The following is a 57285-nucleotide window of genomic DNA, read 5'->3' as shown; positions in this document are numbered from 1 at the left end:
GGAGAACAACCGCCAGCTCGAGCGCCACGACCTGAGCTCGCAACTGCTGACCTGGGACGCGCGCTGGAAGGGCGACGCGTGGACCTTCAGCGGCGTGGCCAACTACACCGAGGGCAAGACCGACGAGGACGAGCGCGCGGCGATCCTCGGCCGCAAGCCGACCGCGACGCTGTTCGACATGTCCAACCCCGGCGCGATCTCGCTGACCACGGACGCCGACGCCACCGACGCCAGCGCCTGGAACAAGGCCAACCTGGTGCGCGACGAATACCCCAACGGCGCGATCAACGCGCTGCGCAACAAGGAATGGTCGCTGCAGTTCGATGCGGAGCGTTACGTCGGCAACGGTTTCCTCGATGCGGTCAAGGTCGGCACCAAGTTCCGCCGCGAGACTTTCGACCGCAACGTCTGGCGCCGCGACTTCCTGTACCTGATCAACTCCGGCGCGGTGTCCGGCTACGACATGTTCCCGGAGCTGTCGGCGGCCAGTTCCAACGTCAGCAACTTCCTCGACGGCAACCTGGCCTCGCAGAGCGACTGGGTGGCGCCGGACGTGTACGCCTACGCCCGGGCCCTGGCCGCCTCCGGCATCACCGTGCCGGTGCTGTTCGCGCCGCAGGCCAGCTACCACATCCGCAACGACATCTTCTCCGCTTACGCGTTGGCGAAGATCGACACCGACCTCGGCAGCATGCGCCTGCGCGGCAACGTCGGCGTGCGCTACGAGAACACCAAGCGCACCACCGACACCTACCTGACCACCGCCTCGCAGTACAGCGAGGACGCCAACGAGGTGGTCGGCACCGAGCGCGCCCCGTACGACTACCACAACTGGCTGCCCAGCCTGAACCTGGTGCTGGACATGCGCGAGGACCTGCTGCTGCGCTTTGCCGCCGGCAAGGTGCTGGTGCGGCCGATCCTGGACAGCAACACCGCCATCGCCACCACCATCTCCTCCGGCAGCAACACCGGCGGCACCACCACCTACGACGTGGCGCTGGGCCAGACCGATCTGAAGGCGCTGACCGCCGACCAGGCCGACCTCAGCCTGGAGTGGTACTACGGGCAGGGCGGCGGGCTGACCCTGGCCGGCTTCTGGAAGAACGTCAAGAACGGCACCTTCAACAGCATCGTCTGCCCGGCCACGTTCAACGGCACGGCGCTGTCCACCAATGGCGCCGGCGACTGCGTGGACGGTGGCGGCAACATCTACGAGATCACCGCCACCCGCAACGATCCCAGCAAGGTCAAGATCAAGGGCTACGAACTGGGCTGGACGCAATCCTTCGATGCATGGCTGCCGATCCAGGGCTTCGGCCTGACCGCCAACTTCACCCGGGTGATCCCGCAGCGCGACACCGACTTCAAGATCCGCAACCTGTCGGAGAAGACCTGGAACGCCACCGGCTACTGGGAGAACGCGATGTTCTCCGCGCGCGTGTCGCTGAACCACCGCAGCGAGTACGAGCAGGACAGCAGCGACAGCTTCTTCGCCCGCGAAGGTCACACGATGAAGGCGCGCACCCAGGTCGACGCGGTGCTCGGCTACCAGGCCACCGACACGCTCAGCTTCCAGCTCGGCGCGCTCAACCTGACCAACAAGAAGGAAGAGGCGTACAAGGACATCAGCAGCCGTTGGCAGATGACCGGGGTCACCGGCCGCAGCTTCTACGTGTCGATGCAGTGGGACATCCTGTGAGGGCGGCGCACGCGCCTGCGGGCTAGCGCGACCCTGGCCCGGCGCCGCGGTGGCGCCGGGCGGTCGTTCCGATGAGGACAAGCGCATGCAACGAAGAACCTTCCTGGCCGGCAGCGCCGGCGCCGGCCTGCTGCTGGCGCTGCCACGCGGCAGCCGCGCCGGCCCGGCGGCATCCACCGGCCCCGCCGGCGCCGGTACCGCCGCGCTGGCGGCCGTGCCGGGGGTGACCCTGGCGGCCGATCCCGGCCTGTTCTGCCTGGACGAGGGCTGGCGTTTCCACGAGGGCGACATCCCGTTTCCGCCGATCATCGGGCAGGACGCGAGCTACGACAACGCCAAGGCCGGCAAGGCCTGGGGTGCGGCCGCCGGCGATTTCGACGACAGCCAATGGCGGCAACTGCGGCTGCCGCACGATTTCGCGATCGAGCAGCCGATCGAGGCCAGTGCCAACGTGGCGCAGGGCTATCGCCGCCGCGGCATCGCCTGGTACCGGCGCAGCCTGCGGCTGGACGAGGCGCAGCGCGGCAAGGCGCTGGAACTGCGCCTGGACGGCATCGCCAGCCGCGCCACGGTGTGGGTCAACGGCCTGCTGATGGCGCGCAGCTGGAGCGGCTACGACGGCATCGCCATCGACATGACCGCGATCGCGCGCTACGGCCAGGATCTGAACACGATCGCGGTGCGCGTGGACGCCGAGGCGATGGACGGCTGGTGGTACGAAGGTGCCGGGCTCTACCGGCATACCTGGCTGGCGGTGCGCGATGCGCTGCATATCGTCGGCGACGGCGTGCATGCGGTGCCACGTGCCGGGGCCGACGATCGCTGGACGCTGCCGGTGACGGTCACCGTCGCCAACGTCGGTGAGCACGCCGATGCGGCACTGCTGGAGGCGACCCTGTACGACGCCCGAGGCACGGTGGTGGCGCAAGGCAGCAGCGCGCTGCAGGCCGGCGCGCTGGCGCAAGTGGAGGCCCAGGTCGTGTTGCAGGTCCGTCAGCCGCAGCGCTGGGACGTGGCCGCGCCACACCTGTACCGGCTCGCGACGGTGCTGCGCAGCGCAGGCCGCGAGCGCGACCGCCGCGAGTGCGCGATCGGCTTTCGCACGCTGCGCTTCGATGCGCAGCAGGGCTTCTTCCTCAACGAGCGGCCGCTCAAGATCAAGGGCGCCTGCCTGCACCAGGACCATGCCGGGGTCGGTGTGGCGGTGCCGGACAGCCTGCTGGACTTCCGCATCCGCCGGCTCAAGGCGCTGGGCTGCAACGCGATCCGCCTGCACCACGCGGTGGCCGCCGAACTGCTCGACGTGTGCGATCGCCTGGGCATGCTGGTGATGGCCGAGAACCGCGTGTTCAATCCAGCACCCGACTACGCCGCGCAACTGCGCTGGCTGGTGCGCCGCGACCGCAACCGCGCCTGCGTGTTCCTGTGGTCGGTGTTCAACGAGGAGCCGATGCAGGGCACCGTCGCCGGTTACGAAATGGTGCGTCGCGCGGTGGCGCTGGTGCGTGAACTCGACGACAGCCGCCCGGTGACCGCGGCGATGAACGACGGCATGCTGACCCAGCGCAACGCGTCCCATGCGGTGGACGTGGTCGGCTTCAACTACCGCCAGTTCAACTACGACCGGGTGCATGCGGCGATGCCGCACACGCCGCTGCTGTCCAGCGAGGACACCAGCGCGTTCCAGACCCGCGGCGCCTGGTTCACCGACATGGAGGCGCACGTCATCGCCGAGGACGATTCGGTCGCTGCGCCCTGGGGCAACACGCATCGCACGTCCTGGAAATTGATCGACGAGCGGCCCTACCTGGCCGGCGGCTTCGTCTGGACCGGCTTCGACTATCGCGGCGAGCCGACGCCGTTCGAATGGCCATCGGTGTCCTCGTTCTTCGGCATCATGGACCTGTGCGGCTTCCCCAAGGGCGCCTACTGGCTGCGCCAGGCGCAGTGGATCGACGAGGCGCCGGTGCTGCAGCTGCTGCCGCACTGGAACTGGCCGGGCCGCGAGGGCACGCCGATCAAGGTGATGGCGTTCTGCAACGCGCAGCAGGTGGAGCTGTGGCTCAACGGCCGCTCGCAGGGGCGGCAGGCGGTGGACCGGATCGCGATGAACACCTGGCAGGTCGTGTACGCGCCCGGCGTGCTGGAAGCGGTGGCGTATCGCGACGGGCGCGAAGTCGCGCGGCAGCGGGTGCAGACGGTCGGCGCGCCGGTCGCGCTGCGGCTGACCCCGGACCGCCCGCGCATGCGCGGCGATGGCCGCGACGCGCAACCGATCACCCTGGAGGCGGTGGATGCGCAGGGCCGCCATGTGCCGTTCGCCGATGCGCAGATCGCGCTGCAGGTCGAAGGCGGGCGCCTGCTCGGCGTCGGCAATGGCGACCCGAACCGGCATGCGCCCGACAACGTGCCGCAGGTGCAGCTGTTCAACGGCCTGGCGCAGGCCATTGTCGAGGCCGGCAGCGATCGCCGCCGGCTGCGCATCGTGGCACGCGCGCCTGGCCTGCGTGCGGCGCAGGCAAATATCACGCTGGACGCGGCGGCGCCGCCGTTGTCGTTGCCGCCGGCTGCCGCGGCGATGGTGGTGGGCGGCTGGCGGCACACGCTGCCGTTCGCCACCCCGCCCGACCCGGCGCTGCCGCGCGCGCCCAACGACAACAACAGTTGGAGCTTCTGCCAGCCGGGCAACCTGGAGACGCGCGCCGAGCGCGACGGCTATGTGCTGTACCGGGCCGCGTTCACGCCCTGGGCCGGGATCCAGCAGCGTGGTGGCCGGCTGCGGCTCGGCCGCGCGACCGGCGCGGTGCAGGTATATCTGGACCGGCAGCGGGTGGCCGACGTAGCGGCGGGGCAGTCGCTGTCCCTGCGGCTGCCGCCGGCGGCCGGCGAACGGGTGCTGGCCGTGGTGATGCAGGTGACGGCCGGAACGCCTTTCGGCTTCGACGATGTCGCGACAGTGGAGTATTGAGCCAATGAAGCATGCTTTCCGCCAGATCTTCCCGCATGGCCATGCCGGGCTGCGCCGCCTCCGGGCGGCGTCAGGACGCGCGCATGTGGTGCTGTTGCTGCTGGCCTGTGCGCTGCTGGCACCGGTCGCTGTCGCCGCGCCCGCGCAGGACACGCAGGGCGGCACCGCACGCGAGGTGCTGCTGCGCACGCTCGGCCCGCGCGCGGCCGAGCTGCAGCTGCAACGGCAACCGCGCGGCCGCGGCAACGACTGGTACCAGGTGACCGCCGAGGCCGGCACGCTGCGCGTGTCCGGGTCCTCCGAGGTGGCGCTGGCGCACGGTGCGTACAGCTATCTGCAGTCGATCGGCGCGGCGTCGGTAAGCTGGGAAGGCAGCCGCGTGGCACTGCCGGCGGCGTATGCCGACGTCCACGGCCCACGGATGGCCACGCCGTTCGCGCACCGCGCCTATCTCAACGTCTGCACCTACGGCTACACCACGCCGTGGTGGGACTGGGCGCGCTGGGAGCGCGAGATCGACTGGATGGCGCTGCACGGTATCGACATGCCGCTGGCGATGGAAGGCCAGGAGTACGTGTGGCAGGCGCTGTGGCGCGAGTTCGGCGTCGCCGATGCCGACCTGGCGCAGTACTTCTCCGGCCCGGCGTTCGCGCCATGGCAGCGCATGGGCAACATCGAAGGCTACGACGCGCCGCTGCCGCAGCAGTGGATCGAGGACAAGCACGCGCTGCAGCTGCGCATCCTGCAGCGCATGCGCGCACTCGGCATGAAGCCGGTGCTGCCGGCCTTCGCCGGCTATGTGCCGAAGGCGTTCGCGCAGGCGCATCCGCAGGCGCGCATCTACCGCATGCGCGCCTGGGAGGGCTTCCACGAGACCTACTGGCTGGATCCGGCCGATCCGCTGTTCGCGCAGATCGCGCAGCGCTTCATCCAGCTCTACGACCGCACCTATGGCAAGGGCACCTACTACCTGGCCGATGCGTTCAACGAGATGCTGCCGCCGATCGCCGCCGACGGCAGCGATGCGCGCCTGGCCAGCTACGGCGACAGCACCGCCAACACCGCCAAGACCAAGCCGCCCGAGGTGCCGCCGGCGCAGCGCGACAAGCGCCTGGCCGAGTACGGCCGCGCGCTGTACGCCTCGATCCACCGCGCCAACCCGGATGCGGTGTGGGTGATGCAGGGCTGGCTGTTCGGTGCCGACCGCCACTTCTGGACGCCGCAGGCGATCGCTGCATTCCTGCGCGAGGTGCCCAACGACAAATTGCTGGTGCTGGATATCGGCAACGACCGCTACCCCGGCACCTGGAAGCTGTCCGACGCGTTCGACGGCAAGCAGTGGATCTACGGCTACGTGCACAACTACGGCGGCAGCAATCCGGTGTACGGCGACCTGGCGTTCTACCGTGAGGACCTGCGCACGCTGCTCGCCGACAAGGACAAGCAGCAACTGGTCGGCTTCGGCGCCTTCCCGGAGGGGCTACACACCACCTCGGTGGTCTACGAGTACATGTACGCACTGGCCTGGGGCGCACAGCAGCGCCCGCTGCAGGACTGGCTCGACGACTACACCCGCGCCCGCTACGGGCACACCTCGCCGGCCTTGCGCGCGGCCTGGGACGACCTGCAGGCCTCGGTGCTGTCGACCCGCTACTGGACGCCGCGCTGGTGGCGCAGCCGCGCCGGCGCCTACCTGTTGTTCAAGCGGCCGACGCTGGACATCGGCGAGTTCGAGGGCGCGCCCGGCGATCCGCCGCGGCTGCGCCGCGCCCTGCAGCAGTTGCTGGCGCTGGCGCCGGAGTACGCCGACGCGCCGTTGTACCGCTACGACCTGGTCGACTTCGCCCGCCACTACGCCACCGGTCGCGTGGACGTGCAGTTGCAGCAGGCCGTGGCCGCGTACCGGCGTGGCGACGTTGCGGCCGGCGATGCGGCGGTCGCGCGCGTGCGAGACGCGGTGATGCAACTCGACCGTCTGGTCGGCGGCCAGCAGGACACCTTGTCGAGCTGGCTCGACGCGGCGGCCGGTTACGCCAAGACCCCGCAGGACGCGGCCTACTACCGGCGCGACGCCAAGGCGCAGGTCAGCGTGTGGGGCGGCGAGGGCAATCTCGGCGATTACGCCTCCAAGGCCTGGCAGGGCATGTACGCCGACTACTACTTGCCGCGCTGGACCTTGGCGCTGCAGATGCTGCGCGAGGCAGCGGTCGCTGGCGGCAACGTGGACGAGGCGCAACTGCAGCAACGGCTGCGCGCCTGGGAGCGGGACTGGGTGGCGCGCGACACGGCCTACGTGCGGCAGGCGCCGGCCGATCCGGTCGCGGCGGTGCGCACGCTGCTGCACCAGGTGGATGCGCCATGAGCGCCGCGTCCGTCCGCCTTCCCGCCGCGGCGCCGTCGCGCGAACGCTTCCTGTCGCTGGACGTGTTCCGCGGCCTGACCATCTTCCTGATGATCCTGGTCAACACGCCGGGCGCCGGGGCCGATGCGTTCGCGCAGCTGCGGCACACGCCGTGGTTCGGCTTCACCGCCGCCGACCTGGTGTTCCCGTCGTTCCTGTTCGCGGTCGGCAATGCGATGAGCTTCGCGCTGGACCGTGGCCAGCCGCTCGGCGCCTTCCTGCGCCGGGTCGGCAAGCGCAGCGCGCTGATCTTCCTGCTCGGCTTCCTGATGTACTGGTTTCCGTTCGTGCACCAGGGCGCCGACGGCCACTGGAGCGTCACCGCGATCGACCAGACCCGGGTGCCGGGCGTGCTGCAGCGCATCGCGCTGTGCTACGCGTTGGCCGCGCTGCTGTGCCGCTGGCTGTCGCCGCGCGGCCTGCTGGGCATGTGCGTGGCGCTGCTGCTCGGGTACTGGGGCGCGTTGTACCTGTGGGGCCAGCCGGGCGCGGAGCTGAGCAAGCTCGGCAATGCCGGCACGCGCCTGGACCTGTGGCTGCTGGACCCGGCGCAGCTGTACCGCAAGGACGGCGGGTTCGATCCGGAAGGTCTGCTCGGCACGCTGCCGGCCACGGTCAATGTCATTGCCGGCTACCTGACCGGGCTGTACGTGCGCCACGCCGGCAAGCAGGCGCGCACGGTGCGCTGGCTGCTGCTGGCCGGTGTGGCGATGGTCCTGCTGGCGCTGGCCTGGCAGCCGTGGTTCCCGCTGGCCAAGAAGCTGTGGACCGGCTCGTTCGTGCTGCTGACCGTGGGCCTGGACCTGCTGTTGCTGGGCGCGTTGCTGTGGGCGATCGAGGTACGCGGCTGGCAGGCCGGCAGCGGCTTCTTCACCGTGCTCGGGCGCAATCCGCTGGCGATCTACCTGTTCTCCGAACTGTTCGTGGTCTGCCTGCGGCTGGTCCCGGCCGGCGCCAGCGGCATGGACCTGTATCAGTGGCTGGGCGTGGAGGTGTTCCAGCAGCTGCTGCCCGGCCCCTGGGGCAGCCTGGCCTGTGCGCTGGCCTACACCCTGCTGTGCTGGGCGGTGGGCTGGTGGATGGATCGGCGGAGGCTGTACCTGCGGCTGTGACCCGGCGTGCACGGACCGCGAATTGGTACTATATTGGACATAACGAATTCATGCGGACTGGAGAGCGCGCCATGACCAAGCCCAAGCCGCAGGCCGATCCGCGTCTGCATGCGCTGGCCGTGGACCCGGACGCGCCGACGCCGCTGTACCTGCAACTGGCCAGCAAGCTGGTGGAGGCGATCAAGGGCGGGCAGTGGAAGCCGGGCGAGGCGCTGCCGGCCGAACGGCAACTGTGCGAATACCTGCAGGTGTCGCGGGTGACCCTGCGCCAGGCCGTGGATGCGCTGGTCGAGCAGGGCCTGGTGTCGCGCCGGCAGGGTGCCGGCACCTTCGTCACTTCGCACATCCAGCACCAGCTCAGCGGACTGGCCAGCTTCAGCGAGACCCTGCGCATGAAGGGGCTGGAGCCGGGCACGCGCTGGCTGGAGCGGCGCACGCGCCCGGCGCACGGCGAGGAGATCCTGCGCCTGGGCCTGTCGCCGGATACCGTGGTCGCGGCGCTGACCCGCCTGCGCAGCGCCGACGGCCGGGTGATGGCCTACGAGAAGGCGGTGCTGCCGCAGCACGTGGTGCCCGATCCGCACGCCATCGCCGATTCGCTCTACACCTACCTGGACGAGCGCGGCACCCCGGTGGTTCGGGCGTTGCAGTACTTCCGCGCCATCAACCTGCCGGCGCGGCTGGCCGGTCACCTGGGCATGAAGGAAGGCGAGGCGATCCTGCACGTGGTGCGGGTCGGCTACACCCGCGACGGCAGCGCGATCGAGCTGACCGACACCTATTGCCACAACGACTACTACGACTTCGTCGCCGAACTGCGACGCTGATCGCCGACCCCTGCGCCCACCCGGAGCACGCCCGCCCATGACCACCGCACGGCCCGCCAGTCCCTACGCCTCCATCGCCATCGTCGGCCTGTTGTTCTTCATCATGGGCTTCTTTACCTGGATCAACGGGCCGTTGATCCTGTTCGCCAAGGTCGCCTTCAACGTCAGCGACACGTTCGCGTTCCTCATCCCGAGCGCGTTCTACATTTCCTACTTCTGCCTGGCATTGCCTTCTTCGTTCATCCTGAAGCTGACCGGCATGAAAAAGGGCCTGGCGCTGAGTCTGCTGATCATGGCGATCGGCGCCGCCATCTTCGGCCAGTTCACCAATGCCCGGTCGTATGTGGGGGCGGTGAGCGGCATCTTCATCATCGGCGGCGGCCTGGCCTTGCTGCAGACTGCGGTCAATCCGTACATCAGCATCCTTGGGCCGATCGATGGCGCCGCGCGCCGTATCGCGCTCATGGGCATCTGCAACAAGGTGGCCGGAGCGCTGGCCACGTATGGATTGGCGAAGGTGGTCCTGCACGGGATGGAGGATTTTTCGACCCGGATCGAACAGGTGCCGCCGGCGCAGAAGGAGCTGCTGTTGCAGGAGTTCGCCGGTCGCATCCACGGCCCCTACATGGCGATCGCCGGCGTGCTTGCCGTGCTTTCCGTCGCCATCCTGTTTTCGCCCTTGCCCGAGATCAGCGCCGAGAAGGCGAACGCGTCGGCCTCCGACGAGCGCAGCCGCGACAGCATCTTCGCGTTTCCGCACGTGTGGCTGGGCGCGTTGTGCATCTTCGTGTACGTCGGCGCCGAGGTGATGGCGGGCGATGCAATCGGCATCTACGGCAACAGCCTCGGCCTCTCGCTCGACTACGCGAAGTATTTCACCATCGGCACGCTGGCCTGCATGCTGGCAGGCTACCTGGTCGGCCTGGTGCTGATCCCGAAGTACATCTCCCAGGAAAAGTACCTGTCCATTTCGGCCGGCCTTGGCATCGTGTTCTCGCTGTGCGCGATGTTGACCGGCGGCTATGTCTCGGTGGCGTTCGTCGCCGCGCTCGGATTCGCCAACGCCATCATGTGGCCGGCCATTTTCCCGCTGGCCATCAAGGGGCTGGGAAAGTTCACGGAGAAGGGCGCGGCGTTGTTGATCATGGGCATCGTGGGCGGCGCAGCGGTTCCGCAGCTGTTCGCCCATCTGAAGGAGTTCTTCGATTTCCAGGTGGTCTTCGCCGGCTTGATGATCGCGTGCTACCTGTACATCTTGTTCTTCGCGCTGCGCGGTCACCGCGTGGGCCAGGGCGCGCGGTGAACTGACGCGCTTTTCTCCAACTCGGCAAACTCATTCCAATGCGCAGACCCACCATCAAAGACGTCGCCGAACGGGCGCGGGTGTCGCTGAAGACCGTCTCGCGGGTCATCAACAACGAACCCTCGGTGATGCAGGCCACGCGCTCGCGCGTGCTGCACGCCATCGCCGAACTCGACTACGAGCCGGATCCGTCGGCGCGCAACCTGCGCAGCGGCACGCCGTTCGTGATCGGGCTGGTGTACGACAACCCCAATCCGTACCACATCATCGGCGTGCAGAACGGCGTACTCGCTGCCTGCCGCGAGACCGGCTTCGGCCTGCAGATCCATCCCTGCGATTCCACCGCGCCGATGCTCGCCGAGGAACTGGCCGAATGGACCCAGCGCTCGCGCCTGGCCGGGCTGGTGCTGACCGCGCCGATGTCCGAGCGCGCCGACCTAGTCGCGGCGCTGGCCGCGCGCGGCATCAAGACCGTGCGCATCATCGCCGCCACCGAGGATCCGCAGGACGGCCCGTGCGTGTACGTCGACGACCGCGATGCCGCCTACGAGATCACCGAGCACCTGATCCAGCTCGGCCACCAGCGCATCGGCTTCCTGTGGGGCGGCACCTCGCACCGGTCCAGTGGCGAGCGCTATGCCGGCTACGAGGCGGCGCTGAAGGACTACGGCATCACCCTGGACAAGCACCTGGTGATCCCCGGCGACTACACCTTCGACGATGGCTTCCGCGGCGCGCGGCGGCTGCTGGCGCTGCGCGAACCGCCGACGGCGATCTTCGGCTCCAACGACGAGATCGCCGCCGGCGTGCTGGCCGCGGCCAAGTCGGCGGGCATGAACGTGCCCTACGACCTGTCCATCGCCGGCTTCGAGGACAGCCCGTTCTCGCGCCAGTCGTGGCCGCCGCTGACCACCGCCAAGCAGGCCACCGAAGACATCGCCCGCCACGCCGCGCGGCTGCTGATCAGCCAGCTGCGCAGCGATGCCTACGAAGACCATCCGGCGCCGGTGCACAACCAGGGCTTCGTGCCGCAACTGGTGGTGCGCGGCTCGACCGCCCCCATGCAGCCGCATTCCCGCCGCTCCTCCTCCCCCGACCCCACATGACCCTGCCCATGGCGCTGCCCTCCGAAACCGACACCCTGATGTTCCGCGAAGCCGCGGAAGCCGCCGCGGTCATCGCCGCGCAGTTCGAACGCAACCACGCCACGGTGAGCGCGCTCGCCGCGTCGCTGCGCGCCGCGCCGCCGCCGTTCGTGGTGACCTGCGCGCGCGGCAGTTCCGACCACGCCGCCACCTACGCCAAGTACCTGTTCGAGACCCAGCTCGGCGTGGTCACCGCCTCGGCCTCGCCGTCGGTGGGCTCGGTGTACGAGGCGCCGCTGCAACTGCGCGGGGCGCTGTACCTGGTGATCTCGCAATCGGGCAAGAGCCCGGACCTGCTGCGCAACGCGCAGGCCGCCAAGGACGCCGGCGCGCGCGTGGTGGCGCTGGTCAACGTCGAAGACTCGCCGCTGGCGCAACTGGCCGACACGGTGATCCCGCTCGGCGCCGGCCCGGAGAAGAGCGTGGCCGCGACCAAGAGCTACCTGGCGTCGCTGGCGGCGATCCTGCAGCTCGGCGCGCACTGGAAGAACGCCCCGGCGCTGCTGGGCGCGCTGCAGGAACTGCCGCAGGCCCTGCGCGCGGCCTGGCAGGCCGATTGGCGCTCGCTCACCGACGGCCTGGTCGAGGCGCACAACCTGTTCGTGCTCGACCGCGGCCTGGGCCTGGCGGCGGCGCAGGAAGCGGCACTGAAGTTCAAGGAAACCTGCGGCCTGCACGCCGAGGCCTACAGCTCGGCGGAAGTGAAGCATGGGCCGATGGCGCTGGTCGGCCCGGGCTTCCCGGTGCTGGCGTTCGACCAGCCGGACGAAGCGGGCGAGGGTACCCGGCGCCTGGCCGAGGAATTCCGCGGCCGCGGCGCGCAGGTGTGGCTGGCCAGCGCGGGCGGCGACCTGCCGCTGGTCGCCGCGCCGCACCCGGCCTGCGCGCCGCTGCTGGCGATCCAGAGCTTCTACCGCGCGATCAACGCCCTGGCGCTGCGCCGCGGCTACAACCCGGACCTGCCGCCCCACCTGAACAAAGTGACGGAGACCGTCTGATGACCACGGTGGCGCTGCGCAATGCCCGCGTGCTCGGCGAGGACGGTTTCCTCGATGGCGTCAGCGTGCTGTTGGAGGGCGAGCGCATCCTCGCCCTGCTCGACGACGCCGACCCGCGCGTGGCGGCAGCGCCGGTGCAGCACGACCTGGGCGGCGGCAGCCTGCTGCCGGGCTTCATCGACCTGCAGGTCAACGGCGGCGGCGGCGTGCTGTTCAACAACCGCACCGACGTCGAGGCGCTGCGCCGCATCGGCCAGGGCCATCGCCGCTACGGCACCACCGGCTACCTGCCGACGCTGATCAGCGACGACGTGGAGGTGATGCGTGCGGCGATCGCCGCGACCCGCCAGGCCATCGCCGAGGGCGTGCCGGGCGTGCTCGGCATCCACCTGGAAGGCCCGTACCTGGCGCCGGCGCGCAAGGGGACCCACAACGCCGACAAGTTCCGCGTGCCCGACGCCGAGGAACTGGCGCTGGCGACCTCGCTGGACAACGGCGTCACCCTGATCACCCTGGCGCCGGAACGCGTGCCGGCGGCCAGCATCCGCGCCCTGGCCGCGGCCGGCGCGCGCGTGTTCGCCGGCCACACCGCTGCCAGCTACGAGGAGACCCGCGCCGGGCTGGACGCCGGCATCTGCGGCTTCACCCATTTGTACAACGCCATGACCCCGTTGCAGGGACGCGATCCCGGCGTGGTCGGCGCCGCGCTGGAAGACCGCAACGCCTGGTGCGGGGTGATCGTCGACGGCGTGCACGTGCATCCGGCCAGCCTGCGCGTGGCGCTGGCGGCCAAGCCGCGCGGCACCGTATTCCTGGTGACCGACGCGATGCCGATGGTCGGCGCCGACAGCCCCGCGTTCGATCTGTACGGCGAAACCATCACCGCCATCGACGGCGTGGTGCGCAACGCCGCCGGCGCCCTGGCCGGCTCGGCGCTGGACATGGCCAGCGCGGTGCGCAACAGCGTGCAGTGGCTGGGCGTACCGCTGGAGGAGGCCGCACGCATGGCCTCGCTGTACCCGGCGCAGTGCGTGGGCCTGGACCACCGCTACGGCCACATCGCACCCGGTTACCAGGCCGACCTGGTGCTGCTGGACGATGCGTTGCAGGTCCGGCATACCTGGATCGCCGGCGCGATGGAGTAAGCGGCTGCCGGCACCGCCTGTCGATGCGCGTAGGGAAACATCGTGCCGCCGGCCGTGGATAGTTGCGGTAGCCTGGCGCCGGAGCATCGGCGATGCCGCGCCCTCGCCGCGCGGGCGCAGGCAGGCGCCAGCTCCGCTCCACCTCACAAGGAACGTTCGGTGATCTACGCGATTCAATCCTATGCCGCCGTGGGCGGATTCCGTTTCGGCTGCAGCCAGGCCCAGATCGCCAAGGCGCACGGTGCGCCGTTCACCACGGTGATCGACAACATCCAGAAGATCGTGACCGAGACACGCGAAGGCTGCGAACTGGTCTACGAACGCAAGGCGCTGTGCTACGTGACGCTCAACCGGCACGTGATCCCAATGGTCGAGGGATCGCCATCTATGCCCCGGGCGCACTGTCGCAGTTGATGGCGCACGATCCCGATCATGCGATCGGGCCGCGCTACGCGCTGTTTCGCCGCCTCGGCATCTGCGTCGGCGGCCTCGGCGTCAAGCGCATTCCCGAAGGCAAGCTGGTCAGTGCCTTCGCCGAGGACAAGCGCGACTTCTTCGAATTCTTCGTCGCCGAGGACTGAGGCGCGCGCCCGCGCGGCGGACGCACGGTGCGCGGGGTGCAGGCGCAACCATGCGAATCGTTCGGAAGCGCGGTTCGCTTGATCGGCGATGTCGGCAGCGCCGCGGCGCCAATCTCCGCTGGGCATGCCTGTTGAGCAAAAGATTAAAAGTCTTCTGGCTCCCGGCACGCGGTGTTGTCACCCGCATGCATTAGGATCGCGAGTGATCGCCACAGGGGGAGATCGGCATGCGCATCGTACGGACGGTGCCGCGTTCTTGCGGCAGCGGTGAAGGGTGGTTCGACGGAATGTCGCGCGTCGTCGTGGCTTGGCGCAAGCAATGGCATGGCGGCGGCAATGCGCCGCGTCGCGCGGCCGAGCGGCCGCAAGTGCAGATGTCGAAGCGGCTCGGCGCGGGCAGCATGCGCGCCGGGGCCGTCCTGCTGTTATGGGCCACGGCCTGGCCGACCTGGGCCGCGACGCCACCGGCGGCGTGCCGGCGGCCGGCGTTGCCGGTGGACTGCGCCGGCCCGACCGCGGTCGGGCGCTTCATCGCCCGCAACGGCGGGCCCTGGCAGTCCTACGGGTTCGCCACGCCGCTCGATGTACCCGCGGGGCAAACCCTGGCCATCGCGATCTGCGGACAGGCCAACCAGGCCGTGCAGGATGCGCAGTGGCATGCGCAGCCGTCGTTGTTGCCGACGCTGGTGCACAGTGTCGGTGCGGACGCCACGCTGGCGATCCTGGTGCAGGACAGCGCCAACGTGGCGCTGGCCGGGCGATTGATCCTGGGCGAGGACACGCTTGCGGCCGATGGCAGCTTGCATGCGCCGGCGGGGCCGGTGCAGGCCGCGCTGATCGGCACGTTGGTCGACGGCCCCATCGCGCACGGTGCGCGTCTCGATGTGCGCCTGCGCGACTCGGCCAACGTCAGCCTGCAGACCGCGCAGAGCCACCTGCACCTGGGCGGCGGCAGCCTCAGCGAACGGCTCATCGCGCCACGCGATGCAGCGGTCGCGGCGGCCGACGGCGCCTGTCTCGCGGTCGCCGTGGAGCGCAGCGACCGGGTGCGCGGTGATCGTGGCCTGCTGACGATCGGCGGCGGCCGCCTGCAAGGCGCGCTGATCGCCCATCCGTTGCGCGGCAGCCACGTCGCCGTGCAGGCGGACGACGTGGCCACTGTGGCGGCGGACGCGGTCCGCCTGTTCGCCGGCCAGTTGCTGGATGAGGTGGTGCACGCCGGGCCGTGGCTGGGTGGCCAGATCGCGATCGGACTCGCCAACGTGGCCAATGTCGATGCGCGCGCACTGGACATCCAGGATGCGGTGCTGGTCGACGAACTGGTCGACGCCGGGCACGTGCAGGACGCGGCGATCGACCTGCGCCTGACCGATACCGGCAACGCCAGCGTCGAGGGCGCACTGCGTATCGGCGATGGCGGGCTGATCGACGAGCCGCTGGACGCTGCCGACCTGCTCGCGTCCGATGTCGCGGTGACGCTGCTGCGCAGCGGCAATGCGGTCGCTGCCGATGCGCGGATCGTGGACGGCGAACTGATCGACGAAGCGATCGATGTGGGGGCGATACAGGATGCGGTGTTGGCGGTGCGCTTCGAGGATGCCGGCAACCTGCACGCCTTGGCCGCGCGGATCGAGGAGGGCGAGCTGATCGACGAGGCGATCGATGCCGGGTCCATCGACGGCGGCACGCTCGACGTCGCGTTCGCGGACAGCGGCAACGTCACCGGAGACGCCCTGGCCGTCGTCCATGGCGAACTGATCGACGAGGCGGTCGACCTGCAGGGCGCGCTCGCCCGCGCGCAGCTGCGCCTGGACATGGCCGATGCCGGCAACGCCCGGGTCCAGGCACTGGACATCGTCGAGGGCGAACTCGTCGACGAATTGCTGGACCTGATCGATGCGCGCGACGCCAGCGCGGAACTGCGCGTGCGGCGCAGCGGCAATGCCGGAGGCGCGCTATCGGCGTCGGCCCAGCGCGTGTCGATCGCCTATGGCGAGTTGGTGGATGAGGTGATCGACGCGGCAGGCACGCTGGACGGATTCGCCGGCGTGGTCGATCTCGGCGATGTCGCCAACGCGCGCGCCGCCCGCATCGCGCTGCAGGGCGCGCAGATGCTCGACGGCGTGGTGGACGCGGCGGCGCTGCGCGTCAGCGAACTCGGCCTGCAACTGACCGATGTGGCCAACGCGCGCTATCGGGACGCCTTGGACATGCAGGACAACAGCACGCTGCTGGGGGCGATCGCCGACGTGGACAGCCGCGATGCCGTATCGCAGATCGCCACGGTGGTCGTGGCCAGCGGGGAGGCGATCCAGGTGCCGTAGCGCGCGCCTGGCGAGCAGTGCGGCGGTCACCGCCGCCGCGCCGTTCGTCCAGGTGCGTCGTGACGGAGGATGCCTACCCTTGCCATGATCAAGCGGGCACGTCATGGCCCCGTAGGAGCGGCTTCAGCCGCGACAGGCCTTCCCGATCACGCCGGTCGCGGCTGAAGCCGCTCCTACACGTGGGCCTGGATGTTCGCATCAGTCGCGATCGCGATTTCCAGGAAACCTGTCGTTGCCGATTCCAGGACTGGAATCAGAACTGCTCCTGCGGCGTGGATTGCAAGCACGGCGTCGCCGCGATCAGGGCGTGTCGGCCTGCAGCTCCCGCCGCGCCGCGGCGATCGCCGCGATCCGCGCCTTGGCCAGCGCCTCGCCGATCTGCGGGCCGCTCAGCCCCTGTGCGGCCAGATCGCGCGCGTTCACCGCCAGCGCGGCCGCATGCAGGCGCTGCAGGTCACGGCCCTGCGGATAATCGGCGTCCTCGCTGCCGAGGCGGCCGCGCTTGTCGGCCTCGCACACCGTCGCCAGCTGCGCGATGCGCTCGGGCTTGCGGAAACCGTCGCAGCGTTGCAGCAGTTCGTGCACGGTGCGGTCGCGCAACTCGGCCAGGCGATGCACGTTCAGATGCTCGCGGCAGGCGATCTCGGCCAGTTGCCGGTGCTCCTGCGGCAGCTTCAGGCGTTCGCACAGCGCGCGCAGCGGTGCCAGGCCGCGTTGTTCGTGCATCAGGTGACGCGGCCATTCCTCCGGCGGCGTGAGCGCCTTGCCCAGGTCGTGGGTCAGCGCGGCGAAGCCGATCAACGCGTCGCCCGGCGCCAGCCGCGCGGCCATGTCGCTGACCAGTTCCTGGTGGCGGCCGGTGTCGATTTCCGGGTGGTACTCGGCGCGCTGCGGCACGCCGTACAGGGCATCCAGTTCGGGCAGGACCCAGCGCAGCGCCTCGGCCTCGCGCAGCGTGCGCAGGAACGCCGATGGCTGCGCGGACGCCAGGCTGCGGCGCAGCTCCTGCCACACGCGCTCGGGCACCAGCGTCTCCAGTTCGCCGCCGGCGGCCATCGTGCGCATCAGCGCCATGGTCTCGTCGGCGACGCGGAACCCCAGCGGCGCCAGCCGCGCCATGAACCGTGCCGCGCGCAGCACGCGCAGCGGATCCTCGGCGAAGGCCGGGCCGACATGGCGCAGCACCCGCTGTTCGAGATCGCGCACGCCGCCATAGGGATCGACCAGGCGCCCGTCGGCCTCGTCGCGGGCGATCGCGTTGATGGTGAAGTCGCGCCGCTGCAGGTCCTCTTCCAGCGTCACCGACGGATCGGCCTGCACCACGAAGCCGTGATAGCCGCGCCCGGCCTTGCGCTCGGTGCGCGCCAAGGCGTATTCCTCGCCGCTGCGCGGATGCAGGAACACCGGGAAATCGCGACCGACCTGCTTGTAGCCCAGGTCCAGCATCTGCTGCGGCGTGGCGCCCACCACCACCCAGTCACGGTCGCCCGGCGGCTGCCCGAGCAGGGCATCGCGGACGGCGCCGCCGACGAGGTAGGTGTTCATGGGCTGGGATTCGGGAGTGGGGATTCGGGATTCGCAAAGGCGGGGTTGTCGGAACGAAATACCGCCCCTGCCTATGTTGATGCTACCTGCATGTGGGCGCGCTGCGCTGTTGCCAATCCCGAATCCCTAATCCCGACTCCCGGCCTCACACACAAACTTCTTCCGCGGCGCGTCCAGCTTGCCGAGCATGCGTTCGGTGACCGGCAGGGCGTCGCCGTTGAGGCGCCAATCGTAGATCACGCTGAAGGCGAGGATGCGCGCCACGTACTCGCGGGTCTCCTTGTAGCTGACCGTCTCGATCCAGAAGTCGGGGTCGTGGCCCGGGCGCTGGGTCTGCCAGCGCGAGGCCGGGCCGGGGCCGGCGTTGTAGGCGGCGATGGTCAGATAGGGCAGGCCGTAGGTGTTGAGCAACTGGCGCAGGTAGGCGGTGCCGATGGCGATGTTGGTGTCCGGGTCGTACAGGCTCGCTGCGCCGCCGTAGCCGGCCAGGCCGAGGGTGCGGGCGACGCTGGCACCGGTGGCCGGCACCACCTGCATCAGGCCCATCGCATTGGCCGGCGAGCGCGCATTGGGATTGAACACGCTCTCGGCGCGGATCTCGGCGGCCACCCAGGCCGGGTCGATCGCGTTCCTGCCGGCTTCGCGGCGGATGGTCTCGGCGTGGTGCAGCGGGAAGCGCAGCGTATACAGGCGCTGCTCTTCCGGGCGCTTGCCCAGCCCGAACACCGCGCGGTCGAACCAGCCGTTGGCGCTGGCCACTTCCACCGCCAGGCGTCGCTGGGTGTCGTCGAAGCGGCTCAGCGCATCGTTCCACTCGGCCACTGCCCAGCCGGCGCGGTCGATCTTGAACAGCTCCAGCGCGCGGATCAGCGCCGGGTCGCGCGCCACCGCCGCCTGCGCCTGCGCGCTGTCGTTCGGTTCCCACGGGCACAGCGCATACGGCTGCTTGAGCCGGTCGGCGGCCAGGAAGCCGTGGAAGGTGGCGGAGCTGGCCGCCGCGCGATACAGGCGCTGCGCCTCGCTCGGATTGCCGGTCTTCTCCGCCAGGCGCGCTTCGAAGTACTGCCAGCGCGAATCGTTGCGCTGCGCCGGCGGCATCTTGCGGATCGCGGCCAGCGCCGCCGGCCAGTCGCCGCGCGCCATCGCCTCGCGCGCGCGCCACTCGTGCAGGCGTTCGTCGTAGGCGGACTCGGGCACGGCATTGAGCCGGCGCGCCGAATCGGGGCCGTACGAGGCCACCGTCCACAGCGCGATCTGGTACAGCACCGCGCCGCGCTGCGCCTCGCTGAACTGCAGCGCCTGGGCGAACTGCGGCAGTTGCCGCTCGGCGGCATCCGGGTCGGCCTTGGCCAGCTTTTCCAGCCCGTCCACCGCCACCTTGCGGCTGCGCTCGGTCCTGGGCCAGCTCAGTGCACGCAGATGCACCGCGTCCAGGAACGCGGCGTAGTCGTTGGCCAGCGCCAGGTCGGCGGCGGGCAGGCCGCGCGCGGCGGCGCGCATCACCGCCGGCTGCTGTGCGTCGGCGGCCGCTTCCACGCGCGCCCAGCGCAGCGCATCGGTCATGCCGCCGCGCGCCTGCAGCACCGCGAACACCGGATCGCAGGCGTCGGGCAGCGACTTGCCGGCGTTGCGCCACAGCGCCTGCGCCTCGTCCACCCACTGCGCATCGGCGCGGCCGGTGGCCTGGCGCGCATTGAGCTGGGCGCAGCGCAGGCCGAGGTTCTCGGTGGGTTTCCAGTTCGCCAGCAGCGCCGGCCAGTCCTCGCGCCGCGCCAGCGCCGGCAGCCACAGCGCGCGGAAGCTCTCGGCCACCGGCTGCCCGGCGTAGCGCTTGAGGAAGTCCTGCGCCTGCGCATCGGACACCTTGTCGATGCTGCGGCGCAGGTTGGCGTACTCCAGCCAGCCGTACAGCGGATGCTGCCTGAAGGCAGCGGCGCGGACCGGATCGAACCGGCCCTGCTCGGCATCGTCGATCGCCGAGCGGATCGCCGGGCGTTGCGCATCCAGGGACTGGGCGAGGGCGGAAACGGGGCCGCACAACGCGGCGGCGAACAGCAGGAGAGACGTGCGCAGGATCATGCGCGGGACTATACCGAAGGCCGATGAATCGCCGTGCCACGGGCGATGGTGGGCGCTGTCGTTGCGTCCGCTTTCGCGGCTGCGACGCTGCTGTGTCGCGCCGTCCCGGCGCGCCGGCGATTGCGCTGGATGCCGCGATGCCAACGTGCTGACGGACGCAGCGACGTCGTGTCAGTGCAATGCCCTGCAGCGGTTGCAGCTTGGCACCGCTCGCCGGGCCGGTATCCGGTGCCTGCAGGGGCGGGTGAGAGAGTGGGCGAGCCTCTTGTCGCATATCGCCGCGGGCGCTTCGCTTCCGTACCCTCACCCCAACCCCTCTCCCGGGGGGAGAGGGGCTCGGCTTCTCCCTTTTCCCATCGGGACCATGGCCCCCTTTTCGGGGGAAGGTGCCCCGCAGGGGCGGATGAGGGTGCGGGCGAAGCCCCTTATCGTCCGATCGTCGCGGGCGCTTCGCACGCCGGACCCTCACCCCAACCCCGTTACCGATGGGAGAGGGGCGTTGGCATTGCATCGCTGTTGGAGGACGTCTCTCGAGCCTGTGTCTACCAGATCGACCAGTCGCATCGATCGCCCACGCTTTGCCTGCCGGGCGCTTGCAGCCCGTTTACGATTTGTTTACAACGAATTCCACGCCGTCGCGGTGCAGGGGGTCGCAGCGGCCGACCCACATCCTTTCTGGAGAGAGAGACGGATGAACTTCCTGCACCGCCATCCTTTGGTCTTCGCGGTATCCCTGGCCCTGCTCGGTGGCGTCCCCGCCATCGCCGGCGCCCAGCAACAGAGCACCCCGGCCGCCCCCGGCGGCGCCACCACCCTGGACAGCGTGCAGGTCACCGGCACCCGCATCCGCCGCGCCGAAGTGGAGGGCCAGGTGCCGGTGCAGACCTTGACCCGCGCCGACATCGAACGCACCGGCCTGACCTCCATCGGCGATGTGCTGCAGGAGCTCACCGCCTCCGGCTCGGCCTTGAACGCCAAGTTCAACTCCTCCGGCAATTTCGGTTTTCCGCCGGACGGCAGCGGTGTCGGCGCCGGCTCGGCGCAGGTCGATCTGCGCCATCTGGGCGCCAAGCGCGTGCTGGTGCTGGTCGACGGCATGCGCTGGGTCAATGAATCCTCCGCCTCGGGCGTGGGCGCGGCCACCGACCTCAATACCATCCCGCTGGCCATCGTCGAACGCGTCGAGGTGCTGGAAGACGGCGCTTCCTCGCTGTACGGCTCGGACGCCATCGCCGGCGTGGTCAACATCATCACCCGGCGCAGTTTCGACGGCGGCCAGGTCACGCTGAACTACGGCGAGTACGACAAGGGCGACGGCGCCAGCAAGGGCGTGGACCTGGCCTGGGGCCACAGCACCGAGCGCACCAGCCTGTTCCTCGGTGCCAGCTACACCAAGCAGGATCCGATCTACGCGCGCGACCGTACGCAGTCGCTGTATCCGATTCCCGGCACCGGCCTGACCTTCGGTAGCTCGGCCACGCCGGATGGGCGCTTCATCTTCGTCGACCCCAACACCGGCGCCGAGCAGAACCTGACCCCCAACAGCGGCGTGGGCACGCCACGCTACGACGGCGCCGGCGGCTGTACCCGCAGCGACGACTACCACTGCTTCACCACCGCCGACCGCTACAACTTCGCCGCCTCCAACCTGCTGCTGACGCCGTCCGAGCGCAAGGGGGTGTTCGGCCAGTTCCGCTTCTTCTTCAACGACGACGTGCAGTGGTACCTGAAACTGCTCGGCAACCGCCGCGAATCGACCAACCAGGCCGCGCCCGAGCCGATCTTCCTCGGCCCCGACGCCGGCACCGGCAATCCGCTGGCCGACAACATCGTCATTTCCGCGGCCAACCCGTACAACCCGTTCGGCTTCGCGCTGGATTCGGGCAGCAACCTGATCATGATCGGGCGCCGCCCGGTGGAAGGCGGCGCGCGCGTGTTCGAGCAGCGCGTGGACACCCAGTACGTCGGCACCGGCTTCATCGGCAGCTTCGAGGGTGCCGACCGCACCTGGTTCTGGGACGTCAACGGCGCCTACAGCAAGAACAAGGCCGAGCAGACCAACTACGGCAGCTACAACATCTACAACATCAACCTGGCGCTCGGCGATCCGGCGGCGTGCGCGGCGGTGGCCGGCTGCGTGCCGCTGAACATCTTCGGCGGCGCCGGCAGCATCACCCCGGACATGCTGCGCTGGATCCAGCCGGTGGTGCACGACCGCAGCCAGAACGAACTGACCCAGTTCACCGCCAACCTCAGCAGCGACCTGTTCCGGCTGCCGGCCGGCGCGGTGTCCTTCGCCACCGGCGTGGAGTACCGCAAGTACGAGGGCTTCTACCGCCCCGATCCGCTGACCGTCATCGGCCACTACAACGGCGTGCCATCGCTGCCGACGCAGGGCAGCTACGACGTCAAGGAGGCCTACCTCGAACTGAGCGTGCCGATCTTCGCCGACTCGCCGCTGGGCGACAAACTGGACCTGAGCCTGGCCGGGCGCTATTCCGACTACTCCACCTTCGGCGGCAAGTTCACCCCGAAGTACGGCCTGCGCTGGCAGGTGGCGCCGGACTTCGTGCTGCGTGCCAGCTATGCCGAAGGCTTCCGCGCGCCCAGCATCGGCGAACTGTATGGCTCGGCCGCGCGCGCCGACCTGACCCTGTCCGACCCGTGCTCGATCGGCCTGGGCGGCACCGCGCCGCGCGGCAGCGCCAGCAACTGCGCCGCGCTCGGCGTGCCGACCGGCTACCAGCAGGCCAACTCGCAGATCTCGGTGACCACCGGCGGCAACCGCGCGCTGGAGCCGGAAAAGGCGCGCAGCTTCAGCGCCGGCTTCGTCTGGAGCCCGTGGTTCGCCAGCAACGTGCCGTGGTCGGACCGCTTCGACGTGGAGGTGACCTTCTACCGCCACGACATCGATGGCGCGATCCAGGCGATCAACGCGCAGACCCAGCTCGATCTGTGCGTGGACACGCTGTCGCCGACGTACTGCGACGGCATCACCCGCGCGTCCACCGGCGGCATCAACGGCTTCAACAACCGGCTCACCAACCTCGGCTCGATCAAGACCGACGGATGGGACGTGGACCTGTTCTGGACCACGCCGGAGACCGCCGCGGGCCGCCTGAAGGTCGGCTGGCAGAACACCTTCGTCACCCGCTATGTCGCCACCGGCGCGGCCGGCCAGGTGCAGCCGCAGCGCCCGGGCGTGGAAGTGGTGGACAGCTCGATTCCCGAGTGGACCAGCAATCTGAGCCTGGACTGGTCGCTTGGCCGCTGGAATGCGTCGTGGACGCTGCGGCACATCTCCGAGCTGACCGAACAGTGCGGCGATGCGGTCGCGTTCCCGGTGTGCAGCGACCCGGTCGCCGGCACCAACACGCTGGATGCGATCACCTACCACGACCTGCAGGTGGGCTACCGCTTCGACTGGCTCAAGGGCCTGACCCTCAGCGGCGGCGTCAACAACGTCTTCGACAAGGACCCGCCGATCTGCCTGTCGTGCTCGCTCAACGGCTACGACGCCTCCACCTACGGCATCCCGGGCGGACGTTACCTGTACGTGCGTGCGGATCTGAAGTTCTAGTCGCGGCCTGCGCGATGGCACCTGGCGGGAGCGCGCGTGCTCTCGCAGGGTGTTGCCGATGTGATGGGACGAGAGTTCCCGCGGCTAAAGCCGCGCCTACGTGGTGCAAGAACTGACCGGGCTGCCTCAGCGCAACAAGTGCTGCGGCACCTCGATCTCGGTCGCCACGGCGAGGTGGTCGGAGAACGCGGCGGGCACCGCACGCTGCGCGTTGCAGCGCAGGCCGTCGCTGACCAGGATGTGGTCGATGGCGCGCTGCGGGCGCCAGCTGGGGAAGGTCGGAACCACGCAGCCCGGCGGTTGCAGCCGGGTGCGCTGGTAGAGGAACTGCATTTCCGGGCGGTCGGCGACGCAGTTGAAGTCGCCCATCAGCACCACGTTGGGGTGATCGGACAGCAGCTCGGCGATGAAGGCCAGTTGCGCTGCGCGCGAGTTGGCGCCCAGCGACAGGTGCGCCACCGCCACCGCCAGGCCTTCGGCGCCGTTGCCGAACTTGGCCAGCAGCACGCCACGCCCGCCGAGCCGGCCGGGCAGGGCATGGTCCTGCACTTCCACCGGCTCCAGCCGGCTGAGCAGGCCGTTGGCGCTGGAGGCCACCCCGCCCACGCGGCGGTTCGGCTGGTGGCTCCAGTAGTTGAAGCCGGCGCGCTCGGCCAGGTAGTGGGTCTGGTTGGTGAAGCCCGAGCGCAGGCTGCCGGGGTCGGCCTCCTGCAGGCCGACGATGTCGTGGTCGCTGGCCAGCTGCGCGATCGCGTCCAGGCTGCTGCGCTTGCGCCCGGCCGGCAGCGCATGCGACCAGCTGCGGGTCACGTAGTCGCTGTAGCGGCGCGTGCTGGAACCGGCCTGGATGTTGGCGGTCAGCACGCGCAGGGTGCGGGTGGCGGGAGCGGTCACGGCGGGGCGGGCCGGGGCGGACGGCTTACTTGGCCATCGCCGCGCGTTCGCGCGCGATCAGGTGATCGGCGATGCGCAGCATGTCGTCGTAGCTCTTGCCCTTGACCAGGTACTTGCCGTTGATGATCAGCGACGGCGTGCCGCTGATGCCGCTGCGGGTGGCGAACTGCTTGGCGCGGTTGGTCTTGGTGGCCACCGCGAAGCTGCCCATGGTGTCGGCGAACTGCTTCGGGTCCACGCCGTACTTGGCATAGAAGTTGGCGATGTCCTGCACCGAGTCGCGGCCGCGCTCGCCCTTCAGGGTCTGGTCGACGTGGATGGCCTTGTACAGCGCATCGTGGGTCTTCTCCTGCACGCCCAGTGCCTCGGCGGCGTAGAACGCGCGGGCGTAGTCGTCCCAGGTGCCGCCGAACATCGCCGGCACATAGACGAAGCGCACGTCGGAGGGCAGGCCGGCCTTCCACGGGCCGATCAGCGGCTGGAAGCGCGCGCAGGCCGGGCAGACGTAGCCGAAGATCTCGGCCACCTCGATCTTGCCGTTGGTCGGCTGGAACGGCTGGCCGCCCGCGATGTCGACGTAGTCGGTGCCGGCGACCGGCTCCGGGCCGTTCGGGGTCTTGGCGGCGACCGGCTTGGCCGCGGCGGCGCTGTCGCCTTCGGCGGCGGCGGGCTGCGCGGCGGCATCGGCGGTGGTGGCCGCGGGCGCGGCCGGGGTCTCGGCGGGCGCGGCGGCGGCATCGCTGCCGGCGGCAGGTGCGGCCGGGGCCGCCGTGGTGCCGGAGGCGGGGGCGACGGTGTCGGCAGTGCCGTCCTGGGCCTTGCATGCCACCAGGATCGGCAGCAGGGCCATCAGGGTCAGGGCGAAGCGGGTCTTCATCGGCGACATCTCCAGCAGGATGGGGGAAAAACGCCGGACGCGCCGCAAGCGCGGTCCGGCCACCCCGTCATGATGCCATGGCGCGGATGAAGCGCCGTGCGCCGATTACTTGCCTGCGCGCTCGCGGGCGATCAGCGCGTCGGCGATGCGCAGCATGTCCTCGAAGTTCTTGCCCTTGACCAGGTACTTGCCGTTGACGATCAGCGCCGGGGTGCCGGCGATGTCGGCGCGCACGGCGAAATCGCGCGCGGCCTTCACCTGCGCGGCGACCTGCGGACTCTGGTAGGCGGCGATGAAGGCCTGCGGCTTGATCCCGAAGCCGGCGTAGAACGTGGCCAGTTCCTCCGGCGCGACGTTCTGCACCGGCACGCTGCGCTTGTCGTGGATGGCCTCGAACATGGCGCGGTGGCTACGGCTTTGCACGCCCAACTGCTGCGCGGCATAGAAGGCGGCGGCGAAGTTGTCCCAGTAGCCGCCGAACGCCGCCGGCACCAGGGTCAGGCGCACGTCCTTGGCCTGCTTGCCGGCCCATTCCTCCAGCAGCGGCTCGAAGTGCGCGCAGTGCGGGCAGGTGTAGCCGAACACTTCCACCACCTCGATCTTGCCGGCCAGCGGCGCGAACGGCTTGGGATCGGCGATCAGCGTGTAGTCCTCGCCTTCCACCGCGGTGGCGGACTTGGGTTGCGCGCAGGCGCTCAACGGCAGCAGGGCGAGCAGGCACAACAGCAGGCGGGGCAGACGGTTCATGCGATCTCCAATGGCAAAAACGAACGCCGGTCGTCGGGACCGGCGCGAAGGGGAAACGGGCCGGCGCCGCCGCGGCGGCGCACGGTCAGGATTGTTGCGCGGGGGCCGGCTGCGGTGGCGTTGTCGCCGCCGGCGTCACCTGCGCGGCGGCCGCGTCGTCGGCGCGGTCGTGCAGGCCCTGCAGGTAGCTGCCCAGCGCCTTGATCTCCTGGTCGGTCAGCGGCTTGGCCACCTGCGCCATGATCTTGAACATCGTCGGGTCGCGCTCCTGGGTGGTGCCGGCCTGGTATTCCTGCAGGCGCCGCGCCACGTAGTCGGCGTGCTGGCCGCCCAGGTGCGGATAGGCGGGGCCGGGGTTGCCGGCGCCGGCCGGGCCGTGGCAGGCCATGCACGCGGGGATGCCGCGGCTCGCATCGCCGCCGCGATACAGCTGCTGGCCGACCTCGTAGAACTTCATGCCCGCATACGGCCCGTCGGCGATCACCGCGTCGTCGGCGATGCCGGCACCGGCCTTCTGCGTGGCGAAGTAGGCGCCGATGTCGCGCATGTCCTGCGCGCTCAACGGCTGCACGAACGGCACCATCGCCGCGACCGCGCCGCTGGTGCGTTCGCCGTGCGCGATCAGCGCCATCTGCCGCGCGCTGTAGCGCTCCATCTGGCCGGCGATGCGCGGATACATGGCGATGGCGGGATTGCCGTCCGGGCCATGACAGGCGGCGCAGGCGGCGGCCTTGGCCTGGCCGGCCTTGGGATCGCCCCAGGCGGCCTTGCCGACGTCGCCCTCCAGCGGTGTGGTGCGCACCGGAGCGTTGTCGGGAATGGGAACCACCGAGGTCTGCGCGAACGCGACCGCGGCGGCGACGGAAACCGCTAGACCGGCAAAGGCAAGAACGCGAGCGTGGCGCATTGCTGAAGCTCCGTATGACCCGACCCCGCGGCTGCCGGGCCGGCGACCGCACTCGCGCGATTATCGGCATGCCGCGGCCTGGCGGTCAACGAAGCCCGCCCGGGGCCGCGGACGTGCGATCCTAGGCGGATGTCGCTGATCCTCGAACGTGCCCACTATCTGCTTTCCGCCCACAACGCCCGCCAGTTGCCGGACGACGGCGGCTGGGAAGTGGCATTCGCCGGCCGCTCCAACGCGGGCAAGTCCAGCGCGCTGAACGCGCTGACCCGGCAGAACGCCCTGGCCCGCGTCTCCAAGACGCCGGGCCGCACCCAGCAACTGGTGTTCTTCGAGGTCCAGCCGGAACGCTGCCTGGTGGACCTGCCCGGCTACGGCTACGCCAAGGTGCCGCTGGAACTGCAGGCGCACTGGCAGAAGTTCATCGACACGTACTTCCGTACCCGCGAGGCGCTGCGCGGGTTGGTGGTGGTGATGGACATCCGCCATCCGCTCAAGGACTACGACCGGCAGATGCTCGGCTACGCGGTGCAGCGCGGCCTGCCGGCGCATGCGTTGCTGACCAAGGCCGACAAGCTCGGCCGCGGCCAGCAGGCACAGGCGCTGCAGCAGGTGCGCAAGGAACTGTCCAGCGCGTTCGGCGACACGGTCAGCGTCCAGGCCTTCTCCGGCGAAACCCGCCAAGGCGTGGACGAAGCGCGCGGCATCGTCGGCCGCTGGCTGGGGTTGGAGACGGAGCCACCCGCCGCGTAGTCAGTGCGGTGGCGCTGGGCGCAGCCTCGCGCGCCCGAACTCCGCGAGACGCTTCGCGCCGGACCCTCACCCCAACCCCTCTCCCGCGGGGAGAGGGGCTAATAGCTGTTCCTTCTCCCTCGGGACCATGGCCCGCTTTTTGGGGGAGGTGGCCCAAAGGGCCGGATGAGGGTACGGGCAAAGCCTAGTGCACCTAAACCGCGAGACGCTTTCGCGCCGGACCCTCACCCCAACCCCTCTCCCGAGGGGAGAGGGGCTAGCCGCTGTTCCTTCTCCCCTCGGGACCATGGCCCCCTTTTGGGGGAAGGTGGCCCGGAGGGCCGGATGAGGGTACGGGCGAAGCCTAGTGCACCTAGACCGCGAGACGCTTTCGCGCCGGACCCTCACCCCAACCCCTCTCCCGGGGGGAGAGGGGCTAGCCGCTGTTCCTTCTCCCCTCGGGAGAAGGTAGCCCGAAGGGCCGGATGAGGGTACGGGCCAATCAACGCGCGGCCGGCAACGGCGAGAACTCGGTCGGCACCCAGGCGAACGCCTCGCCCTCGCGGCGGACGTGACCCAGCCCCGGGAACGGCAGGTGCGCGCCGGCCACCCACCAGCCGTGGTCCGCCGCCTGCGCCAGCATGCGCTTGCGCGCGGCGATCGCCGCGTCGCGGTTGCTGTCGGCCTCGTACGAGGCTTGCGGCTGCGCGAACTGCACCGCGTGGTAGTGCACCAGGTCGCCCCACACCAGCAGCTGTTGCCCGGCGCCGCCCTCGAAGCGGTACGACACGTGCCCGGGCGTGTGCCCGTGGGTGTCCAGCGCGACCGCGCCGCCGGGTAGCGCATCGCCGGGACGGAAGCGGCGCAGCCGCTGCGTGGCCTGGTACGGCGCCACCGCCGCGCGCGCCAGTGGGAAGGCGAAGCGCAGCATCTGCGGCGCGCCGGCCTCGCTGGCCGGGTCCAGCCAGTACGCGGCGTCGGCGGCGCTCAGCCACACCGTCGCCTTGGGGTAGGCGGGCTGGCCTTGTGCCTCCAGCAGGCCGCACAGGTGATCGGGATGGGCGTGGGTGAGCAGCACGTCGTCGACCTGCTCGGGCGCATAGCCGGCCGCGCGCAGGTTGGCCAGCACCTGGCCGAGCCCGGGGCCGAAGCAGGTGGCGGTGCCGGTGTCGACCAGGGTCAGGTGCGTGCCGTCCTGGATCAGGTAGGCATTGACCGCGGTCTGCAGGCCCTTGTCGTTCTCCGGCACGTAGCGGTGGTCGAGCAGGCGCGCGATCGCCGCCGGCGGAATGTTCGCCAATTGCGCGCGCGGCAGCGCGACGGTGCCGTCGAACAGGGCGGTGACGCGCAAGCGGCCGATCGCCTGGCGATAGACGCCGGGTACCTGCGTCGCGGTAGCGTCCGCCGCGGCGGCACGGGCGGGAGATGGCAGCGTCAGCGCCGTGCTGGCGGTCAGGGCCAGCGCGCACAGCGCACGCAAGGGAAACACGGACATGGGGACTTCCTGGCAGAGCGGCAGGCACCGCGGTACCGGCATGCTGCGCCTGCGTCGCTGCGCGATTCGCTCATTCCGCTGCGCGCGGCGCTCAAGCCGTCGCCGCTCAATTGCCGATGCTGGCCGGATCCAGGCCGTAGCGTTGCTGGAAGCGTTGGCTGAAGCTGCGTACCGAGCGGTAGCCGGCGTGCGCGGCGACCGTCTTCAGCGGCCAGCGCGTGGTGTACAGCAGCTGCATCGCATGCGCCAGGCGCGCATCGGCGAGCAGTTCGCGCAACGAGGTGCGTTCGCCGGCCAGGTGCCGGCGCAGGGTCGCGCCGCTGAGGCCCAGGCTGTCCTCGATGTCGCGCGAACGCCAGGCGCGTTGCGGCTGTGCGGCGATCAGGTCGCGCACCTGCGCGGCCACGCTCGGCGCCGGCGGCAGCAGCAGGCCGCCATGGCCACGCCGGCAGAGCGCCACCACCAGCGTCGCCAGTGCCAGCCGCGCCTCGGTGTAATGGCCGTCCTGCAGCGCCTGCCGCCATTGCAGCAGGGTGCTGCCGAACGCCTCGGCGCGCAGGCGTGCCAGTTCCGCGCCGGCAGCGGGCAGCGGCTCGTTCCACAGCATGCGTGCGGCGCTCAGCGCCTCCTCGCACAGCGGTACCAGCACGCTCAGGTACAGGCCGCTGTGCGGATCCGGGATGTTGACCACATCGATGCGGCAGCGCCGCGTCACCAGGAACAGGTCGCCCGGCACGAACTCCAGGGTCTGCGTGGCGGTGCGCACCTGCTTGCGGCCCTGCAGCAGGATCGCCAGGTGCGGCTGCGGAATCTCCACCGAACGCGCCCCGTGTTCGCGGCGCGCGGTGATGCAGGCGTAGCCGTCGGCCTGCGAGCAATCGGCCAGGCTGGCCAGGCGCGCCAGCAGCAAGGCGTCGGGGGAAGTCGTGTCGGCCATGGCCGTCATGCTAGCGCAGCGCGGCGCGCGCGCTCAGAGCAAAGCGCCGGGCCGCTGTGTCGCAGCCGGCAGGACCACCATGACCACCACGGCTGCGCCGGTGCCGGCCTCGCAAACTGCCGGTCTCGGCGCGCCACAGGCCGTTTCCCCGCGGGTTGGCCGGCCGCGCCGCGGACAGGCGAGGCATAGCGCCTCAACGTGCATCACCCACTGTAGCCAGCGGCGATCGAAAGAACCCGAGCGCCCACACCAAGCCGGATGAGACTTCAGAGGGGCTGACAAAACGGCGCGAGCAGTCGCCAGGCGGGCGCGGACGGGCACAGGACTGCGATGTACAGCGCCACATGCGGATTTCGAGCGCTGCACGCGCCGGCCTGGCAGCTGCGCGGTCGTTTTGTTGGCCACTCTTACCTGGGAGGTTGCATGAGCTCGATGGTGATCCCGTCGGGTCCGCTGACGTAGGCAACGACGGTTCCCGCGCGTGGCCCGGCCTCGATCGGCCGCGGAGACCCTTTCAAGTGCCATCCCTGCGCCTGGATCCTGGCGACCGCCATGTCGATCTCCGGCACGGTGACGGCAAGATGGGCCGCGCCTATCGCGCCAGCGCTTGCGGGTGTCTTGCCCAACGTGCGGGCCGTCGAGTATTCCAGCAGTTCGATGGGAAAGCCGGCAGGCGATACCACCAGCGCCATGCGGCAACGCGGATCGTCGACGCCCGTCACCTCGCGCAGGAAATCGCCGCCCATTTCGCCTGTGCGGACAAGTTCGAAGCCCATGGCCGCAGTCCAGAACGCGATCGCCTCATCCAGCGATGAAACGGAAAATCCCATGTGGTCGACGACGAAGGTGCCAGTGTTGATTTCCAGTCCTCCAGGTCAGATTCCGTTTTGAGCGATGGGCGCGCATTTGCCTTGCATTACGGGGAAACGCGTATCGGCCATGCCGGTGATGTTACCCAGTACGGTGCGCGTCCGCTCAGACGTGCACGCCGAAGACATGGCCGATCGCGCCGCTGGCGAGCATCGCCGCCGCGCCCCAGAACACCACGCGCGCCGCGCCGCGCAGGCCCGAGGCGCCACCGGCGCGGGCGGCCAGCGCGCCGGTCAGCGACAGGCCGAGCAAGGTCGCCGCGCCGGTCACCCACAGTTGCCGGCCGTCAGGGGCCAGCCACGCGGCCACGATCGGCAGCGCCGCGCCGCTGCAGAACGCGGCTGCCGAGGCGGCTGCCGCCTGCAGCGGGCGCGCGCGCAGGCTCTCGGTGATGCCGAGTTCGTCGCGCGCGTGTGCGCCCAGGGCATCGTGCACGGTCAACTGCTCGGCGACCTGGCGGGCCAGGCCGGGATCGAGTCCGCGCTGGCGATAGATCGCGGTGAGTTCGTCCAGCTCGCTCTGCGGATCCTCGTGCAGTTCGCGCCGCTCCAGCGCCAGGTCGGCGCGCTCGGTGTCGGCCTGCGATTGCACCGATACGTATTCGCCGGCGGCCATCGACATCGCACCGGCGACCAGGCCGGCGATGCCGCTGGTCAGCACCGTGGCCGCCGACGCACCGCTGCTGGCGACGCCGACCACCAGGCCGGCCACGGACAGGATGCCGTCGTTGGCACCGAGCACGGCCGCGCGCAGCCAGCCGGCGCGGTCGGTGCGATGGCGTTCGGTGTGGGTCGGGCGCATGCGTTGCCTGCTGCGGGCGGTGAGAGAGTCCGCAGCCTACCGAAGCCGACGCCACGAGCGCTTGCTGCGTCTCACTCTCGACGCCGCCAGCTGCCGCGGTCGTGGAATGCTGCAGTGCCGCCGGTAGCGATATGGGCCTCACCCCCGGCGCGTTATAGTGCGGGGCCTTGCGGTGCTGGCGGCCGGCCCCCACATCGCTTCACCCGTTGCGCGAGTCCTGCCCTTGTCGAGCCCCAGCCACGTTGCCGAGACGCCGATCACCGACCGCGCCGAACTGGTCCAGGTGCTCGCCTCCGGAGAAAAACCCGAAGCGCAGTGGCGCATCGGCACCGAGCACGAGAAGTTCGGCTTCCGGCTCGACGACCTGCGGCCGCCGACCTTCGACGGCGAGCGCGGCATCGAGGCCTTGCTGCTCGGCCTGACCCGTTTCGGCTGGGAGCCGGTGCGCGAAGCCGGGCACACCATCGCCCTGCTGCGCGATGGCGCCTCGGTGACGCTGGAGCCGGCCGGCCAGCTGGAACTGTCCGGCGCGCCGCTGCCGACCATCCACGACACCTGCGTGGAAGTGGGCAGCCACCTCAACGAGGTCAAGCAGGTCGCCGACGAACTGGGCCTGGGCTTTCTCGGCATGGGCTTCCAGCCGAAATGGCGCCGCGACGAGATGCCGTGGATGCCCAAGGGCCGCTACAAGATCATGCAGGCGTACATGCCCAAGGTCGGCGCGCTCGGCCTGGACATGATGACCCGCACCTGCACGGTGCAGGTCAATCTGGACTACGCCAGCGAAGCGGACATGATCAGGAAGTTCCGCGTGTCGCTGGCGCTGCAGCCGATCGCCACCGCGCTGTTCGCCGATTCGCCGTTCGCCGAGGGCAAGCCCAACGGCTACCTCAGCTACCGCTCGCACATCTGGACCGACACCGACGCCGACCGCACCGGCATGCTCGATTTCGTGTTCGAGGACGGCTTCGGCTACGAGCGCTACGTCGACTACCTGCTCGACGTGCCGATGTACTTCTCCTACCGTAACGGCACCTACGTGGACGCCAGCGGGCAGAGCTTCCGCGACTTCCTGCAGGGCAAGCTGCCGGCCTTGCCGGGTGCGTTGCCGACCCTTCGCGACTGGTCCGACCACATGACCACCGCGTTCCCGGAAGTGCGCTTGAAGAAGTACCTGGAAATGCGCGGCGCCGACGCTGGCCCGTGGGGACGGCTGTGTGCGCTGTCGGCGTTCTGGGTGGGCCTGCTGTACGACGATGCCGCACTGGATGCGGCCTGGGACCTGGTCAAGGATTTCAGCCTGGTCGAACGCCACGCGTTGCGCGACGGCGTGCCGAAGCTGGCGCTGAAGCTGCCGTTCCGCAACGGCACCGTGCAGGACCTGGCCGCCGAAGCGGTGAAGATCGCCCTGAGCGGCCTGCGCCGCCGCGCGCGGTTGAACCGCGACGGCCAGGACGAGTCGCGTTTCCTGGAACCGCTCGTGGAGATCCTGCACGCCGGCGAGACCGCGGCCGAGCGCAAGCTGGCGCTGTACCACGGCGCGTGGCAAGGCGACATCGACCACGTGTTCCGCGAATTCGCGTACTGAGCGTCCTGAGCGTCGCGCCGCACGCCGGTACGCCAGCACGACGATGGCCGCGAACGAGGGCATGGCGGGCCTGTTCCAGGACGAGCCGCCCACATGGGGCGGCCGTGGCGATCCGTATCTCTGGGAGGAAATGGCGTCGACCCTGGCCGGCGTGCCGCTGCCGGCAACGTCGGCACAGTGCGAGGCGCTGCTCGCCGACACCTTCGCGCGCCTGGTCGGCACGGCGCTGGACGACGCCTCTGTCGAGTCGGTCTTCGTGCCGCGCCTCAGCCACGGCGGCATGTCCTCGGGGTACGTCAGCCTGGTGTTCTGGCGGGCGACCGTCATGCCGCTGTTGCGGGCGCGCCATGCGGCGGCCCTGGCGCAGCGACGTTAGGCGATGTTGGCGCCGTCATGACGGCGCCGGTGAGCGTCTTTTGGCCTGTCGGGTGTCCTGCTTGCGCGCGACCGTAGCAGCGGCGGCGACCGCCGCCTGCGCATGGCAACGCCGCTAGAGAATTCGGCGACCGACGGGTCCATGTATTTCGTCGGAATTCGGCAATCGGATGTGGCTGCAGGTGATTGGCGCGGTGAGCGGCCAGGCGTCACTATTGTCGACTCGGCTTCAGGGGCATGTATGCACCAAGCACCACCGCGGTCCAGCTTTGTCACCATCCTGGCCTGGATCTTCATCGCACTCTCCGGTTTCGGGACGGTGGTCGGCGTCATGCAGGTTTTCGTTCTGTTCGCCGTGTTCGATCACGTGCAGTTCGCCGATCTGATAAGGAGGCTTCCGCCAGGGATGCCGCCCACGACGGCCTTCATTTTTTCCAACTTCCGGTGGTTGTTTCTTGGAACTGTGCTGTTTTCGGTGTGGACCCTGGCGAGTTCGATCGGGCTTCTGCGGCGGCTGAACTGGGCGCGGTGGTGCTTCATCGGTGCCATGGTGCTGGTGATCGCATGGAATCTGGGCGGCGCAGTCGTGCAGGTGCAGATGATCGGGTTCATGCAGAAACAGCTCGCGGTTGCGCAGATGCACGGCGCGCCGGATATGCAGGCGATGATGTGGGCGATGGCGGCGATCGGCGTGGTCTTTGCTGCGGTCTTCGTCGCCCTGCATGGCTGGATCATCGCGCGCTTGCTCTCACGACCTGTCGCTGCCGAGTTTCGGCGTTCATTGCCGACGGTGGGCGGCAGCGGCGCGCCAGCGAGGCGTTGATCTGCAGTTTCGTGCTTTGCAGTAAACGGTGCTTCAGGCAGGGGAAGGGGGACTCCGTGGTGCGCGGTCGCCAGCGGCCTGCTGCCTGTGCGTGCACGTGGTGCGGCGCGCGCGCGGGCTGCGCCAGTGGCGGCGCGTGGCGGTCGTTCTGGCCGGCGTCGTGGCGATGCTGCTGCGATGGAGCGGCTGCCTGGTTTTGGCGATTGCGTGGCTCTTCATGCGGTGCTAACACTGCCAGCCTCGGCGCATGCGCGCCGGGGCCGCGGTCCGCGGCGTCACGGACCAGCATCACCAGGGGACACCGATGACCGATCCATACAATTCCTCGCCGCCGCGCGCGGTGGCGGCTTCGCCGCTCACCGATGCGATGGTGACCACCGCGCTGGAGCTTCCCGGTTACCGCATCGTGCGCAACCTGGGCATCGTGCGCGGCATCACCGTGCGCTCTCGCTCCATCGTCGGCAATTTCCTGGGTGGGCTGCAGACCATCTTCGGCGGCAATATCACCATCTACACCCAACTGTGCGAGCAGGCGCGCCTGGAGACCTACCGGGACATGCTGCAGCACGCGCGGCAGATGGGCGGCAACGCCATCGTCGCGGTGCGCTACGACGCCACCGAGCTGATGGCCGGGCTGACCGAGGTGCTGTGTTATGGCACGGCGGTGGTCGTCGAGCCGAATAGGTAGGCGAAATTCTGCCTGTCGGGCGCCAGCGCACTGCTGATCAAACTTGGCTAGCACCGCTTGGTGCGTCAACGCGCATGCGGCCTGTGCCATCAGGCCGTATGCGCGTCCGGGGTAGTGAGCGAACTGCGCGGTGGCATCCGCCGATTCGGCGTCGTCGCAACCAGAAGCAGAAACCCTGCCAGGACCGCGACGAAGGCGAACACGCTGCCTTCCGGACCCACCGCGCCCCCTGTGATCCAGTGTGCGTCGCCCGGAGTGAAGGTGAGAACATGCCCATCGACGTAGTAGCCGCTGCCGGACGCGCCAAAAATCGGGGCGCTCGCCCAGTTCCACCCCGTGTGATATCCAACCGACCACCAGAACGAGCCGGTGCGATACACCGCATAGGCCAGTAACACGCCCTGACAGAGAAGGCGGGTGAGCCATATTCCGGTTGCGCCAGGGTTGTCCAAATGCAGTGCGGCGAACATCAGGCCGGACGCGATGAGCGCTCCGCGCCAGCCAGCGAGGCGTTCGGCCACGACGAGGACTGCGACCCGCACCAGCAACTCTTCTCCAAGCGCTGCAAGCCCTTCGAAGGCGAGCCAGCCGCTTGCATTGCGCACGGCACCTGTGAAGGGCTGGGGTGACACCGACACACTGGCGTTTCCGGTGGCGATGATCGCCAGAATTGCGCCGCTCATGACCGCCATGCCGATCGCCAGTCCCGATACGGCCATTTTCAGCATATGCGGGCCGAGTAGCGGAAATCCTCTGAACTTTCGGTTGAGCGTTTTATATACGAGGACCACGAGGAAAAAGTCCAGAATCAATCGCACTGCTCCGACCACCCCGAACGGGAGAAGGTGGATGGTATTTCCGGAGACGATGGTCAGATTCAGTGATGTTGCGATGAATCCATAGATGGCGCTTGCTAGCGGATTTATGAAGAAATATGCCGCAATGATCAGCGCGACGCCGGCAATGCTTCTCGCCTGATGGGCTGGCGCAGCGCCTGTTAGGTTCTTCATGGTTCTCTTGCCTTTTCTTCTCTACTGCGTCGTGCCAGTTGGACATCGATCGCGGGCTGCACGTCTTCGTGCCACTCGTCCAGATCGCAGATCAGGGGGTCGAGCGGTGGTTCGTGAATCACTTCGGACTGTAGCGGAAGGGCGGGGGCCGTGGCGGCGCCCGGCTCAGCCGCCCATCGCCTGGCACGGCAGCCGCACGCTGACCCGCAGGCCGCCCTCGGGGCGGTTGTCCAGGGCGATCTGGCCGCCGTGCGCCAGCACGATGCTGTGCGCCACCGACAGGCCCAGGCCGATACCGCCGGTGTCGCGGTTGCGCGAGTTCTCGCCGCGGAAGAACGGCAGGAACAGCTTCTCGCGCTGCGCGGGATCGATGCCGGGGCCGTCGTCGTCGATCCACAGCAGGCATTCGCCGGCGTCGTGACGCAGTTGCAGGCGCGCGCGCTTGCCGTACTTCAATGCGTTCTCCACCAGGTTCATCACCATGCGCCGCAGCGACAGCGAGTCGCCGTCGAGGGTGATGGCGTCGCCGAGCAGCAGGACCACGTCGGCGCCGGTGTCGCTGGCGTCGTCGACCACGCTCTCCACCAGCAGGCGGAAATCCAGCGGCGAGCGGGTGCCGCGGCGGCTGTCGTTGTGGATGAAGTCCAGCGCCGCGGAGATCATCGCCTTCATCTCGTCGATGTCGGCCATGGTCTTCTCGCGCAGCGGCGCCTGCAGGTTTTCCAGGCGGAACGCCAGCCGCGCCAGCGGCGTGCGCAGGTCGTGGGCGATGGCCGCGACCATGTGCGTGCGCTCGTTGATCAGCCGGTTCAGGCGCGCCTGCATGGCGTTGAACGAGTCGGCCGCCTGCACGATCTCGCTGGGGCCGCTGCGCCGCAGCGGCTGCGCGTCGGGGTTGCGCCCGAGCTGGTCGGCCGCCTCGGCGAAGCGCCGGATCGGCGCCGACAGCGCCCGCGAGAACCACCAGGCCAGCGGCAGCATCGCCAGCATGCCGACCAGGAACAGCATCACCACCTGGGTCTTGAATGCGTTGGAGAAGCGGCGCGGCGGCGACATCACGCTGCGCCAGTGGCCGTCGGGCTGGCGCAGCGCCGCGGTGAAGCCATCCAGCAGCGGCACCGCCGGGGCGAAGCCGCGTTCGCGCCAGCCCACTGCGCGCATGGTCGCGCCAAACGCCTCGGTGCGCGGTGCCTCGCCCGGTGCCGGTGGCGGCTCCAGCGGCGGTGGTTGCGGCGCGTCGGGCGGAGGCGCCAGGTCGTCGGGTGCGGGGATGGCGTCGTCGGCAGCGAGCGCATGCGGCGGCGGCGGCGGGCGCTCGCCCAGGCGCAGGCGCAGGCGTTCCAGGCGGCCGTCGCTGTTGCGGTAGAAGCGCACCTGGTCCGGCGCCACCTCCAGCCAGTGCGCCATCACCCGTTCGGCATTGCGGTCGCGCACCTGGTCGCGCGCCGGCAGCGGCGCATGCGTCGTGTCCTGCACCTTGAGGGTCTGGGTGCCGGCCGGCATGCGCGTGCTGAGCAGGGCGATCACTTCCGGCGGATGCACCGGCATCTCGTAGACCGGGGTGCGCAGCACCAGGGCGATGCCGATCAGCTGCGCGGTGAGCAGCGCCACCACCAGCAGCAGGAAGGCGCGGGCGAAGATCGGCACGCCGCGACGGGCGCGCGTGGGCCCGCTCACAGGCGGGCGACGCTCGGCAGCAGCATGTAGCCTTCGTTGCGCACGGTGCGGATCAGCTCGGTCTGCACGCGTTCGTTGATCTTGCGGCGCAGGCGGCTGATCTGGCTGTCGATGGCGCGGTCGTAGACCTCGGTGTCGCGGCCGCGCGCGTAGTCGAGCAACTGGTCGCGGCTGAGCACGCGCTGCGGGTGCTCGACGAAGGTGCGCAGCAGCGCGAACTCGCCATCGGAGAGATTGATGAAGATGCCGGTGGGGTCGCGCAGGTCGCGGCGGATCACGTCCAGCCGCCAGCCGGCGAACTCGTAGACGTTGCCGCGCGCTTCCGGCGGCAGCGTCGCCGCCTGGCTGCGCCGCAGCAGGGCGCGCACCCGCGCCAGCAGTTCGCGCGGATTGCAGGGCTTGGCCAGGTAGTCGTCGGCGCCGACTTCCAGGCCGATGATGCGGTCGGTGTCGCTGCCCAGCGCGCTGAGCATGATCACCGCCGGCGCGCCGCGCTCGCTGGCGAGCTGGCGGGCGGCGCTGAGGCCGTCCTCGCCGGGCATCATCACGTCCAGGATCACCAGGTCCGGCTGGCGCTCGGCCATCCGCAGGCGCATCTCCGCCACGGTTTCGGCGGTGTCCACCTGATAGCCGTGGTCGCTCAGGAACTCGCTGATGAGTCGACGCAGATCCGGATCGTCGTCGACGACCAGAATGAAGGATTTCATGTCCACGATCTTGAAGGGCGGCCACACGGGAGTCGCCCAGTCTAGACGTGGCCGCGGCTGCCTGGAACTGGGGGCGGGCAGGGACGTGGCCGCCGGAGCCGGGGCCCGTGCTTGACCGCATGGCCATCATAGGCAGCGCCGGCGGCGCGAACATGGCCGGTTCGTGTCTTGTGCCGACACGCATTGCCATGCGCCGGCACTAGCGCTGTCGCGGCCTCCGGCGGCGGCTGGGGCCGATCTGGCGGGCGTCGGCACGGGGCGGGCATTTCTTTTTTTCGGTCGTGCGGATACTATCCCCCAGTATAGTTCCCGGGTTCTTATCGCATGCCACACACCCCGCACGAGAAGAAGCGCGTCCTGGCCCGCATCCGCCGCCTGCGCGGCCAGACCGAAGCACTGGAGCGCGCGCTGGAAGGCGGCGCCGAGTGCGCGGCGGTGCTGCAGCAGATCGCCGCCATCCGCGGTGCGGTCAATGGCCTCATGTCCGAGGTGATGGAAGCCCACGTCCGCGAAGAATTCGGCCAGCCGGCCAGCTCCGACGCGCAGCGCGCCGCGCGCGTGCGCGAGATGGGCATGCTGGTCCGCTCCTATCTCAAGTGATCCACACCCCACACCCAGTTCCTCAGCCAGGAGAAAGCGCATGAAATCCCGAGCCGCCGTTGCCTTCGAAGCCGGCCAGCCACTGCAGATCGTGGAGATCGATGTCGAGCCGCCGCGCCAGGGCGAGGTGCTGGTGCGCATCACCCACACCGGCGTGTGTCACACCGACGCGTTCACGCTGTCCGGCGACGACCCGGAAGGTATCTTCCCGGCGGTGCTCGGCCACGAGGGCGGCGGCATCGTCGAGGCGGTGGGCGAGGGCGTGACCAGCGTCAAGGTCGGCGACCACGTGATCCCGCTGTACACGGCCGAGTGTCGCAAGTGCAAGTTCTGCCTGTCCGGCAAGACCAACCTGTGCCAGGCGGTGCGTGCCACCCAGGGCAAGGGCCTGATGCCCGACGGCACCACCCGCTTCTCCTACAACGGCCAGCCGATCTATCACTACATGGGTTGCAGCACCTTCAGCGAGTACACGGTGGTGCCGGAAATCTCGCTGGCCGTGGTCAATCCCGAGGCGCCGCTGGAGAAGGTGTGCCTGCTCGGCTGCGGCGTCACCACCGGCATCGGCGCGGTGCACAACACGGCCAAGGTGAAGGAAGGCGACAGCGTTGCGGTGTTCGGCCTCGGCGGCATCGGCCTGGCGGTGATCCAGGGTGCGGTGCAGGCCAAGGCCGGGCGCATCCTGGCCATCGATACCAATCCGGGCAAGTTCGAGCTGGCGCGCAGCATGGGTGCCACCGACTGCATCAACCCCAAGGACTACTCCAAGCCGATCCAGGAGGTCATCGTCGAGTTGACCGACGGCGGCGTGGACTTCAGTTTCGAATGCATCGGCAACGTGCACGTGATGCGTTCGGCGCTGGAGTGCTGCCACAAGGGCTGGGGCGAGAGCGTCATCATCGGCGTGGCCGGCGCCGGCCAGGAAATCAGCACGCGTCCGTTCCAGCTGGTCACCGGCCGCGTCTGGCGCGGCAGCGCCTTCGGCGGGGTCAAGGGCCGCACCCAGCTGCCGGGCATGGTGGAACAGGCGATGCACGGCGAGATCGACCTCGATCCGTTCATCACCCACACCCTGCCGCTGGACGAAATCAACGAAGCCTTCCACCTGATGCACGAAGGCAAGTCGATCCGCACCGTCATCCACTTCTGACCCGCAGGTCAGTCCGGCGCGCGGCCGTTTCCGCGCAGTGCAGCGACGCAACGAACCCGGGAGGGGGCAAGATGAGTACTGTGACGATTCATCCGTCGGTGGATGCCGGCGTGCGTGCCGGCGCGGAGCAGTTCCAGGGCGGCACCCTGGAATGCCACTGCGCCAGCGACAAGGTGGTGGTGGAAGTGGGGGCGCAGACCGCACACAACCATGCCTGCGGCTGTACCAAGTGCTGGAAGCCGAAGGGCGCGACCTTCTCGGTGGTGGCGGTGGTGGCGCGCGACAAGGTCAAGGTGACCGCGCACGAGGAGAAACTGAAGGTGGTGGACGAGAGCGCGACCATCCGCCGTCACGCCTGCACCGGCTGCGGCGTGCACATGTACGGCCGCATCGAGAACACCGAGCATCCGTTCTACGGCCTGGATTTCGTGCATACGGAACTGTCGCCGCAGCAGGGGTGGTCGGCGCCGGGCTTCGCCGCGTTCGTGTCCTCGATCATCGAGAGCGGCACGCGGCCGGAGGCGATGGACGGGGTGCGCAACCGCCTGCGCGAACTGAAGCTGGAACCGTACGACTGCCTGTCGCCGCCGCTGATGGACGCGATCTCCACCCACGTGGCGCGCAAGAACGGCGTGCTGCACTGAAGCCCGCTGCCGCGCGCGTCGCCGTTCGACGCGTCGCGGCATCCCGCCTGCGGCCGGTCGCGGCCGCAGGCCCACATTTCGGAACTGTCCATGGAACGTATCGAACACCACGCCTGCTGCGGCGGCTGGCAGGACGTCTATCGCCACGACTCGGCCGTGCTCGGCTGCCCCATGCAGGTGGCCGTGTACCTGCCGCCGCAGGCCGAGCACGCCAAACTGCCGGTGCTGTACTGGCTCAGCGGCCTCACCTGCACCGAGCAGAACTTCATCACCAAGGCCGGCGCGCAGCGCTATGCGGCCGAGCATGGGGTGATCCTGGTCGCCCCCGACACCAGCCCGCGCGGCGAGCAGGTCGCCGACGCCGAGGGGTACGACCTGGGCAAGGGCGCCGGCTTCTACGTCAACGCCACCCAGGCGCCGTGGGCCGCGCACTACCGCATGTACGACTACGTGGTGCAGGAACTGCCGGCGCTGATCGAGGCGCAGTTCCCGCACAACGGCCGCCGCGCCATCAGCGGGCACTCGATGGGCGGCCACGGCGCGCTGGTGATCGCGCTGAAGAATCCCGGCCGCTACCGCAGCGTGTCGGCGTTCTCGCCGATCGTCGCGCCGAGCCAGGTGCCGTGGGGCGAGAAGGCCTTCACCGCCTACCTGGGCGAGGACCGCGCGCAATGGCAGGCGTACGACGCCAGCGTGCTGATCGGCGGCGCCAGCGAACGCCTGCCGCTGCTGATCGACCAGGGCGGCGGCGACGAATTCCTGGACAAGCAGTTGCGCCCGCAGCTGCTGCAGGCGGCCGCCGAGGCCGCCGGCTATCCGTTGACCTTGCGCGTGCAGCCGGGCTACGACCACAGCTACTACTTCATCGGCAGTTTCATCGGCGAGCACATCGCCTTCCACGCGCGCGCGCTGCAGGACTGAGCGCGATGCGCTGGCGGTCGCGCACGACGCGACCGCCGGGCAGCGCACTGCGGGCTTGGCGGCGGTGCCGGTGCACCCCGTGCCCTCCGGGCTGTCGTCGCTGCCGTGCCGTGCGGTGGCGGGTGGCCGAAGGCGAGCGGCGCAGCTGTGGGCTCGCCGGCCTGCACATGACAGCGCGGTGACCGCCACGGCGGCGGCGTGGCCGGTCTCGTAAACAAACGTGGGGGGCAGCAGCACCCGGCGCGCGGTTGTGCGATCGCTTTCGCGCCTGCTGAGACGGGCGCTGGCTAGATTCCGCAGGGTTCGCCATCGCCACATCCCTGGACCGGAGTCGCGCCATGTCTTGCCGTCGCACCCTGCTGCTTCCCTGGCAGCGCTGGCGCAGCCCGCTCAGCGCCGTGGCGATGCTCGCCTGCACCTTGTTCGGCGCCTGCGTGGCGCTGGCGATCGGTGCGGCCACGCCATAGCGCAAGCCGCCGCTGGCTGCCGTCCGTCGGTCCACGCGCGCTGTCGGGCGCCGCCACTGCGGTGGCGGTGCGCCGCGGCCATCGTTGTGGCTGGCCGACACTCGTGTGGATGCAGGTGTAGGGCCCCGCTTGGCAGGCGCGCAGGACGCGGTGCGGTCACCAGCCAGGCACACGCTGGCAGCGCGCGTGTCGCCTCGGTACTGCGGCGCGGTGCCGGGCGTCCCTTTTCAGCGCGGCAGCCGCGCGGCCAACGTGCCGAGCCGGCGCATGGCCTGCTCCAGGGCGGGCGTCCAGGGCTGGCCGCAGCTCAGCCGCAGGTGGTCGACGTAGTCGCCGCGGCTGGAGAACAGATGTCCGGGCGAGGTGCCGATGCCCTCGGCGAGGGCGGCCTCGAACAAGGCCTGGCCGCTGCCGGCGTCGGCCAGTTGCAGCCACAGCGACAGGCCGCCGGCCGGGTCGCCGATGCGGGTGCCGGCCGGCCAGTGCCGCAGCACCGCCTCGCGCAGGCGCTGGCCGTTGTCGGCCAGGGTGCGGCGCAGCTTGCGCAGGTGGCGCTCCAGGTCGTGCCGCTCCAGGTAGTCGGCCAGGGCCAGTTGCGGCAGGCTGGCGCCGCCGATGGTGGAGAAGTACTTGGCGCGCACCAGCGCGTCGGTCCAGGCGCCGCCGAGCAGCCAGCCCACGCGCAGGCCGGGCGCCAGCACCTTGGAGAAGGCGCCGCAGGTGATCACGTTGCCGTGGGTGTCGAAATGGCGCAGCGGCCGCGGGCGCTGTCCCGACCAGTCGAGTTCGCCGTAGATGTCGTCCTCGATCACCACCGTGCCATGGCGCGCGCAACTGTCCAGCAGCGCGCGCTTGGCCGCGTCCGGGGTGAGGCTGCCGAGCGGATTGTTGAAGTTCGGCACCAGCACCGCGGCGCGCGCCGGGGTGCGCTGCAGCAGTGCGTCCAGGCGTGCGGCGTCGATGCCCTGGCCCGGGCGGTTGGGCACTTCCAGCACCTTCAGCCGCAGCGCTGCCACCGCCTGCAGGATGCCGTGGTAGGTCGGGGTCTCGACCAGCACCACGTCGCCGGGCGCGGTGAGGGTGCGCAGGGCCAGGCTGATCGCTTCCATCGCGCCAGCGGTCACCACCACCTCGTCGGCGGCCACGGCGGTGGCGCAGTGCGCGTAGCGCTGCGCGATCTGCCGGCGCAGCGCGGCATGGCCCTGCGGCGGGGCGTAGTCGAGCGCGGCGCTGCGCTGGCGGCGCAGTTGCCGCGCCAGTGCGCTGGCCAGGTGCGCGTCGGGCAGCAGCGCCGCGGCCGGCGTGGCGGTGTGCAGCGGCACCAAGTCCGAGCGCGCGAGCATGTCCAGCACGCCCTGCAGCGCCGGATTGGCGACCGCGCCAGGCGCGCGCCGCCGGGTGGTGGCGCTTGCGCCGGTCGGTTGCGGTGTGGCCGCGGCGCGCACGAAGTAGCCCGAGCGCGGCCGCGCCTGCACCCGGCCTTCGCGTTCCAGTTGCAGGCAGGCCTGCACCGCGGTGGCGGCGCTGATGCCGTGGCCGGCGGCCAGTTGCCGGATCGACGGCAGGCGCTCGCCGGCGCGCAGGGTGCCCTGCGCGATCTGGTCGCGCAGCTGGCTGGCGAGGGCTTCGTACAGGCGCATGCGCCGGCCTCATCTGTATCGGTCGATTTGCAGCGTATCTGACTCTGTGCTGGTCGCCCAGCCCGGCGCACACTGGCCGTGTCCTTTCCGATCCCGCGAGGCCGCGCGTGCAGCTGCCGTTGTTCATCGTCGATGCGTTCACCAGCGTGCGGTTCCGCGGCAACCCGGCCGCGGTGGTGCCGCTGCAGGCGTGGTTGCCGGATGCGCTGATGCAGGCCATCGCCAGCGAGAACAATCTGTCGGAGACCGCGTTCTTCGTGCGCGAGGCCGATGGCGCGTTCGCGATCCGCTGGTTCTCGCCGCTGCGCGAAGTGGCGTTCTGCGGCCATGCGACCCTGGCCAGCGCCTTCGTCGTCGCCACCCAGGGCCTGGCGCCGCTGCCGTTGCGGTTCCGCGCCGCGGGCGTCAGCGAACTGGCGGTGGACCGCGAGGCCGACGGACGCTTCGTCCTGCGCTTCCCGCACCAGGCGCCAACCGCGTTGGCGACGGTGCCGCAGGCCCTCGCGCAGGCGCTGTCGATCGCGCCGCAGGCGGCGTACCGCACCCCCCAGGCCTACATCGCCGTGTACGCGGACGAAGCCCAGGTGCGCGCGGTGGTGCCGGACCTGGGGCGGATGCTGACGCTGGCGCCGCGCGATGTCGCGGTCACCGCGCCTGGCCGCGAGCACGATTTCGTCTCGCGCTATTTCTGGCCGGCCAACGGTGGTGCCGAGGATCCGGTGACCGGCTCGATCCACGCCGCGCTGGCGCCGCTGTGGGCGCAGCGGCTGGGCAAGCGCGACCTGCGCGCGTGGCAGGCCTCGGTGCGCGGCGGCGAACTGGAGTGCCGGGTACTGCCGGACCACGTGCAGGTGCGCGGCGCGGCGGTGCAGTACCTGCACGGGAGCATCGCGCTATGAGCGCGGCACCTGCGATATCGGCGAGTGCATCCCGGCGCGCGCTGTGGCAGTTGCTGCTGGCCGAGGTGCTGATCGGCTCGGTCGGCGTGTTCGTGCACGAGAGCGGCCAGGACCCGGTGACCGCGGTGTTCTACCGCTGCCTGTTCGGCGCGCTGTTCCTGACCGTGTGCGGCCTGCTTGGCGGTCAGTTGCGCGGGCTGTGGCGCGAGCGCGCGCTGCTGCGCGACGCCGCGCTCAGCGGCGTGCTGCTGGTGCTCAACTGGGTGGCGCTGTTCGCCGGCATGGCGCGCTCGTCGATCGGCGTGGCGACCATGGTCTACCACGTGTTCCCGTTCGTCATGCTGATCCTGGCGGCGTTGCTGCAGGGCGAGCGCAGCCGCCGTGCCGACCTGGGCTGGACGCTGCTGGCCTTCGTCGGCGTGGCCTGCTCGGCCGATCCGCTGCGGCTGTGGTCCAGCGCCGACCGTGGCTACCTGGGCGGCATCGCGCTGACCTTGCTGGGCGCGCTGCTGTGCGGGGCATCACTGCTGATGTCGCGGCGGATCAGTCGCGAGCGGCCACTGGCCGTGGTGACGGTGCAGTGCTGGGTCGGGGCGGCGATGCTGGCCGGCTTCTCCAGTGGTGCGGCGCTGCACCCCGGCCACCACTGGTTCTGGCTGGTCGGCCTGGGGGTGATTCACAGCGGCGTGGTGTACGTGCTGTTCTACAGCGCCTACCGGCACCTGCATGTGGCAGCGATCGCGGTGGTCGCCTTCGTCTATCCGCTGGTGACGCTGCTGCTGGACTACCTGCTGTACGGCCACCGGCTGGTGCCGGTGCAATGGCTGGGCCTGGCGCTGATCGTGCTGGGCACGCTGGCGGTCAATCTGCGCTGGTCCTGGCCGCGCCGGGCGGTCGCCGCGTCCTAGCGCGGGCGCGGCAATACGGCCATGCGGCGGCCACCGCAGTGCGGTGGCCGTGCCGCCGGGCTCAGCGCACGTCGCGCAGTTCCCAGCCGCTGCCGGCGAGCAGGCGCAGGCGCTGCTTGAGGATGTCGCCGGGGACGCTGGTGGTGGCGGCCAGGTCGATGCGCAGATCGTCCTGGCGGCCGGTCACCCGTGCTGCCGGATCGGTCACGCCCAGGGCCGGATCGACCTCGTCCGGCTCCGGCTGCAGCGCGCGCCAGCGCTCGAACCAGGCCGGATCGCTCAGGGCGGCCTGCAGTTGTTCGGCGAAGGCGTCGGCGCCGTGCGCGGTGAAGCTCAGCGACGGATTACTGCCGCGGGCACGGGCGGGATCGGGCAGGCTGATCGAGTAGGTGACGGCCATGGGCATCTCTTGTGGGCGGTACGAAGCGGCGCAGCCTAGCAGAGCCGGCGGCGTGTCGTCGTCGACGCGGCCAACGGGCGGATCAGCCGAAGCGCAGCGCCTCGCCGGCAAAGCCCAGCACCAGCGCGCCCTTGCCGACGTTGACCATGCCGGTCAGGCTCATCACGCTTTCCAGCAGGTCCACGCCCTGGCGCTCGCAGGCCTCGCGCAACGCCGCATAGCCGGGCAGGGCGTGCAGGTGCGCCAGCTCGCCGCCATAGCTCAGGCACAGCGTGGGCGTCATCAGCCCGCTGGCCACGCGCTTGGCGGCCAGGCCGAACAGCGTCTGCACGGCGTGGTCGAAGCCCTTGAGCTTGGCCACCGGCGCGGTCTCGCCGCGATGGCAGTGCAGCACCGGCTTGATGTCCAGGGCCGAGCCGAGCGCGGCGCTGAGCAGGCCGACGCTGCGGTCGCCCTTGCTGCGCGCGCGGCTGCGCAGGTAGTACAGGTCGCGCGCAATCATGTAGCCATGGGTGTGCTCGGCCAGCGTTTCCAGCCGCTCGCGCATCGCCTGCACGCTGGCGCCATCGGTACGCAACCGCACCGCCTCGACGGCGACCACCGCCTGTGCGGCGAATAGGTTCTGGGTGTCGATCACCCGCAGCGCGAACGGCGAGGCATGACCGGCGGCCTGGCGGATCGGCTTGTAGTCGTTGAGGATGGCGAAGCCGGCCTGCTGCGCGTGATCGTGGATCGGGCTGCGGGTCTTGGCGATGGTCAGGCAGAACACGTGGTCGTAGTCGATGACCAGCCTGCCCAAGAACAGTTCGCGGATCTGCGCCACGCTGTACGGCACGGTCTCGGCCTCGGCGCCGTGCGCGCTGACCTGCGCGTGCAGGAACTCCAGCGTCGCCGCCTCGTCGCGGCGATCGGCGAGCACCGTGCCGCCGACGCGCACGCTGATCGGCAACACCACCAGGTCGTGCGCTGCGATGTAGTCCTGCGGCAGATCGCAGGCGGAATCTACGACGATGCCGATGCGCATCCGCTGGATCTCCGGGATTGGGAAATGTCGAGGGACATGGCGGCCACTCAGGCGCCCCGCTGCACGGCGGCCGGTAGCGTCGCCAGGCGCGCCATCTCGCCGCGCTGCAGCAGCTGCGGGTCGGCCAGCACCGCCCGCATCAGCGCGTGTGCGTCGTTGCCCCACAGCAGGGTGTCGTCGATCTGCAGCGTCGGCACGCCGAATACGCCGGCCGCCAGCGCCTGCTCGGTGTTGGCGCGCAGTTGCGCCTTGACCCGGGCCTCGGCGGTGGCCGCGGCCACGTCGGCGATGCCCAGCGCCTGGCCGACCGGCGCCAGCGCCGCGGCGTCGTCGCCGGCGTGGCCGTCGCGCCACAGCCAGTCGAAGATCGCATCGATGGCCTGCGGCGTGGTGCCCGCAGCGACGCACAGGCGCAGCGCCGTCAGCGGGTTGAACGGATGCGCCGGCGGGAAGCGCAGCGGCACGCCCTGTTGCTGCGCCTGCCACTGCACGAAGCGGTAGGTGAACTCGCGCTTGTGCGGCACCTCGGCCGGCCCGCGCGCCTGCAACTGCGCCAGCACCGCACCGAACACGATCGGCACCGGCTGGATCCGGGCGAATTCCGGAAGCGTTTTCACCTGCTGCCAGTGCAGATAGGAAAACGGCGAGATGAAATCGAAGTACCAGCGCAATCGCATCGTGCTTCTCCGCAATGACCTCTCAGCTTATCGCGGCGCCGCGCGCGCGGCGACTGCACGCCTGCATGCTGCAGTGCGGGAGGCCGGTGCCGTGTGGGCGCGCGCAGACAGCGCGGCGTAGACGATGCGCGGGCGAGAATCTCGCCGGCACGAGATACCTGTGAAGCGCCCCACGCCCGCGGCCTGGATCGCGGTAGCGCTATTGCGCAGGCGCATGGCGTGCGCGGGTCTTGTCATAGCTCGCGGCGCGCGCGCCTTGCTAGCGTCCGTCGCGGCAGCACTGTCGCTGCCCCTGCACGCTCAGGAGAGACCGCCATGCACGCTTCCGCTCCCGTTTCCGGCGCCGCTTCGCCGCGCTTTCCCGTCACGCTCGCACGGTCGCTGCGCGGCCGCACACGGACCGTGCGCGCGCTGCTCGCCGCGGCCCTGCTCGCCGTCGCGCCGATGGCGCTGGCCGGTCCCTACCAGGTGTACGGCAACCAGTACGCCTGGGTGAACAACTTCAACGATCCCAACAACGTCATCCAGGGCACCTTCCACAGCGGCAGCACGCCGAGCATGACCGTGACCTTCAATTTCCCCAACGCCAGCCTGTACGGCTATCCGGCGATCCTGCGCGGCTCGCACTACGGCTTCAATCCCACTTCCGACCGCACCTTCCCGCGGCAGGTCTCGGCGCTGCGGTCATTGCCGGCGACCTTCGCGTACTCGTCCGGTGGCAGCAACCTGGGCGGCGATTTCGCCTACGACCTGTTCTTCCGCTGGGACAGCACGGTCTCCTCCAGCGCGATCCCGCAGACCGAAGTGATGATCTGGGGCGGCCACAACTCGTATCCGATCGGCACGCTCACCGCCAGCAACGTCATCAGCGCCGGCGGCTACACCTTCGATCTGTGGGAAGGCATGAACAGCGCCGCCGGCTACTACGTCTACACCTTCATTCCGCACAACACCGCCGGCCAGCCGACCCTGCCGAGCAACGGCAATCTCAACATCGACATCAAGCCGTTCCTGACCTGGCTGCACAATCACCGCGCGCAGGACGGACGCTTCAGCAATGCGATGTACCTGCACGTGGTCGAGGCCGGCTTCGAGGTGGTGCGCGGCAACGGCTGGGCCTGGATCCAGGCCAACATCGGCGCCAACTGAAGCCGCCGTAGGGCGCCGCCGGGCGCAGGGCGGCGGCGCCTTGCATCGCGCCGCGTTATGTCAGGCGGCGCGGGCGCTCGGCAGGAACGCGTCGGCGTCGCCAGGCGGCACGCCGTGGCGCACGCCCTCGGCATGTTGCCGGCGCGTCCCAGCACCGGTGCCAGCGTGCGCAGGCAAGCGGCGTCTCTCCAGCGCCTCGCGGTGCCGCCTCACGGCGCGAGCAGTTGCACGCTGTCGAAGATCAGGCCGGGACCGAGGAAGCCGTTGTCCGGCGTGCCCGACGCGACCTCGATGTCCAGCGTGTTGAGGCCGGCCTGCAGGGCGCTGGCGGGAATGTCGAACAGATACGCCGTGTTGTTGCCGCGATAGGTGCCGCGGGTGATGCCGCGGCTGTCCGGCTGCTCCGGGCGTGGCGGCACCGGCCCGTTCCAGCGCGCGTTCACCCGCAGCTGCGGACGGCCGCCGGCCTGGGTGAGGGTGACGAACAGCCGCAGGCGATAGGCGTGGACCTGGTCGCGGCCGAGCACGAAGGCGATGCGGGTGGGCGTGTTGACGCCGCGCCATTGCGCTGCCGGGAACGCGTCGAGCGGGTCGCGGCCCACGCGATACGTGAGCGGCCCCCACGGCGCCATGCGCCGGTCGGAAGGATGCGCGCTCGCCAGCAGCGCGGCGTTGCGGAAGCCGGCCGGCGTGCCATCGGGATCGCCGATCTGCCAGATCACTTGGCCCGGCAGCGGGACCGCGTGCAGCGCGGCCTGTGCGGTGGCCGCGGCCGCGATCTGCACCGTGGCGTGGGCCACCTCCAGCTCGTTCTGGTACAGCGCGATGCGGTACGCGCCGGGGCGGATGCCGGCGATGCGGAAGCGGCCATCGGTGTCGGCCTTGGCCCAGTACTGCGCCTGCGCGTTGCGCAGGGCCACCACCGCCGGCTGCCCCACGGCGATGCCGGAGACCTGGCCGGCCACCGCGCCGCGCTCCGCTGCGCCCAGGAAGCCTTGCAGCCCCAGCGACGCGTCGACGAAGCGCAGGTCCGGCGGCACCTGCGCCGCCGCGCCGCCCTGGCTGAACTGCAGCACGTACACGCCATGCAGGCCGCCGCGGTACGGTTCGGTCTGGGTGTGGTTGGAGAACATGTAGTTGTACAGCTCGTGGGTGCGCGCGGTCCGTTGCGTGGCGATGTCCTTGAAGAACGGCCCGCCGGCGCTGTGTTCGTGATTGCCCATCCACATCCGCACGGCCACGCCGGGACCACTGACGCCATGCACGGTGTCGTCGATCGCGCGCCGCGCCGAGTAGAACTTGGAGCTGGTGCGGCCGTCGGGCAGCAGGAACACGTCCTTGCCTTCGATCGCGGTGCCGACGTTGGAATCCGGCTCGCGCTCGGCGTTAGGCAGCTTGGCCGCGTCGAGCCGGGCGATGAAGCGCAGTTCGCCGACCGGCAGCAGAGTCGGTGCGTAGGTGGCCAGATAGATCGCGTCGCGTCCCTTGCGCGCCATGTAGTACTGCACCAGGTCGCCGGCGCTGGCCGAGACGACGATGGTGTCACCGACGGTGCGTGCGGCGACGCTGGCGCTGCCCAGGCCCGAGGCGATCTGCGAGTGCTTGGCTTCCGGGCTCTCCAGTTCGATGCCGCGGTAGCGCATGGAGACCACGTCGCCGGTGCGTGCGTCCACGCTGAACTGCAGATCGGCGCCGCTGTCGACGACGAAGCGTTCGCCGACCCGGGCGACGCCGAAGCGGCTGGCCCCGGCCCATGCGGGCGCTGCACTGGTCAGCGCGAACAGGCACAGCAGCAGGCGAGGCAGGCGGGGCATGGCGGTGCGCGCAAGGACAAGCAGGCGCACAGCCTACTGCGCGCCGGTGCGCTGCCGGCTGTCGCCGACGCGCGCCGGTCGGGTGGCGCTCAGCCGCGCGCGGTTGAGCGCGCGGCGAAGTGCTGTCGCCGGGCAACGGCAGCGTCTGCACGCTGCCGTCTCCGCGTCCCCGGTGGGCTAGTGGGTGTAGGCCTTCGGCAGCGCGCCGCTGTGCTGCATGTAGCGGTCGCGCAGTTCGGTCTGCCGTGAGCGCATCGGGATGGCGCGGCCGCCCAGCCAGACCTGCTCGGCGTAATGCGCCACGTCCAGCGGGTCGCCTTCCCACAGCACCAGGTCGGCGAGCTTGCCCGGGGCGATGCTGCCCAGGCGGTCGCCCACGCCAAAGGCCTCGGCCGGAACCCGGGTCAGGCCGGCCAGGGCGGCGTCCCACGGCAGCCCGTGGGCGACCGCGTTGCCGGCCAGTTGCCGCTGCTTGCGCGCGTTGTGCGCGCCGTCGCCGCCCTGGGTGAAGCTCACCGCCACGCCGGCGGCATTGAGGCGTGCGGCGTTCTCCAGGGTGGCGCCGATCTGGTCGAAGCTGGCCGGCAGGTCGTCCAGCGCGTTGACGAACACCGGCACCTGCGCCTTTGCCAGTTCCGGCGCCAGCTTCCAGGCCTCGTCGCCGCTGGCGATGGCAATGCGCACCTTCTCGCGTTGCGCCCAGCGCAGCAGCTGGCGGATGTCGGCGGCCCGGTTCACCGCCACCACGATGCGGCCCTGGCCGGCGAGGTAGCGCGCCAGCACCGCGCGGCCGGCCGGGGTCAGCAGCGCGTGCGGCGAGTCGGCGGGCATGCGTCCGCGCGCCTCGGCCACCAGCTGGTCGAGCAGCATCCATTGCGCCGCGCGCGACTTGCCGCTCAGTTCCAGCGCATCGCTGCCCAGGTGCAGGTACAGCGCGCGCGGGCCGATCGGGTCGGCGCCGCCGTCCAGGCGCATCACCGCACCCTGGCCGGCAACGAAGGCGCCGCCGGTGTTGGCGCCGAGTGCGGTGAAGCCGATGCCCTCCACGCGCGCGACCGGGATCAGCACCGACGCGGGGTTGTAGGCCAGGGTCACGTCGAACTCCGGACGCATCGGCTGGTCGTGCGGCAGGGTCAGCGTGCTGTCGACGGTGGAGGCCTCGCCGGAGACCTCCTCGATGCCGATCTCGGTGATGCCGCCGAACAGCGCCGGGGTCAGCGGCCGGCCCTTGGCCTCGACCACGGCGACGCCGGCCGGCGCGCTCAGGCCGGGGCCGACCGCGCGGATCACCCCGCCCTGGACCAGTACGTCGGCATTGGCCAGGGTGCCGCGGGCGCTGGCGGTGTGCACGGTGGCGCCACGGATCAGCACGTCCTGGGCGACGCCGGGGGCGCTGCCGAGCAGCAGGCTGGCGGCCAGGACCAGGCGCTGCGCCAGGCGGTGGGACGAGGATAGGGCGCGGTTCATGGGGCAGCCTCCTGGCCAAGCATGAAATCGGAGGTCGGTTGCAGGCGGCGATCGGCGCGGTCGTAGACCTGCGCTCCGTCGATGTAGACCTTGTCGGCCAGGGCGTAGGAGCTGAAGGGATTGCCGTTCCACAGCACCACGTCGGCCATCTTGCCCGGCTCCAGCGAACCGGTCTGCTTGTCGATGCCCAGCGCCTTGGCCGGATTGCTGGTCAGCCAGCGGATCGCGCGCTCGGGCGGGATGTCCATGCCGGCGCGGCGGCCGGCGGCCATCGCCTTGGCCGCTTCCTGGTTGAGCCGCTGGATGCCTTCCTCCGAGTCCGAGTGCACGATCGCGCAGCCGTTGGCCGGGCGATCGACCAGGGCGATGTTCTCCTGGATGCCGTCGAAGGCCTCCATCTTGAAGCCCCACCAGTCCGCCCACAGCGCGCCGCAGACGTTCTCCTGGGCCAGGCGGTCGGCGATCTTGTAGGCCTCCACGCCATGATGGAAGGCGGCGATCTTGAAGCCGAACTCCTTGGCCAGGTCGAGCATGGTGGTCATTTCGTCGGCGCGGTAGCAGTGGATGTGCACGCGGATGTCGCCGTTGATGGCGCCGGCCAGGGTGTCCAGCTTCAGGTCGCGCTTGCCGCCGCTGTCGCCGCTGCTGTCGTTGTCGCCGTTGCCGCGGCTCCACCAGTGGCGCTTGGGCGGGCTCTTCTGCTTCGGCGCGTTCTTGCGCAGGTATTCGCTGGCGTCGATGAAGGCGGCGCGGTAGCCGGCGACGTTGCCCATGCGCGTGGACGGGCCGCCCTTCTCGCCATAGACCCGCTTGGGGTTCTCGCCGCAGGCCATCTTCAGGCCCCACGGCGCGCCGGGGAACTTCATCGCCTGGTAGGTGGTGGCCGGCACGTTCTTCAACGTGACGCCGCGGCCGCCGACCAGGTTGGCCGAGCCGGGCAGCACCTGCAGCGCGGTGACGCCGCCGGCCAGCGCGGTGCCGAAGCCGGGATCCTGCGGCCAGATCGAATGCTCGGCCCACACGTTCGGGGTCACCGGCGCGGTCGCCTCGTTTCCGTCACTGTGCGCGCTGACGCCCGGGCTGGGGTAGACGCCCAGGTGCGAGTGCACATCGATGATGCCGGGCGTGACCCACTTGCCGTGGCCGTCGATGCGGGTGGCGTTGGCCGGCGCGGCCAACGCGCGGCCGACCGCCTGCACGCGGCCGTCCTGCAGCAGCACGTCGGCATCGTCCAGGCGCTCGCCGGTGCCGGTGAGCACGGTGGCGTGTTCGATCAGCACCGGCACCGAAGGCAGCGCGCGGTAGGTGCTGGGATAGGGATCGTCGACAAAACGCGAGGCGGCAGCGGCCGGGCCGCACAACGCCACGCCCAGGCAGGCGAGCAACAGATGACGCATCGGATTTTCCCCGGAAGATGGACGCGGCCCTTGCGGCCGTGCCCGCACGCTAGCCCGAGCCGGCGCGCTTGCCAAGTGCGGGTGCGGCATGGGCATGGTGCGATGCACCGGATCGCGACGCGAAACCTGGTATGCAGACCGATTCCCGCTCATGGACACTGCGATGACCGACACCCCCGCGCGCACCGTCGTGGACTTCTGGCGCAGCGCCGGCCGCGAACGCTGGTTCGCCGCCAACGATTCCTTCGACGCCAACGTCCGCCAGCACCTGCTGGACGCGCACCATGCCGCCGCGCGCGGCGAACGCGGCGACTGGCTGGCCGATGCCGAGGGCGCGCTGGCGCTGCTGCTGTTGCTCGACCAGGTGCCGCGCAACGTATTCCGCGGCAGCGCCCACGCCTTCGCCACCGACGGCCTGGCCGGCCGCTACGCCGACCAGGCGCTGGCGGCTGGCTTCGACCAGCAGGCCGATGCCGAGCTGCGGATGTTCTTCTACCTGCCCTACACGCATGCCGAGGACGCCGCGCGGCAGCGCCAGGCAGTGGAGCTGTTCAGCGCGCTCGGCGATGCCGAGTCGCTGCAGTGGGCGGTGGTGCACGAGGACGTGATCCAGCGCTTCGGCCGCTTCCCGCACCGCAATGCGGCGCTGGGGCGTACGACGACGCCGGAGGAGCAGGCGTTCCTGGATGCGGGTGGGTTTGCCGGGTGAGGGAAGCGTTGCCTGCGCGATCACGGCGTCATGCCAGCGACGCCTCTGGCGCATCGGGTGTCACTGCAGTCGGGACTGAAGTCCCTCTCCCATGGAGGCGCCAGACTGCTGGCGCGGCCGCCAGCGTTGGCTCAGTGCTCGCACAGGAGGCAAGGGGTGCGCTCCTTGTGGGAGCGGCTTCAGCCGCGACGGGCGAAGACATCGGGCGTTTCGACCTCCTTGCAGTCGGAACTGAAGTCCCTCCCACAAGCGATTGCCGGACTACATGCTGCCGCCAGCACTTGCGCAAGACGCCAAGCGGTGGTGCCCACGGTAGGAGCGGCTTCAGCCGCGACCGGGCGTTCCTGGTAAGGCCCGGTCGCGGCTGAAGCCGCTCCTACGCGTTTGCGTATTTGCGCGTTGTGGCGATCGCGGCGCGCGAACAAAAAAAGGGCGATCTTGCGATCGCCCTTTCGACGCGTCCGCGCGGGGCGCGAACGACGTGGTCCCCGACTCAGTACTTCGGCACGCTGCCGTCGACCTGATCGGTCCAGGCGTCGATGCCGCCGACCACGTTGTGCACCTTGGTGAAGCCCAGCGAACGGAAGTGCTCGGCGGCCTGCGCGCTGCGGCCGCCGCGGTGGCACAGGAAGGCCAGGGCAGTGTCCTTGGGCAGCGCTTCCAGTTGCGCGCGCTGCTCGCCATCGAGGGTGCGGAACGGCACGTTGACCGACGCCACCGCGCGCTCCTCCGGCGGACGCACGTCCACCAGGATCACGCTGCCGGCGCGCACCTGGTCGTCGGCGTCGCGCGGGCTGAGGTCCTGCACCGGCTTGGGCGCGTTGGGATTGTCGATGGCCAGGCCACGGCCGCGCATGTCGTCCACCCAGTCGATGGTGATGCCGTCGGCGCGGCGCGCGCTGCCCAGATCGAACTGCACGCGCAGGCCATTGGACTCGGCGGCGATGGCGTTGGGATCGGTCGGCGCCAGCTGGAAGTTCGGCTGGAACTGCGCGTCGATCGCCAGCGCCAGGCTCGCACCCGGGGCATCGGCCAGCGCGCCGCGCAGCATCTCGGCGGCGGCATCGGTGATGGTGATCGACGGCGGGGTACGGTCCGGCGCGGCCACGCCGAGCAGTTCGCTCAGCTCGCCGCTGCCGGCCATCTGCAGGATGATGTCGCTGCCGCCGATCAGCTCGCCGTCCACGTACAGCTGCGGGATGGTCGGCCAGTCGCCGTAGACCTTGATGCCCTCGCGGATGTCCTGGTCGGCCAGCACGTTGACGTGGGCGAAGTCGACGCCGAGCTCGTTCAGCGCGCCCACCGCCTTGGCGGAGAACCCGCACTGCGGCATGCCCGGCTGGCCTTTCATGAACAGCACGACGCGGTTGGAGCTGAGCAGCGTTTCGATACGGGAGCGCAGGGCGGGGTCGAGGGACATGGCAGGCAGTCGTCGCAGAGTCGGACCGGTCATTCTACGCCGCATGGCATCATGGGGCATGACAGTTCCGGAAACGCTGCATCGCATCCCGCGCCACCCGTACCGCTGGCTGCCCTGGGCGCTGGCCTCGCAGGCGCTGGTGGCGGCGCTGTGGTGGGCCTACGGGTGGCGGGTCGGGCTGCCGGCGCTGCTGCTGTCGCACGCGGCGCTGGTGCTGCCGGTGTTCCTGCCGCGGGCGCGGCTGTACGCGCCGGTGCTGGACCGCCTGCCCGGCAACGCGCCGCGGGTGTGGCTGACCATCGACGACGGCCCCTCCGACGACACCGCGGCCATCCTGGACCTGCTCGACCGCCACCAGGCCAGGGCCACCTTCTTCCTGGTCGGCGCCCGCGCCGCCGCGCGCCCGCAGCTGGTGGGCGAGATCCTGCGCCGCGGCCACGGCATCGGCAACCACAGCCAGCACCATCCGCAGGCCTGGTTCTGGGCGCTGGGGCCGCGACGCATGGCGCAGGAAATCGGCCAGGCGCAGCAGACGCTGGCCGCGATCGCCGGTACCGCGCCGCGCTGGTACCGCTCGGTGGTGGGCATGACCAATCCCTTCGTCGCCGCGCCGCTGCGCCGGCATGGCCTGACCCGGGTGGCCTGGAGCGCGCGCGGCTTCGACGGCGTGCGCTGCGACCCGGCCGTCACCGTCGCACGCATCGCCCGCGACCTGCGCCCCGGCGCCATCGTGCTGCTGCACGAGGGGGCAGCGCACGGACACAACCCCGCGATCGTGGAAGGCGTATTGCAGGCCTTGCAGGCACGCGGGCTGCAGGCGGTGTTGCCGGATTGAGTCGGACTGCGTCGTGGTGCCGCGGCATCGCGACCCGCGGCATGTCCCCGTACCGGTCGCTTCGCCGCCGCGGGGATCAGCCTGGCCGGGCCATGCCGTAGGCGAGCAGCGCCGCCATCGCGCCGAGGGTGAGCAGGGCGCACAACAGACCGAGGATGCCGTAGCGCTTGTTGCGGCCAGGCTGCAGGCAGTTGCCGATGCCCAGTGCGATGGCGCAGACCTGCGCGATGGCGGTGAACAAGGCCAGCAGGCCGAGCAGCAGCGACATCGGTGCGTGCGGGCCAGCGGCGAACGTCGGGATGACGAAGAAGGTGCTGAGCACCAGTGCCGCG

Annotated in this window: 50 protein-coding genes and 1 other RNA gene (2 of these 51 cut by a window edge); 28 read left to right on the top strand and 23 right to left on the bottom strand. The window is 70.2% G+C overall.

Features of this window, described 5'->3' with window-relative positions:
* From Q7W82_RS19425 to Q7W82_RS19370, 12 genes are all read left to right on the top strand, one after another.
* A protein-coding gene (locus Q7W82_RS19425) for a TonB-dependent receptor (RefSeq protein ID WP_242160904.1) crosses the window boundary here: on the top strand, positions 1-1699 show its 3' portion. 1001 nt of this gene lie to the left of the window's left edge; 1699 of the gene's 2700 nt are visible here — the last part of the coding sequence; its start codon lies beyond the left edge, outside the window; its stop codon occupies positions 1697-1699.
* Between the two features lie 85 nt (positions 1700-1784).
* On the top strand, positions 1785-4667 hold the full coding sequence (gene galA, locus Q7W82_RS19420; RefSeq protein WP_242160905.1) for a beta-galactosidase GalA: 2883 nt from the start codon (positions 1785-1787) through the stop codon (positions 4665-4667).
* A 4-nt stretch (positions 4668-4671) separates the two neighbouring features.
* A complete protein-coding gene (locus Q7W82_RS19415; protein ID WP_242160906.1) occupies positions 4672-7029 on the top strand; it encodes an alpha-N-acetylglucosaminidase in 2358 nt (785 codons plus the stop codon).
* Positions 7026-8180 (top strand): heparan-alpha-glucosaminide N-acetyltransferase domain-containing protein, encoded by a 1155-nt coding sequence (locus Q7W82_RS19410; protein ID WP_242160907.1) that lies wholly within the window; start codon positions 7026-7028, stop codon positions 8178-8180. Before Q7W82_RS19415 ends, Q7W82_RS19410 begins: the two co-directional genes overlap by 4 nt.
* 71 nt (positions 8181-8251) lie before the next feature.
* A complete protein-coding gene (locus Q7W82_RS19405; RefSeq protein ID WP_019796176.1) occupies positions 8252-9007 on the top strand; it encodes a GntR family transcriptional regulator in 756 nt (251 codons plus the stop codon).
* 37 nt (positions 9008-9044) lie between these two features.
* Positions 9045-10310: a sugar MFS transporter gene (locus Q7W82_RS19400; RefSeq protein WP_242160908.1), complete on the top strand. Its 1266-nt coding sequence runs from the start codon at positions 9045-9047 to the stop codon at positions 10308-10310.
* Positions 10311-10348: 38 nt separating this feature from the next.
* Positions 10349-11416: a LacI family DNA-binding transcriptional regulator gene (locus Q7W82_RS19395; protein ID WP_010343153.1), complete on the top strand. Its 1068-nt coding sequence runs from the start codon at positions 10349-10351 to the stop codon at positions 11414-11416.
* A gap of 8 nt (positions 11417-11424) precedes the next feature.
* The gene (locus Q7W82_RS19390; protein ID WP_242160962.1) at positions 11425-12453 is read left to right on the top strand and encodes an SIS domain-containing protein; all 1029 of its coding nucleotides are present in this window, start codon (positions 11425-11427) and stop codon (positions 12451-12453) included.
* Positions 12453-13598, top strand: a complete 1146-nt coding sequence (nagA, locus tag Q7W82_RS19385; RefSeq protein ID WP_242160909.1) for an N-acetylglucosamine-6-phosphate deacetylase — start codon at positions 12453-12455, stop codon at positions 13596-13598. The genes Q7W82_RS19390 and nagA overlap by 1 nt, the downstream gene beginning before the upstream one ends.
* 159 nt (positions 13599-13757) lie before the next feature.
* Positions 13758-14012, top strand: coding sequence for a hypothetical protein (locus Q7W82_RS19380; protein ID WP_242160910.1), 255 nt, complete (start codon positions 13758-13760; stop codon positions 14010-14012).
* Positions 14012-14179 (top strand): hypothetical protein, encoded by a 168-nt coding sequence (locus tag Q7W82_RS19375; protein ID WP_242160911.1) that lies wholly within the window; start codon positions 14012-14014, stop codon positions 14177-14179. Before Q7W82_RS19380 ends, Q7W82_RS19375 begins: the two co-directional genes overlap by 1 nt.
* 287 nt (positions 14180-14466) lie before the next feature.
* A complete protein-coding gene (locus tag Q7W82_RS19370; protein WP_242160912.1) occupies positions 14467-16503 on the top strand; it encodes a hypothetical protein in 2037 nt (678 codons plus the stop codon).
* A 300-nt stretch (positions 16504-16803) separates the two neighbouring features.
* Here the strand turns inward: Q7W82_RS19370 and Q7W82_RS19365 are convergent, their stop codons facing one another.
* Entirely contained in the window at positions 16804-18048 is a 1245-nt protein-coding gene (locus tag Q7W82_RS19365) for a multifunctional CCA addition/repair protein (RefSeq protein WP_242160913.1), read from the bottom strand.
* Between the two features lie 126 nt (positions 18049-18174).
* Positions 18175-20127, bottom strand: a complete 1953-nt coding sequence (locus Q7W82_RS19360) for a transglycosylase SLT domain-containing protein (protein ID WP_242160914.1) — start codon at positions 20125-20127, stop codon at positions 18175-18177.
* Positions 20128-20818: 691 nt separating this feature from the next.
* Here Q7W82_RS19360 and Q7W82_RS19355 point away from each other — a divergent pair.
* Positions 20819-23707 carry a TonB-dependent receptor gene (locus Q7W82_RS19355; RefSeq protein WP_242160915.1) on the top strand — a complete coding sequence of 963 codons (2889 nt, stop codon included), beginning with the start codon at positions 20819-20821 and terminating at the stop codon, positions 23705-23707.
* A 126-nt stretch (positions 23708-23833) separates the two neighbouring features.
* Here Q7W82_RS19355 and Q7W82_RS19350 read toward each other — a convergent pair whose 3' ends face one another.
* The 4 genes from Q7W82_RS19350 to Q7W82_RS19335 form a co-directional block, all read right to left on the bottom strand.
* Entirely contained in the window at positions 23834-24601 is a 768-nt protein-coding gene (locus tag Q7W82_RS19350) for an endonuclease/exonuclease/phosphatase family protein (RefSeq protein ID WP_152237554.1), read from the bottom strand.
* 25 nt (positions 24602-24626) lie between these two features.
* Positions 24627-25478: a thiol:disulfide interchange protein DsbA/DsbL gene (locus Q7W82_RS19345; protein ID WP_242160916.1), complete on the bottom strand. Its 852-nt coding sequence runs from the start codon at positions 25476-25478 to the stop codon at positions 24627-24629.
* A gap of 105 nt (positions 25479-25583) precedes the next feature.
* A complete protein-coding gene (locus Q7W82_RS19340; RefSeq protein WP_242160917.1) occupies positions 25584-26225 on the bottom strand; it encodes a thiol:disulfide interchange protein DsbA/DsbL in 642 nt (213 codons plus the stop codon).
* A gap of 85 nt (positions 26226-26310) precedes the next feature.
* Positions 26311-27132 carry a c-type cytochrome gene (locus Q7W82_RS19335; RefSeq protein ID WP_242160918.1) on the bottom strand — a complete coding sequence of 274 codons (822 nt, stop codon included), beginning with the start codon at positions 27130-27132 and terminating at the stop codon, positions 26311-26313.
* Between the two features lie 129 nt (positions 27133-27261).
* On the opposite strand from Q7W82_RS19335, the gene yihA reads away from it, so the two are divergent.
* On the top strand, positions 27262-27882 hold the full coding sequence (gene yihA / locus Q7W82_RS19330) for a ribosome biogenesis GTP-binding protein YihA/YsxC (RefSeq protein ID WP_242160919.1): 621 nt from the start codon (positions 27262-27264) through the stop codon (positions 27880-27882).
* A 481-nt stretch (positions 27883-28363) separates the two neighbouring features.
* On the opposite strand, the gene Q7W82_RS19325 is transcribed toward yihA, so the two are convergent.
* The 5 genes from Q7W82_RS19325 to Q7W82_RS19305 form a co-directional block, all read right to left on the bottom strand.
* On the bottom strand, positions 28364-29356 hold the full coding sequence (locus Q7W82_RS19325; protein WP_242160920.1) for an MBL fold metallo-hydrolase: 993 nt from the start codon (positions 29354-29356) through the stop codon (positions 28364-28366).
* A 106-nt stretch (positions 29357-29462) separates the two neighbouring features.
* Positions 29463-30293, bottom strand: coding sequence for a helix-turn-helix domain-containing protein (locus Q7W82_RS19320; protein WP_242160921.1), 831 nt, complete (start codon positions 30291-30293; stop codon positions 29463-29465).
* 273 nt (positions 30294-30566) lie between these two features.
* A non-coding RNA gene (locus tag Q7W82_RS19315) (sX9 sRNA) lies at positions 30567-30639 on the bottom strand.
* Positions 30640-30700: 61 nt separating this feature from the next.
* On the bottom strand, positions 30701-31123 hold the full coding sequence (locus Q7W82_RS19310; RefSeq protein ID WP_242160922.1) for a VOC family protein: 423 nt from the start codon (positions 31121-31123) through the stop codon (positions 30701-30703).
* A gap of 145 nt (positions 31124-31268) precedes the next feature.
* Entirely contained in the window at positions 31269-31964 is a 696-nt protein-coding gene (locus tag Q7W82_RS19305; protein ID WP_242160923.1) for a VIT family protein, read from the bottom strand.
* A gap of 223 nt (positions 31965-32187) precedes the next feature.
* Here Q7W82_RS19305 and Q7W82_RS19300 point away from each other — a divergent pair, with 223 nt between their 5' ends.
* From Q7W82_RS19300 to Q7W82_RS19285, 4 genes are all read left to right on the top strand, one after another.
* The gene (locus Q7W82_RS19300; RefSeq protein ID WP_242160924.1) at positions 32188-33552 is read left to right on the top strand and encodes a glutamate--cysteine ligase; all 1365 of its coding nucleotides are present in this window, start codon (positions 32188-32190) and stop codon (positions 33550-33552) included.
* A 43-nt stretch (positions 33553-33595) separates the two neighbouring features.
* The gene (locus Q7W82_RS19295) at positions 33596-33928 is read left to right on the top strand and encodes a hypothetical protein (protein ID WP_242160925.1); all 333 of its coding nucleotides are present in this window, start codon (positions 33596-33598) and stop codon (positions 33926-33928) included.
* 141 nt (positions 33929-34069) lie between these two features.
* On the top strand, positions 34070-34750 hold the full coding sequence (locus Q7W82_RS19290) for a hypothetical protein (protein ID WP_242160926.1): 681 nt from the start codon (positions 34070-34072) through the stop codon (positions 34748-34750).
* Positions 34751-35054: 304 nt separating this feature from the next.
* A complete protein-coding gene (locus Q7W82_RS19285) occupies positions 35055-35438 on the top strand; it encodes a YbjQ family protein (protein WP_242160927.1) in 384 nt (127 codons plus the stop codon).
* A gap of 89 nt (positions 35439-35527) precedes the next feature.
* On the opposite strand, the gene Q7W82_RS19280 is transcribed toward Q7W82_RS19285, so the two are convergent.
* The 3 genes from Q7W82_RS19280 to Q7W82_RS19270 all read right to left on the bottom strand — a co-directional run bounded on the left by Q7W82_RS19280 (position 35528) and on the right by Q7W82_RS19270 (position 38838).
* Entirely contained in the window at positions 35528-36448 is a 921-nt protein-coding gene (locus Q7W82_RS19280; RefSeq protein WP_242160928.1) for a type II CAAX endopeptidase family protein, read from the bottom strand.
* A 165-nt stretch (positions 36449-36613) separates the two neighbouring features.
* On the bottom strand, positions 36614-38125 hold the full coding sequence (locus tag Q7W82_RS19275; RefSeq protein WP_242160929.1) for an ATP-binding protein: 1512 nt from the start codon (positions 38123-38125) through the stop codon (positions 36614-36616).
* Complete coding sequence (locus Q7W82_RS19270; RefSeq protein ID WP_026143454.1) at positions 38122-38838, bottom strand: response regulator transcription factor; 717 nt, start codon at positions 38836-38838, stop codon at positions 38122-38124. Before Q7W82_RS19270 ends, Q7W82_RS19275 begins: the two co-directional genes overlap by 4 nt.
* Positions 38839-39156: 318 nt before the next feature.
* On the opposite strand from Q7W82_RS19270, the gene Q7W82_RS19265 reads away from it, so the two are divergent.
* From Q7W82_RS19265 to Q7W82_RS19245, 5 genes are all read left to right on the top strand, one after another.
* On the top strand, positions 39157-39432 hold the full coding sequence (locus Q7W82_RS19265) for a metal/formaldehyde-sensitive transcriptional repressor (RefSeq protein WP_048490915.1): 276 nt from the start codon (positions 39157-39159) through the stop codon (positions 39430-39432).
* Between the two features lie 40 nt (positions 39433-39472).
* Positions 39473-40582 carry an S-(hydroxymethyl)glutathione dehydrogenase/class III alcohol dehydrogenase gene (locus tag Q7W82_RS19260; protein ID WP_048490914.1) on the top strand — a complete coding sequence of 370 codons (1110 nt, stop codon included), beginning with the start codon at positions 39473-39475 and terminating at the stop codon, positions 40580-40582.
* Between the two features lie 71 nt (positions 40583-40653).
* Entirely contained in the window at positions 40654-41226 is a 573-nt protein-coding gene (gfa, locus tag Q7W82_RS19255) for an S-(hydroxymethyl)glutathione synthase (protein ID WP_043090701.1), read from the top strand.
* 90 nt (positions 41227-41316) lie between these two features.
* Positions 41317-42147 (top strand): S-formylglutathione hydrolase, encoded by an 831-nt coding sequence (fghA, locus tag Q7W82_RS19250; protein ID WP_242160930.1) that lies wholly within the window; start codon positions 41317-41319, stop codon positions 42145-42147.
* 338 nt (positions 42148-42485) lie between these two features.
* The gene (locus Q7W82_RS19245) at positions 42486-42614 is read left to right on the top strand and encodes a hypothetical protein (protein WP_260115054.1); all 129 of its coding nucleotides are present in this window, start codon (positions 42486-42488) and stop codon (positions 42612-42614) included.
* 227 nt (positions 42615-42841) lie between these two features.
* Here the strand turns inward: Q7W82_RS19245 and Q7W82_RS19240 are convergent, their stop codons facing one another.
* The gene (locus Q7W82_RS19240) at positions 42842-44254 is read right to left on the bottom strand and encodes a PLP-dependent aminotransferase family protein (protein ID WP_242160931.1); all 1413 of its coding nucleotides are present in this window, start codon (positions 44252-44254) and stop codon (positions 42842-42844) included.
* Positions 44255-44361: 107 nt separating this feature from the next.
* Between Q7W82_RS19240 and Q7W82_RS19235 the strand changes: the two genes are divergently transcribed.
* Positions 44362-45153 carry a PhzF family phenazine biosynthesis protein gene (locus Q7W82_RS19235; protein WP_242160932.1) on the top strand — a complete coding sequence of 264 codons (792 nt, stop codon included), beginning with the start codon at positions 44362-44364 and terminating at the stop codon, positions 45151-45153.
* A complete protein-coding gene (locus tag Q7W82_RS19230; RefSeq protein ID WP_242160933.1) occupies positions 45150-46061 on the top strand; it encodes a DMT family transporter in 912 nt (303 codons plus the stop codon). The genes Q7W82_RS19235 and Q7W82_RS19230 overlap by 4 nt, the downstream gene beginning before the upstream one ends.
* A 61-nt stretch (positions 46062-46122) precedes the next feature.
* Here Q7W82_RS19230 and Q7W82_RS19225 read toward each other — a convergent pair whose 3' ends face one another.
* From Q7W82_RS19225 to Q7W82_RS19215, 3 genes are all read right to left on the bottom strand, one after another.
* Positions 46123-46461, bottom strand: a complete 339-nt coding sequence (locus Q7W82_RS19225) for a hypothetical protein (RefSeq protein WP_242160934.1) — start codon at positions 46459-46461, stop codon at positions 46123-46125.
* Between the two features lie 82 nt (positions 46462-46543).
* Entirely contained in the window at positions 46544-47485 is a 942-nt protein-coding gene (locus Q7W82_RS19220; RefSeq protein ID WP_242160935.1) for a DegV family protein, read from the bottom strand.
* A 47-nt stretch (positions 47486-47532) separates the two neighbouring features.
* The gene (locus Q7W82_RS19215) at positions 47533-48162 is read right to left on the bottom strand and encodes a DsbA family protein (RefSeq protein WP_242160936.1); all 630 of its coding nucleotides are present in this window, start codon (positions 48160-48162) and stop codon (positions 47533-47535) included.
* Positions 48163-48477: 315 nt separating this feature from the next.
* Between Q7W82_RS19215 and Q7W82_RS19210 the strand changes: the two genes are divergently transcribed.
* On the top strand, positions 48478-49311 hold the full coding sequence (locus Q7W82_RS19210; protein ID WP_242160937.1) for a cellulase: 834 nt from the start codon (positions 48478-48480) through the stop codon (positions 49309-49311).
* Positions 49312-49520: 209 nt separating this feature from the next.
* Here Q7W82_RS19210 and Q7W82_RS19205 read toward each other — a convergent pair whose 3' ends face one another.
* From Q7W82_RS19205 to Q7W82_RS19195, 3 genes are all read right to left on the bottom strand, one after another.
* Positions 49521-51125: a rhamnogalacturonan lyase B N-terminal domain-containing protein gene (locus Q7W82_RS19205; protein ID WP_242160938.1), complete on the bottom strand. Its 1605-nt coding sequence runs from the start codon at positions 51123-51125 to the stop codon at positions 49521-49523.
* Between the two features lie 177 nt (positions 51126-51302).
* Positions 51303-52592, bottom strand: a complete 1290-nt coding sequence (locus tag Q7W82_RS19200; protein WP_242160939.1) for an amidohydrolase family protein — start codon at positions 52590-52592, stop codon at positions 51303-51305.
* Entirely contained in the window at positions 52589-53989 is a 1401-nt protein-coding gene (locus tag Q7W82_RS19195) for an amidohydrolase (RefSeq protein WP_242160940.1), read from the bottom strand. Before Q7W82_RS19195 ends, Q7W82_RS19200 begins: the two co-directional genes overlap by 4 nt.
* Before the next feature lie 163 nt (positions 53990-54152).
* On the opposite strand from Q7W82_RS19195, the gene Q7W82_RS19190 reads away from it, so the two are divergent.
* Positions 54153-54698, top strand: a complete 546-nt coding sequence (locus Q7W82_RS19190) for a DUF924 family protein (protein ID WP_242160941.1) — start codon at positions 54153-54155, stop codon at positions 54696-54698.
* A 493-nt stretch (positions 54699-55191) separates the two neighbouring features.
* Here the strand turns inward: Q7W82_RS19190 and grxD are convergent, their stop codons facing one another.
* Entirely contained in the window at positions 55192-56118 is a 927-nt protein-coding gene (gene grxD, locus Q7W82_RS19185) for a Grx4 family monothiol glutaredoxin (protein WP_242160942.1), read from the bottom strand.
* Positions 56119-56161: 43 nt separating this feature from the next.
* On the opposite strand from grxD, the gene Q7W82_RS19180 reads away from it, so the two are divergent.
* Positions 56162-56953, top strand: a complete 792-nt coding sequence (locus Q7W82_RS19180; RefSeq protein ID WP_242160943.1) for a polysaccharide deacetylase family protein — start codon at positions 56162-56164, stop codon at positions 56951-56953.
* Between the two features lie 76 nt (positions 56954-57029).
* Here Q7W82_RS19180 and Q7W82_RS19175 read toward each other — a convergent pair whose 3' ends face one another.
* A protein-coding gene (locus tag Q7W82_RS19175; protein ID WP_242160944.1) for a hypothetical protein crosses the window boundary here: on the bottom strand, positions 57030-57285 show its 3' portion. It continues 83 nt past the right edge of the window; the window shows 256 of its 339 coding nt (coding positions 84-339); its start codon lies beyond the right edge, outside the window — the gene reads right to left on this strand; it ends in the stop codon at positions 57030-57032.

The sequence above is a fragment of the Xanthomonas indica genome (assembly GCF_040529045.1).
Classification (GTDB): Bacteria; Pseudomonadota; Gammaproteobacteria; order Xanthomonadales; family Xanthomonadaceae; genus Xanthomonas_A; species Xanthomonas_A indica.
This window is presented reverse-complemented; position numbering and strand designations above follow the sequence as displayed.

Coding starts and splice junctions, on each gene's coding strand:
- Q7W82_RS19395 (WP_010343153.1), top strand. CDS start 10,349: ATGCGCAGACCCACCATCAAAGACGTCGCCGAACGGGCGCGGGTGTCG.
- Q7W82_RS19370 (WP_242160912.1), top strand. CDS start 14,467: ATGTCGCGCGTCGTCGTGGCTTGGCGCAAGCAATGGCATGGCGGCGGC.
- Q7W82_RS19220 (WP_242160935.1), bottom strand. CDS start 47,485: ATGCGCATCGGCATCGTCGTAGATTCCGCCTGCGATCTGCCGCAGGAC.
- Q7W82_RS19260 (WP_048490914.1), top strand. CDS start 39,473: ATGAAATCCCGAGCCGCCGTTGCCTTCGAAGCCGGCCAGCCACTGCAG.
- grxD (WP_242160942.1), bottom strand. CDS start 56,118: ATGTCCCTCGACCCCGCCCTGCGCTCCCGTATCGAAACGCTGCTCAGC.
- Q7W82_RS19390 (WP_242160962.1), top strand. CDS start 11,425: ATGGCGCTGCCCTCCGAAACCGACACCCTGATGTTCCGCGAAGCCGCG.
- Q7W82_RS19240 (WP_242160931.1), bottom strand. CDS start 44,254: ATGCGCCTGTACGAAGCCCTCGCCAGCCAGCTGCGCGACCAGATCGCG.
- Q7W82_RS19340 (WP_242160917.1), bottom strand. CDS start 26,225: ATGAACCGTCTGCCCCGCCTGCTGTTGTGCCTGCTCGCCCTGCTGCCG.
- Q7W82_RS19290 (WP_242160926.1), top strand. CDS start 34,070: ATGTATTTCGTCGGAATTCGGCAATCGGATGTGGCTGCAGGTGATTGG.
- Q7W82_RS19325 (WP_242160920.1), bottom strand. CDS start 29,356: ATGTCCGTGTTTCCCTTGCGTGCGCTGTGCGCGCTGGCCCTGACCGCC.
- Q7W82_RS19335 (WP_242160918.1), bottom strand. CDS start 27,132: ATGCGCCACGCTCGCGTTCTTGCCTTTGCCGGTCTAGCGGTTTCCGTC.
- Q7W82_RS19285 (WP_242160927.1), top strand. CDS start 35,055: ATGACCGATCCATACAATTCCTCGCCGCCGCGCGCGGTGGCGGCTTCG.
- nagA (WP_242160909.1), top strand. CDS start 12,453: ATGACCACGGTGGCGCTGCGCAATGCCCGCGTGCTCGGCGAGGACGGT.
- Q7W82_RS19410 (WP_242160907.1), top strand. CDS start 7,026: ATGAGCGCCGCGTCCGTCCGCCTTCCCGCCGCGGCGCCGTCGCGCGAA.
- Q7W82_RS19180 (WP_242160943.1), top strand. CDS start 56,162: ATGGCATCATGGGGCATGACAGTTCCGGAAACGCTGCATCGCATCCCG.
- Q7W82_RS19295 (WP_242160925.1), top strand. CDS start 33,596: ATGGCCGCGAACGAGGGCATGGCGGGCCTGTTCCAGGACGAGCCGCCC.
- Q7W82_RS19200 (WP_242160939.1), bottom strand. CDS start 52,592: ATGAACCGCGCCCTATCCTCGTCCCACCGCCTGGCGCAGCGCCTGGTC.
- Q7W82_RS19230 (WP_242160933.1), top strand. CDS start 45,150: ATGAGCGCGGCACCTGCGATATCGGCGAGTGCATCCCGGCGCGCGCTG.
- gfa (WP_043090701.1), top strand. CDS start 40,654: ATGAGTACTGTGACGATTCATCCGTCGGTGGATGCCGGCGTGCGTGCC.
- Q7W82_RS19245 (WP_260115054.1), top strand. CDS start 42,486: ATGTCTTGCCGTCGCACCCTGCTGCTTCCCTGGCAGCGCTGGCGCAGC.
- Q7W82_RS19190 (WP_242160941.1), top strand. CDS start 54,153: ATGACCGACACCCCCGCGCGCACCGTCGTGGACTTCTGGCGCAGCGCC.
- Q7W82_RS19415 (WP_242160906.1), top strand. CDS start 4,672: ATGAAGCATGCTTTCCGCCAGATCTTCCCGCATGGCCATGCCGGGCTG.
- galA (WP_242160905.1), top strand. CDS start 1,785: ATGCAACGAAGAACCTTCCTGGCCGGCAGCGCCGGCGCCGGCCTGCTG.
- Q7W82_RS19400 (WP_242160908.1), top strand. CDS start 9,045: ATGACCACCGCACGGCCCGCCAGTCCCTACGCCTCCATCGCCATCGTC.
- Q7W82_RS19305 (WP_242160923.1), bottom strand. CDS start 31,964: ATGCGCCCGACCCACACCGAACGCCATCGCACCGACCGCGCCGGCTGG.
- Q7W82_RS19360 (WP_242160914.1), bottom strand. CDS start 20,127: ATGATCCTGCGCACGTCTCTCCTGCTGTTCGCCGCCGCGTTGTGCGGC.
- Q7W82_RS19355 (WP_242160915.1), top strand. CDS start 20,819: ATGAACTTCCTGCACCGCCATCCTTTGGTCTTCGCGGTATCCCTGGCC.
- Q7W82_RS19215 (WP_242160936.1), bottom strand. CDS start 48,162: ATGCGATTGCGCTGGTACTTCGATTTCATCTCGCCGTTTTCCTATCTG.
- Q7W82_RS19265 (WP_048490915.1), top strand. CDS start 39,157: ATGCCACACACCCCGCACGAGAAGAAGCGCGTCCTGGCCCGCATCCGC.
- Q7W82_RS19310 (WP_242160922.1), bottom strand. CDS start 31,123: ATGGGATTTTCCGTTTCATCGCTGGATGAGGCGATCGCGTTCTGGACT.
- Q7W82_RS19405 (WP_019796176.1), top strand. CDS start 8,252: ATGACCAAGCCCAAGCCGCAGGCCGATCCGCGTCTGCATGCGCTGGCC.
- fghA (WP_242160930.1), top strand. CDS start 41,317: ATGGAACGTATCGAACACCACGCCTGCTGCGGCGGCTGGCAGGACGTC.
- Q7W82_RS19375 (WP_242160911.1), top strand. CDS start 14,012: ATGGCGCACGATCCCGATCATGCGATCGGGCCGCGCTACGCGCTGTTT.
- yihA (WP_242160919.1), top strand. CDS start 27,262: ATGTCGCTGATCCTCGAACGTGCCCACTATCTGCTTTCCGCCCACAAC.
- Q7W82_RS19320 (WP_242160921.1), bottom strand. CDS start 30,293: ATGGCCGACACGACTTCCCCCGACGCCTTGCTGCTGGCGCGCCTGGCC.
- Q7W82_RS19365 (WP_242160913.1), bottom strand. CDS start 18,048: ATGAACACCTACCTCGTCGGCGGCGCCGTCCGCGATGCCCTGCTCGGG.
- Q7W82_RS19345 (WP_242160916.1), bottom strand. CDS start 25,478: ATGAAGACCCGCTTCGCCCTGACCCTGATGGCCCTGCTGCCGATCCTG.
- Q7W82_RS19205 (WP_242160938.1), bottom strand. CDS start 51,125: ATGCCCCGCCTGCCTCGCCTGCTGCTGTGCCTGTTCGCGCTGACCAGT.
- Q7W82_RS19280 (WP_242160928.1), bottom strand. CDS start 36,448: ATGAAGAACCTAACAGGCGCTGCGCCAGCCCATCAGGCGAGAAGCATT.
- Q7W82_RS19195 (WP_242160940.1), bottom strand. CDS start 53,989: ATGCGTCATCTGTTGCTCGCCTGCCTGGGCGTGGCGTTGTGCGGCCCG.
- Q7W82_RS19210 (WP_242160937.1), top strand. CDS start 48,478: ATGCACGCTTCCGCTCCCGTTTCCGGCGCCGCTTCGCCGCGCTTTCCC.
- Q7W82_RS19225 (WP_242160934.1), bottom strand. CDS start 46,461: ATGGCCGTCACCTACTCGATCAGCCTGCCCGATCCCGCCCGTGCCCGC.